At 72.5% G+C, this 55050-nt stretch carries 56 protein-coding genes, 1 rRNA gene and 1 riboswitch (1 of these 58 only partly in view); of the genes, 19 read left to right on the top strand and 38 right to left on the bottom strand.

Annotated features, from left to right (window positions below):
- The 4 genes from ABZ877_RS02520 to ABZ877_RS02505 all read right to left on the bottom strand — a co-directional run.
- Positions 1–649, bottom strand: the 5' portion of a protein-coding gene (locus ABZ877_RS02520) for a fused MFS/spermidine synthase (RefSeq protein ID WP_361063850.1). The gene continues 143 nt to the left of window position 1, outside the view; only the first 649 of its 792 coding nucleotides appear in the window; its start codon is at positions 647–649; its stop codon lies off the left edge, out of view.
- Positions 650–808: 159 nt separating this feature from the next.
- Positions 809–1654: a patatin-like phospholipase family protein gene (locus ABZ877_RS02515; RefSeq protein WP_361063059.1), complete on the bottom strand. Its 846-nt coding sequence runs from the start codon at positions 1652–1654 to the stop codon at positions 809–811.
- Between the two features lie 82 nt (positions 1655–1736).
- Positions 1737–2918 (bottom strand): elongation factor Tu, encoded by a 1182-nt coding sequence (gene tuf, locus ABZ877_RS02510; protein ID WP_361063056.1) that lies wholly within the window; start codon positions 2916–2918, stop codon positions 1737–1739.
- Positions 2919–3215: 297 nt separating this feature from the next.
- Complete coding sequence (locus ABZ877_RS02505) at positions 3216–3920, bottom strand: DNA alkylation repair protein (protein WP_361063053.1); 705 nt, start codon at positions 3918–3920, stop codon at positions 3216–3218.
- A 118-nt stretch (positions 3921–4038) separates the two neighbouring features.
- Between ABZ877_RS02505 and ABZ877_RS02500 the strand changes: the two genes are divergently transcribed.
- The gene (locus ABZ877_RS02500) at positions 4039–4746 is read left to right on the top strand and encodes a TVP38/TMEM64 family protein (RefSeq protein WP_361063050.1); all 708 of its coding nucleotides are present in this window, start codon (positions 4039–4041) and stop codon (positions 4744–4746) included.
- A 52-nt stretch (positions 4747–4798) separates the two neighbouring features.
- Here the strand turns inward: ABZ877_RS02500 and ABZ877_RS02495 are convergent, their stop codons facing one another.
- Positions 4799–6001: an MFS transporter gene (locus ABZ877_RS02495; protein ID WP_361063047.1), complete on the bottom strand. Its 1203-nt coding sequence runs from the start codon at positions 5999–6001 to the stop codon at positions 4799–4801.
- A gap of 71 nt (positions 6002–6072) precedes the next feature.
- On the opposite strand from ABZ877_RS02495, the gene ABZ877_RS02490 reads away from it, so the two are divergent.
- Together ABZ877_RS02490 and ABZ877_RS02485 are read left to right on the top strand one after the other, a co-directional pair.
- Positions 6073–7074 (top strand): ArsR family transcriptional regulator, encoded by a 1002-nt coding sequence (locus tag ABZ877_RS02490; protein WP_361063044.1) that lies wholly within the window; start codon positions 6073–6075, stop codon positions 7072–7074.
- Positions 7075–7216: 142 nt separating this feature from the next.
- Positions 7217–8092: an undecaprenyl-diphosphate phosphatase gene (locus ABZ877_RS02485; protein WP_361063041.1), complete on the top strand. Its 876-nt coding sequence runs from the start codon at positions 7217–7219 to the stop codon at positions 8090–8092.
- A gap of 22 nt (positions 8093–8114) precedes the next feature.
- Here ABZ877_RS02485 and ABZ877_RS02480 read toward each other — a convergent pair whose 3' ends face one another.
- A complete protein-coding gene (locus ABZ877_RS02480) occupies positions 8115–8828 on the bottom strand; it encodes an SDR family NAD(P)-dependent oxidoreductase (RefSeq protein WP_361063038.1) in 714 nt (237 codons plus the stop codon).
- A 137-nt stretch (positions 8829–8965) separates the two neighbouring features.
- On the opposite strand from ABZ877_RS02480, the gene ABZ877_RS02475 reads away from it, so the two are divergent.
- Positions 8966–9802: a helix-turn-helix transcriptional regulator gene (locus tag ABZ877_RS02475; RefSeq protein WP_361063847.1), complete on the top strand. Its 837-nt coding sequence runs from the start codon at positions 8966–8968 to the stop codon at positions 9800–9802.
- 96 nt (positions 9803–9898) lie between these two features.
- Entirely contained in the window at positions 9899–10048 is a 150-nt protein-coding gene (locus tag ABZ877_RS02470) for a hypothetical protein (RefSeq protein ID WP_361063035.1), read from the top strand.
- A gap of 157 nt (positions 10049–10205) precedes the next feature.
- Here the strand turns inward: ABZ877_RS02470 and ABZ877_RS02465 are convergent, their stop codons facing one another.
- Positions 10206–10961, bottom strand: a complete 756-nt coding sequence (locus tag ABZ877_RS02465; RefSeq protein WP_361063032.1) for a glucose 1-dehydrogenase — start codon at positions 10959–10961, stop codon at positions 10206–10208.
- A gap of 22 nt (positions 10962–10983) precedes the next feature.
- On the bottom strand, positions 10984–11655 hold the full coding sequence (locus ABZ877_RS02460; protein ID WP_361063029.1) for a hypothetical protein: 672 nt from the start codon (positions 11653–11655) through the stop codon (positions 10984–10986).
- Between the two features lie 101 nt (positions 11656–11756).
- Here ABZ877_RS02460 and ABZ877_RS02455 point away from each other — a divergent pair, with 101 nt between their 5' ends.
- Both ABZ877_RS02455 and lnt read left to right on the top strand, forming a co-directional pair.
- Positions 11757–12227: a nuclear transport factor 2 family protein gene (locus ABZ877_RS02455; RefSeq protein WP_361063026.1), complete on the top strand. Its 471-nt coding sequence runs from the start codon at positions 11757–11759 to the stop codon at positions 12225–12227.
- 155 nt (positions 12228–12382) lie between these two features.
- Positions 12383–13984: an apolipoprotein N-acyltransferase gene (lnt, locus tag ABZ877_RS02450; protein WP_361063023.1), complete on the top strand. Its 1602-nt coding sequence runs from the start codon at positions 12383–12385 to the stop codon at positions 13982–13984.
- Here the strand turns inward: lnt and ABZ877_RS02445 are convergent.
- Entirely contained in the window at positions 13911–14813 is a 903-nt protein-coding gene (locus ABZ877_RS02445) for a Gfo/Idh/MocA family oxidoreductase (protein WP_361063020.1), read from the bottom strand. The two genes, lnt and ABZ877_RS02445, sit on opposite strands and share 74 nt — an antisense overlap.
- An 85-nt stretch (positions 14814–14898) precedes the next feature.
- A complete protein-coding gene (locus ABZ877_RS02440) occupies positions 14899–16140 on the bottom strand; it encodes an FAD-dependent oxidoreductase (RefSeq protein WP_361063017.1) in 1242 nt (413 codons plus the stop codon).
- Between the two features lie 89 nt (positions 16141–16229).
- On the opposite strand from ABZ877_RS02440, the gene ABZ877_RS02435 reads away from it, so the two are divergent.
- Both ABZ877_RS02435 and ABZ877_RS02430 read left to right on the top strand, forming a co-directional pair.
- Positions 16230–16832, top strand: coding sequence for a TetR/AcrR family transcriptional regulator (locus tag ABZ877_RS02435; RefSeq protein WP_361063014.1), 603 nt, complete (start codon positions 16230–16232; stop codon positions 16830–16832).
- 114 nt (positions 16833–16946) lie between these two features.
- The gene (locus tag ABZ877_RS02430; protein WP_361063011.1) at positions 16947–17471 is read left to right on the top strand and encodes a hypothetical protein; all 525 of its coding nucleotides are present in this window, start codon (positions 16947–16949) and stop codon (positions 17469–17471) included.
- 15 nt (positions 17472–17486) lie between these two features.
- Here the strand turns inward: ABZ877_RS02430 and ABZ877_RS02425 are convergent, their stop codons facing one another.
- The 7 genes from ABZ877_RS02425 to ABZ877_RS02395 all read right to left on the bottom strand — a co-directional run bounded on the left by ABZ877_RS02425 (position 17487) and on the right by ABZ877_RS02395 (position 23505).
- Positions 17487–18017, bottom strand: a complete 531-nt coding sequence (locus ABZ877_RS02425) for a hypothetical protein (protein ID WP_361063008.1) — start codon at positions 18015–18017, stop codon at positions 17487–17489.
- Positions 18018–18104: 87 nt separating this feature from the next.
- On the bottom strand, positions 18105–18788 hold the full coding sequence (gene ung, locus ABZ877_RS02420) for a uracil-DNA glycosylase (RefSeq protein WP_361063005.1): 684 nt from the start codon (positions 18786–18788) through the stop codon (positions 18105–18107).
- 91 nt (positions 18789–18879) lie between these two features.
- Positions 18880–20448 carry an ABC transporter substrate-binding protein gene (locus ABZ877_RS02415; protein WP_361063844.1) on the bottom strand — a complete coding sequence of 523 codons (1569 nt, stop codon included), beginning with the start codon at positions 20446–20448 and terminating at the stop codon, positions 18880–18882.
- A gap of 166 nt (positions 20449–20614) precedes the next feature.
- A complete protein-coding gene (locus ABZ877_RS02410; RefSeq protein ID WP_361063002.1) occupies positions 20615–21382 on the bottom strand; it encodes an SDR family oxidoreductase in 768 nt (255 codons plus the stop codon).
- Positions 21383–21407: 25 nt separating this feature from the next.
- A complete protein-coding gene (fabG, locus tag ABZ877_RS02405) occupies positions 21408–22169 on the bottom strand; it encodes a 3-oxoacyl-ACP reductase FabG (RefSeq protein ID WP_361062999.1) in 762 nt (253 codons plus the stop codon).
- Positions 22170–22315: 146 nt separating this feature from the next.
- Positions 22316–22708, bottom strand: a complete 393-nt coding sequence (locus ABZ877_RS02400; RefSeq protein ID WP_361062995.1) for a DUF3037 domain-containing protein — start codon at positions 22706–22708, stop codon at positions 22316–22318.
- Positions 22705–23505, bottom strand: coding sequence for a HipA family kinase (locus tag ABZ877_RS02395; protein ID WP_361062992.1), 801 nt, complete (start codon positions 23503–23505; stop codon positions 22705–22707). Before ABZ877_RS02395 ends, ABZ877_RS02400 begins: the two co-directional genes overlap by 4 nt.
- 105 nt (positions 23506–23610) lie before the next feature.
- On the opposite strand from ABZ877_RS02395, the gene ABZ877_RS02390 reads away from it, so the two are divergent.
- Positions 23611–24096: a Rieske (2Fe-2S) protein gene (locus tag ABZ877_RS02390; RefSeq protein WP_361062989.1), complete on the top strand. Its 486-nt coding sequence runs from the start codon at positions 23611–23613 to the stop codon at positions 24094–24096.
- Here the strand turns inward: ABZ877_RS02390 and ABZ877_RS02385 are convergent.
- The gene (locus tag ABZ877_RS02385) at positions 24083–24724 is read right to left on the bottom strand and encodes a cysteine hydrolase (protein ID WP_361062987.1); all 642 of its coding nucleotides are present in this window, start codon (positions 24722–24724) and stop codon (positions 24083–24085) included. The two genes, ABZ877_RS02390 and ABZ877_RS02385, sit on opposite strands and share 14 nt — an antisense overlap.
- A 137-nt stretch (positions 24725–24861) precedes the next feature.
- On the opposite strand from ABZ877_RS02385, the gene ABZ877_RS02380 reads away from it, so the two are divergent.
- Positions 24862–25332 carry a pyridoxamine 5'-phosphate oxidase family protein gene (locus tag ABZ877_RS02380; protein ID WP_361062984.1) on the top strand — a complete coding sequence of 157 codons (471 nt, stop codon included), beginning with the start codon at positions 24862–24864 and terminating at the stop codon, positions 25330–25332.
- A gap of 34 nt (positions 25333–25366) precedes the next feature.
- Here the strand turns inward: ABZ877_RS02380 and ABZ877_RS02375 are convergent, their stop codons facing one another.
- The gene (locus ABZ877_RS02375) at positions 25367–26287 is read right to left on the bottom strand and encodes a LysR family transcriptional regulator (RefSeq protein WP_361062982.1); all 921 of its coding nucleotides are present in this window, start codon (positions 26285–26287) and stop codon (positions 25367–25369) included.
- Between the two features lie 91 nt (positions 26288–26378).
- On the opposite strand from ABZ877_RS02375, the gene ABZ877_RS02370 reads away from it, so the two are divergent.
- Entirely contained in the window at positions 26379–27356 is a 978-nt protein-coding gene (locus tag ABZ877_RS02370; RefSeq protein ID WP_361062979.1) for a DMT family transporter, read from the top strand.
- Here the strand turns inward: ABZ877_RS02370 and ABZ877_RS02365 are convergent.
- Positions 27347–28678: an aminotransferase class I/II-fold pyridoxal phosphate-dependent enzyme gene (locus tag ABZ877_RS02365; protein WP_361062976.1), complete on the bottom strand. Its 1332-nt coding sequence runs from the start codon at positions 28676–28678 to the stop codon at positions 27347–27349. The two genes, ABZ877_RS02370 and ABZ877_RS02365, sit on opposite strands and share 10 nt — an antisense overlap.
- A gap of 37 nt (positions 28679–28715) precedes the next feature.
- Between ABZ877_RS02365 and ABZ877_RS02360 the strand changes: the two genes are divergently transcribed.
- Positions 28716–29411 carry a pyridoxamine 5'-phosphate oxidase family protein gene (locus ABZ877_RS02360; protein WP_361062974.1) on the top strand — a complete coding sequence of 232 codons (696 nt, stop codon included), beginning with the start codon at positions 28716–28718 and terminating at the stop codon, positions 29409–29411.
- On the top strand, positions 29411–30058 hold the full coding sequence (locus ABZ877_RS02355) for an FMN-binding negative transcriptional regulator (protein WP_361062971.1): 648 nt from the start codon (positions 29411–29413) through the stop codon (positions 30056–30058). Before ABZ877_RS02360 ends, ABZ877_RS02355 begins: the two co-directional genes overlap by 1 nt.
- Before the next feature lie 4 nt (positions 30059–30062).
- Here the strand turns inward: ABZ877_RS02355 and ABZ877_RS02350 are convergent, their stop codons facing one another.
- The 4 genes from ABZ877_RS02350 to ABZ877_RS02335 all read right to left on the bottom strand — a co-directional run bounded on the left by ABZ877_RS02350 (position 30063) and on the right by ABZ877_RS02335 (position 33842).
- On the bottom strand, positions 30063–31004 hold the full coding sequence (locus ABZ877_RS02350; protein ID WP_361062968.1) for an EamA family transporter: 942 nt from the start codon (positions 31002–31004) through the stop codon (positions 30063–30065).
- Between the two features lie 390 nt (positions 31005–31394).
- Positions 31395–32417, bottom strand: a complete 1023-nt coding sequence (locus tag ABZ877_RS02345) for an EamA family transporter (RefSeq protein ID WP_361062966.1) — start codon at positions 32415–32417, stop codon at positions 31395–31397.
- A gap of 93 nt (positions 32418–32510) precedes the next feature.
- A complete protein-coding gene (locus tag ABZ877_RS02340; protein ID WP_361062963.1) occupies positions 32511–32993 on the bottom strand; it encodes a Clp protease N-terminal domain-containing protein in 483 nt (160 codons plus the stop codon).
- Between the two features lie 231 nt (positions 32994–33224).
- Positions 33225–33842, bottom strand: a complete 618-nt coding sequence (locus ABZ877_RS02335) for a helix-turn-helix transcriptional regulator (protein WP_361062960.1) — start codon at positions 33840–33842, stop codon at positions 33225–33227.
- Positions 33843–34023: 181 nt separating this feature from the next.
- Here ABZ877_RS02335 and ABZ877_RS02330 point away from each other — a divergent pair, with 181 nt between their 5' ends.
- Positions 34024–34833 carry a PhzF family phenazine biosynthesis protein gene (locus tag ABZ877_RS02330; protein WP_361062957.1) on the top strand — a complete coding sequence of 270 codons (810 nt, stop codon included), beginning with the start codon at positions 34024–34026 and terminating at the stop codon, positions 34831–34833.
- 3 nt (positions 34834–34836) lie between these two features.
- Here the strand turns inward: ABZ877_RS02330 and ABZ877_RS02325 are convergent, their stop codons facing one another.
- Entirely contained in the window at positions 34837–35637 is an 801-nt protein-coding gene (locus ABZ877_RS02325) for a type II CAAX endopeptidase family protein (protein ID WP_361062953.1), read from the bottom strand.
- A 187-nt stretch (positions 35638–35824) separates the two neighbouring features.
- Between ABZ877_RS02325 and ABZ877_RS02320 the strand changes: the two genes are divergently transcribed.
- Positions 35825–37594 (top strand): substrate-binding domain-containing protein, encoded by a 1770-nt coding sequence (locus tag ABZ877_RS02320; protein ID WP_361062950.1) that lies wholly within the window; start codon positions 35825–35827, stop codon positions 37592–37594.
- 17 nt (positions 37595–37611) lie between these two features.
- Here ABZ877_RS02320 and ABZ877_RS02315 read toward each other — a convergent pair whose 3' ends face one another.
- A complete protein-coding gene (locus ABZ877_RS02315) occupies positions 37612–39132 on the bottom strand; it encodes a glutamate--cysteine ligase (protein WP_361062947.1) in 1521 nt (506 codons plus the stop codon).
- A 527-nt stretch (positions 39133–39659) separates the two neighbouring features.
- Here ABZ877_RS02315 and ABZ877_RS02310 point away from each other — a divergent pair.
- Together ABZ877_RS02310 and ABZ877_RS02305 are read left to right on the top strand one after the other, a co-directional pair.
- Positions 39660–40244 (top strand): hypothetical protein, encoded by a 585-nt coding sequence (locus ABZ877_RS02310; protein ID WP_361062944.1) that lies wholly within the window; start codon positions 39660–39662, stop codon positions 40242–40244.
- Positions 40245–40564: 320 nt separating this feature from the next.
- Complete coding sequence (locus ABZ877_RS02305; protein WP_361062941.1) at positions 40565–40765, top strand: DUF5999 family protein; 201 nt, start codon at positions 40565–40567, stop codon at positions 40763–40765.
- Between the two features lie 76 nt (positions 40766–40841).
- Here the strand turns inward: ABZ877_RS02305 and gcvP are convergent, their stop codons facing one another.
- Positions 40842–43727 (bottom strand): aminomethyl-transferring glycine dehydrogenase, encoded by a 2886-nt coding sequence (gene gcvP / locus ABZ877_RS02300; RefSeq protein ID WP_361062938.1) that lies wholly within the window; start codon positions 43725–43727, stop codon positions 40842–40844.
- A 196-nt stretch (positions 43728–43923) separates the two neighbouring features.
- Positions 43924–44018, bottom strand: a riboswitch (glycine riboswitch).
- A gap of 177 nt (positions 44019–44195) precedes the next feature.
- On the opposite strand from gcvP, the gene ABZ877_RS02295 reads away from it, so the two are divergent.
- A complete protein-coding gene (locus ABZ877_RS02295) occupies positions 44196–44570 on the top strand; it encodes a PRC-barrel domain-containing protein (protein ID WP_361062935.1) in 375 nt (124 codons plus the stop codon).
- Between the two features lie 84 nt (positions 44571–44654).
- Here ABZ877_RS02295 and ABZ877_RS02290 read toward each other — a convergent pair whose 3' ends face one another.
- The 11 genes from ABZ877_RS02290 to rrf form a co-directional block, all read right to left on the bottom strand.
- On the bottom strand, positions 44655–46016 hold the full coding sequence (locus tag ABZ877_RS02290) for a DNA polymerase IV (protein ID WP_361062932.1): 1362 nt from the start codon (positions 46014–46016) through the stop codon (positions 44655–44657).
- Positions 46017–46062: 46 nt separating this feature from the next.
- Positions 46063–46689 carry a MerR family transcriptional regulator gene (locus ABZ877_RS02285; RefSeq protein WP_361062929.1) on the bottom strand — a complete coding sequence of 209 codons (627 nt, stop codon included), beginning with the start codon at positions 46687–46689 and terminating at the stop codon, positions 46063–46065.
- 157 nt (positions 46690–46846) lie between these two features.
- Positions 46847–47320, bottom strand: coding sequence for a bifunctional nuclease family protein (locus tag ABZ877_RS02280; protein ID WP_347731313.1), 474 nt, complete (start codon positions 47318–47320; stop codon positions 46847–46849).
- Positions 47321–47406: 86 nt separating this feature from the next.
- On the bottom strand, positions 47407–48138 hold the full coding sequence (locus ABZ877_RS02275) for a MerR family transcriptional regulator (protein ID WP_361062925.1): 732 nt from the start codon (positions 48136–48138) through the stop codon (positions 47407–47409).
- A gap of 23 nt (positions 48139–48161) precedes the next feature.
- Positions 48162–49091, bottom strand: coding sequence for an FHA domain-containing protein (locus ABZ877_RS02270; RefSeq protein ID WP_361063841.1), 930 nt, complete (start codon positions 49089–49091; stop codon positions 48162–48164).
- A gap of 82 nt (positions 49092–49173) precedes the next feature.
- Complete coding sequence (locus tag ABZ877_RS02265) at positions 49174–50091, bottom strand: DUF881 domain-containing protein (protein ID WP_361062922.1); 918 nt, start codon at positions 50089–50091, stop codon at positions 49174–49176.
- A 5-nt stretch (positions 50092–50096) separates the two neighbouring features.
- Complete coding sequence (locus tag ABZ877_RS02260; protein ID WP_003970459.1) at positions 50097–50429, bottom strand: small basic family protein; 333 nt, start codon at positions 50427–50429, stop codon at positions 50097–50099.
- Complete coding sequence (locus ABZ877_RS02255; protein WP_361062919.1) at positions 50426–51331, bottom strand: DUF881 domain-containing protein; 906 nt, start codon at positions 51329–51331, stop codon at positions 50426–50428. Before ABZ877_RS02255 ends, ABZ877_RS02260 begins: the two co-directional genes overlap by 4 nt.
- 92 nt (positions 51332–51423) lie before the next feature.
- Positions 51424–53919, bottom strand: a complete 2496-nt coding sequence (locus ABZ877_RS02250; protein ID WP_361062916.1) for a mannose-1-phosphate guanyltransferase — start codon at positions 53917–53919, stop codon at positions 51424–51426.
- Positions 53920–54028: 109 nt separating this feature from the next.
- A complete protein-coding gene (locus tag ABZ877_RS02245) occupies positions 54029–54637 on the bottom strand; it encodes a CDP-alcohol phosphatidyltransferase family protein (protein ID WP_361062914.1) in 609 nt (202 codons plus the stop codon).
- Between the two features lie 137 nt (positions 54638–54774).
- Positions 54775–54891: ribosomal RNA gene (gene rrf / locus ABZ877_RS02240) — 5S ribosomal RNA — on the bottom strand.
- Positions 54892–55050 lie beyond the last annotated feature (159 nt).

Below are 55050 nucleotides of genomic sequence, written 5' to 3'. Positions count from 1 at the left end.
GGGCCAGCTCCGCCACGTCGAGCTCGCGGTGGGAGGCGACGAGCACGGCGTTGCCGAACCGGCGGCCGCGCAGCACACCGGGCTCCGCGATCAGCGCGAGGTGTGCGAACACGGCCCCGAAGGTGGCCAGCTGGGAGCGCAGGAAGGCGAACGGGGCCCCGTCCGCGAGGTTGGCCGCGTAGGTGCCGCCCGGCCGCAGCACACGGTCCGCCTCGCGTGCGTACGCCTCGGTCGTCAGATGCGCGGGCACCCGCGAGCCGCCGAACACATCGGCCACGAGGACGTCCGCCGACCGGTCCGGCGCGCCCGCCAGCCATGTCCGGGCGTCCGCGGAGTGCACGGAGATGTCCGCCCCCTCCGGCAACGGCAGGTGCTCGGCGACCAGGTCGAGCAGCGCCCGGTCCGCGTCGACGACGTGCTGCCGCGACCCCGGCCGCGTCGCGGCGACGTACCGGGCCAGGGTGCACGCGCCGCCGCCCAGGTGCAGCACGTCGAGGGCGCGCCCCTCGGGCGTCGCGCGGTCGAGGACGTGGCCGAGCCGTCGGGCGTACTCGAACTCCAGGTGGGCCGGTTCGTCGAGGTCGACGTAGGACTGCGGCGCCCCGTCCACGGTGAGCAGCCACGCGCGCCGCCGGTCCACGTCGGGCATCAGCTTGGCGGTGCCGTGGTCGACGGGGCGGGTGACGGGTATGGGCTCGTCCGGTTCGGGGCCCGGCGCGGGGTTGTCCTCGTTCACGGGCCCATTGTGCCGGGCCCGTCCGGAACTCCGGCCCCTCGGTCCGGCCGGGGCCAGGGTTTGAAGAGACTCTCAGTCGGCGGCCCACACGCGTCGTACCGCCTCCGCGTGTGCCGCCGCCTGGCGGAGGCCCGCGCGGGCGGCCGGGGCGCGGCGCTTCGGGTCCAGGCTGTTCACGCCGAAGGCGCGGCGCGCCGCGCGGTCCGGGGTGACCAGGGCGACCCGCGCGCCCGCCGCCGCGAGCCGGGCGGCCTGGGCCCGGGCCGGGCGCAGGACGCCCCCGCCGGCGCCGATCGGGGCGAGGACGACGACCCGCGCGTGCTCCTCGGCGAGGTGGGCGTTGGCCGGGGAGCGCATCCCGCCGTCGATCCAGCGGGCGCCCCCGATGGTCACCGGGGGCCACACGCCGGGGACGGCGCAGCTCGCGGCGACGGCGTCCACCAGCCCCACGCCGTCCTTCCCGTCGAAGACGCGGAACTGCCCCGTCCGCGCCTGCACCGCCGTGATCAGCAGGCGCCGCGCCGGCCAGTCGTGCGCGACGAGCCGCCCGGCGATCACGGCACGGCGCGCCGCCTCGTCGGGGGTGCGTGCGGTCAGGGCGAGGCGGCCGAGCCTGCGCCCGTACGCCTCGGCGGTGCGGGAGGTGAGCGCGGCGTGGGCGAAGCGCAGCAGGAGGCCGGCGCCGAGCGCGCCGGGCGTCTCCTCGGAGTGGGGCGCGAGTTGACGTGCGTAGAGCGCTGCCGGGTCGAGCTTGCCGGAGGTGAGCTGCGCGCCGACGATCGCCCCCGCCGATGTGCCGATCACGGTGTCGGCGTCGCTCAGGTCGACGCCCGCCTCCGCGAGCCCGTGCAGCATGCCGCAGAGCCAGCCCACGCCCGCGACGCCACCACTGCCGAGTACGAGTGCCCTGCCCGCCACCGTGACCTCCCTCGCGCGCCGGTGCGTCGCGCCCAGTGTGGCGTACGGGTGGTGCGGCCGGGACCCGGCCGCACCACCCTCTTCACCCGACGCTCGTCACCGTCCCCGCGCCGACGGTCCTGCCGCCCTCGCGGATCGCGAAGCCGAGCCCGGGCTCAAGGGGCACGTCACGGCCGAGCGCGACCGTCATGGTGAGGGTGTCACCGGGGCGGGCGACCGCCGCGTCACCGAGGTCGATGTCCCCGACGACGTCGGCCGTGCGCAGGTAGAACTGCGGCCGGTAGCCGGTGGTGACCGGCGTGGTGCGGCCGCCCTCCGCCGCCGAGAGGACGTACACCCGCGCGGTGAAGCGCCGGGCGGGCCGGACGCTGCCGGGCTCGGCGACGACGTGGCCGCGCCGCACCGCGTCGCGGGCGACCCCGCGCAGCAGCAGCGCCACGTTGTCCCCGGCCTGCGCCTCGTCCATCGGCTTGCCGAAGGTTTCCAGGCCGGTGACGACGGTCTCCGTGTCCTTGCCGGGCTCGGCGCCGTACAGACGGACGCGGTCGCCGAGGCGGACGCGTCCGCGCTCCACGGCGCCGGTGACGACGGTGCCGCGCCCGCTGATCGTCAGCACGTTCTCGACCGGCAGCAGGAACGGCGCGTCCACGTACCGCTCCGGCATGGGCACATACGTGTCCACCGCGTCGAGCAGCGCCTCGATCGACGCCGTCCACCGCGGGTCGCCCTCCAGCGCCTTGAGTCCGGAGACCCGGACGACGGGCACGGAGTCGCCGCCGTAGCCGTGCGCGGTGAGCAGCTCGCGCACCTCCAGCTCGACGAGGTCGGTCAGCTCGGGGTCGCCCGCGTCGGCCTTGTTGAGGGCCACGACGATGTGGTCGACGCCCACCTGCCGCGCGAGCAGTACGTGTTCGGCGGTCTGCGGCATGATCCCGTCGAGCGCGGAGACGACGAGGATCGCCCCGTCGAGCTGGGCCGCGCCCGTGACCATGTTCTTGATGTAGTCGGCGTGGCCCGGCATGTCCACGTGGGCGTAGTGCCGGGTGTCGGTCTCGTACTCGACGTGCGCGATGTTGATGGTGATGCCGCGCTGCGCCTCCTCCGGCGCCTTGTCGATCCGGTCGAAGGGCACGAAGGTGCTCGCGCCGCGGGCGGCGAGGACCTTGGTGATGGCGGCGGTCAGGGTGGTCTTGCCGTGGTCGACGTGGCCCATGGTGCCGATGTTCAGGTGCGGCTTGGTGCGCACGTATGCCGTCTTGGGCATGGCTGGGGTGGTTCCTTCCGGAACGTCCGGTTCACGGCGCGTCGGGTGTGCGCTGCGTGCTCGGATGAGTGAGGGCCTCACGCGCGTGCGGGAGGCGGGGACCCCTGAACCGGGCCGACCCTCCCCCTGCGGGGTCCGCCGGAATGTCCGGAGAGGGTCAGCTTCGCGCGCCGTCGACGGCCGCTGCGAGGAAGACGGCAGCCTGAGCAGCGTCCACGACTGCGGACGGAGCTGCGAGGAAGGCGTGCCGGAACATGTGCAGATCATCGCCGACCCGGCGCCCCGCGTCGAATGGTTTTAGCCGACGCCCCTCAGCGCTTCCCGCACCGACAGCGGCGCGAGCACGTCCCGGTGCGCGGCGACGAAGGACCGTACGGCGTCGGGGTCCGTCTTCGCGTACTCGCGCAGGCTCCAGCCGATCGCCTTGCGGAGGAAGAAATCGGGGTGCCCGGCCTGGCGCAGGCAGTACGCGAACAGCCGCTCGGTGTCCGTTGCTTCCTTGTAACGGAGTTGATGCAGGAGCGCGGTCCTGGCGACCCAGAGGTTGTCGTCCTCGATCCAGGCGTCCATGTCGGCGGTGAGCGCCGGGTCGGCGGCGACGAGGCCGCCGACCACGTGCGCGGCGAGCAGGTCGACCGTGTCCCACCACGGCACGGTCTCCACCAACTGCCGGGCGACGGGCAGGAACCCGGACGACAGACGGCGCACGTGCCGGCGCAGCAGGTCGACGGCGAAGTACGCGTACTCGCGTGCGGGCAGCGCCCAGCAGCGGAGCGCCACGGCGGTGAGATCCGTCTCGTCCGGACGCTCCGTTCCCGCGAGCACCGCCTTGCTCAACTCCCGCCGCCGGGGCGAGGGAAGGCCCAGAAACGGAGCGACGTCCTTCATGTACGCGCGCATGGGCGCGGCCCGTTCCGGGTCGGCCGCACCGCCGTAGACCTCGACGAGCCTGGTCAGCACGGTGTCGGCGTAGACGCTCGGCGGCGGCGCGACGACGGGCACGGGGCTCCTCCTCCCGGACTCCCGCGCTCCGGAACGGGCCGGAACCGTGGGAAGAACCGCGGCAAAAGTGAGATACAACCTACGGCGATCTTATGTGCGGGTCGGTTAGTCTCCCCGGATGTTCGAAACCGTCGCCGCCCGCCCGGCCGGCCTCGCCGCACGTTGCACCCGCGTCCTGCTCTCGCCGTGGGCGAGACTCTCGCTCCTGGTGGCGCTGCTCGCCGCGGGCGCGTCGTGCGTGCTGCTGTTCGAGCCGCAGCGGTATCTGTCGGGCGGCTGGCAGGCCGAGGTCGGCGGTGCCGCGGCGGTGGTGCTGTTCGCCGTGGCGTACGGGGTGTGCACCGTCGCGTTCATGCCGCGCCCCCTGCTGAACCTGGCGGCGGGCGCGCTGTTCGGCTCCGAGCTGGGACTGCTCGGGGCGATCGCCGGGACCGTGCTGGGCGCGGGGCTCGCCTTCGGGCTCGGCCGGATGCTCGGCCAGGACGCCTTGCGGCCGCTGTTGCGCGGGCGCTGGCTGAAGGCGGCGGACGGCCAGTTGAGCAGGCACGGGTTCCGCTCGATGCTGGCGGCCCGGCTCTTCCCCGGCATCCCGTTCTGGGCGGCCAACTACTGCGCGTCCATCTCCCGGATGAGCTGGCCCGCGTTCCTCCTGGCCACCGCGCTCGGCTCGATCCCGAACACGGCGGCCTACGTGGTCGCGGGCGCCCGCGCCTCGACGCCCACCTCGCCCGCGTTCCTGATCGCGATGGGGTTCATCACCGTCACGGCGGTGGCGGGCGCGCTGGTGGCGTGGCTGAAGCGGCACAAGCTGCGGGCCGGAGTCTGAGGCCACGTCAGGCGGCTGGTAGCGCCTGGGCGCGACAACCGGTCCGGCGGGGTCACCGGGGCGGGGAGACCTGATCCACCGGGCTCGCCTCCCTGCGCACCACCGGACGCAACCCCGGCGCCAGCGCGAGCGTCACCGCCAAGGAGAGCGCCGCCAGGATCGTCATCGCCATGGCCGGAGACGTGGCCTCGGCCATAGCGCCCGCGAGGAGCGCCGCCACGCCCTGGGACGACAACATGCCCGCCGTGTGCAGGCCCAGGGCGTGGCCGCTCAGCTCGTCCGGAGTGAGGGACACGAGGCGTTCCTGAAGCAGCAGACTCGCCGCGAAGCCGACGGAGGCGAGCGCCACCGCGAACGCGGCGACCGGGAGCGCGAGCCGCGTCGCGAAGAGCAGGTAGGGCGCGGCGAGGAGCAGCCGCAGGGGCGCCCCGAGCCGGGCCCGCCGGCCTGGCGGCAGGAAGCGGCCCGCGAGGACGTCGCCGGTGAGCATGCCGACGGCGGCGCTCGCCAGCAGCACGCCCGCGTGCCCGGGGTCGTACGGGATGAACAGGGCCTCGCAGCCGACGACCAGGCCGTTCGGGACCCAGAGGGCGAGGTAGACGTAGCGGCGCGGGCGGGAGGACCAGAGCAGGGCGTTGCCGCGCATCGTCTCCGCGATGGACGGGCGGCCCTCCGCGCGTGCGGGGCGCCGGGTCAGGCCGAAACGGGCGACGGCCGCCGACAGGCCGTACAGGGCTGCGGAGATCAGGAGCGTGCCGCGCGGTGAGACGGCCTGGACCAGGAGGCCGCCGAGGGCGTACCCGAGGATCTGGCAGAGGCCCGTGCTCATGTTGAGGACCGAGCGGCCGATGAGGTAGCCGTCGCGGTCGAGGATCTCGGTGAGCATGCCGTAGCGGACGCCGCCGCCCAGCGCGGCGGGGACGCCCTGAGCGAGGACGAGGGCGAGCGCCAGGCCCGTGGGCATGCCGGGCGCGGCCTGCGCCGCCGTCGCGAGACCCAGGAACAGGGGCAGCCCGGCGAGGGCGGCGCGCGGCGGCAGCCGGTCCGAGGCCGACAGCAAGGTGAACGCGCCCACGACCTGGGCGAGCGCGGGCCCGAACATGGCGAGCGCGGACAGCAGCGCGGAGCCGGTCGAGGCGTAGACGAGCGAGCCGAGCGCCAGCCCGGCGACGGTCCGCGCGGCCACCTGGGTCGCACAGGCGAGGAAGAAGGCCGGATATGCGGGAACGCGGAACAGCCCGCGATAGGTGCGCATGGGTGGAGGCTGCGGGGTGCCGGGGTGGGGTCGTTAATGTTTCGCGGTGGGGCGAAAGGTGCGAGGGCGCGATGGGGATCTGGCAGGTCGATGCCGACACGCTCGCCGGGAGTCGGTTCGTCGTGTCGCAGCTCGCCGAGGTGACGGCCAGTCTGAAGAAGTTGGCCGAGCCCAGGGCGGCGCATCCGGGTGAGCGGGCGTGGCTGGACACGTATCTGCCCGCCTACCGGGCGCGGCTGGCCGCGGATCCGGTGACGGCGGCGCTCGTGGGCGCGGCGTTCGGGGCGTCCTGGATCGCCGACTTCGTCACGCCCACCCCGCGCGGAGGGCCGGGCCTCGATCTGGCCGACGGGCTCGCGCGGATCCGGGCCACGCCCCCGGAGGCGGTGCGGGCCGACCTGGTCGTGGCCTCGGGACGCCCGTTGCCCGCCACCCTGACCCGCGCCGACGACCTCGCGGAGCGCATGGCCGCGCTCCTGGAGTGGACGTGGCGGGAGACCGTGCGGCCCGACTGGGACCGGCGGCGCCGTATCGTCGAGGCCGATGTGGTGGCGCGGACGCGGGAGTTGGCGGTGGGGGGCTGGGCGGCGGCGTTCGGGGGGATGCGGCCCGCTATGCGCTGGCTCGGTGAGGGGCGGTTGCGGATCAACGCGCACGACCACCCGCCGAGGGACATCTCGGGTGCCGCCCTGCTGTTCGTCCCCGTCACCCCGCACCAGGGCTGGGTCTCCTGGCCGGAGTCCGCGGACCGGTACGCGGTGGTCCACCCGTGTGCGGGCGCCCTCGCCGACGCGGGCCGGACGGCGCCGCCCGCGGGCCTCGCCACGCTGCTCGGCACGGCCCGCGCGCAGGTCCTCGTGCTCCTCGACCGGCCCCTGACCACGACGCAGCTCGTGGCGCTGACCGGTCAGGGGCTGGGCTCGGTGGGGCGTCATCTGAAGGTGCTGCTCGACGCGCGCCTCGTACGACGGCGGCGTGCGGGCCGTTCGGTCCTGTACTACCGGGCCCCGGCCGGGGACGCCCTCCTCGCGGCACAGGAGGCGGGCGCGCAGGACGCGGAGGGCGGGAGATGACCGACCCCGTGGGGGTCCCGTCATTTTCGGGCGCTACGCTGCCCCCGCGCACACCCGCGCCGAAGGGCGCGGAGGTGCGCACAGCCCTGTCCGGACCGCGTTCGCGGCCGGTTCCGCCCGCACCCTGGATCGCCTCTTCCCCATGTCTTGGTTCGAATCGTTCATTCTCGGCCTCGTCCAGGGACTGACGGAGTTCCTCCCGATCTCGTCGAGCGCCCACCTCCGTCTGACCGCCGCGTTCGCGGGCTGGAGCGACCCGGGCGCCGCCTTCACGGCGATCACCCAGCTCGGCACGGAGACGGCCGTCGTCATCTTCTTCCGCAAGGACATCGCCCGGATCATCTCCGCCTGGTTCCGGTCGCTGACCGACAAGACGATGCGCGGTGACCACGACGCCCAGATGGGCTGGCTGGTGATCGTCGGCTCGATCCCGATCGGCGTGCTCGGTGTGACGCTGAAGGACCAGATCGAGGGCCCGTTCCGCGACCTGCGGCTGACCGCGACGACGCTCATCGTGATGGGCATCGTCCTCGGCGTCGCCGACCGGCTCGCGGCGCGCGACGAGACGGGCGGCAAGCACCGCGCCATCCGCAGCCGCAAGGAGCTGAAGGACCTCTCCGTCAAGGACGGCCTGATCTACGGCGTCTGCCAGGCGATGGCGCTGATCCCGGGCGTCTCCCGCTCGGGCGCGACGATCAGCGGCGGCCTCTTCCTGGGGTACACCCGGGAGTCGGCGGCCCGGTACTCGTTCCTCCTGGCCATCCCCGCGGTGCTCGCCTCGGGCGTCTTCGAGCTGAAGGACGCGACCGAGGGCGGCCACGTCTCGTGGGGCCCGACGATCTTCGCGACGCTCATCGCCTTCGGCGTGGGCTACGCGGTCATCTCCTGGCTGATGAAGTTCATCTCGACGAAGAGCTTCATGCCGTTCGTCTACTACCGGATCGCGCTCGGCATCGCCTTGTTCGTGCTGGTCAGCGCGGGTGTGCTGTCGCCGCACGCGGCGGAGTCGGCGGGCTGAGCCGGCCTGCCGGGCGGCTTCTTCACCACGCCACGGGGCCGTGCGCGTCGAAGTAGCCGCCCGTCGGCCCGTCCGGTCCCACCTGCGCCATCCGCACGATGATCTCGGCGCCCTCCTCCACGGTCTGGACTCCGGTGTTGCCGTTGAGGTCGGTCTTGGTGAAGCCCGGCTCGACCGAGTTGATCCGCAGCCGCGGGAACGCCTTCGCGTACTGCACCGTCAGCATGTTCACGGCCGTCTTCGAGGTCGGGTAGGCGATGCCCGGATAGCCGTACGCGGGGGCGGCGGGGTCGGTGACCAGGGCCATCGAGCCGAGGCCGCTGCTGACGTTCACGATGACGGGGGCGGGCGCGGTGGAGCGGAGCAGGAGCGGCAGGAAGGCGTGGGTGACGCGCAGGGTGCCGTAGAGGTTGGTCTCGATCAGGGGGCGCAGGGTGTCGACGGTCTCGTCGGCGGGGGCGACGATGCCGTTGCCCGCGGTGCGGCCCTCGATGCCCGCGTTGTTGACGAGGACGTCGAGGCCGCCGTCGGCCTCGATCGTGCGGGCCGCCGCGGCGACGGAGGCGTCGTCCGTGACGTCGATGACGACGTGGCGCGCCCCGAGCTCCTCGGCGGCGCGGCGGCCCCGGTCCGCGTCGCGGCTGCCGATGTAGACGGTGTGGCCCGCGGCGAGGAGGCGGCGGGCGGTCTCGTGGCCGAGACCCTTGTTGGCCCCGGTGATCAGTGTCGTGGTCATGGGTCCAGGCTCGCCCCCGACGGCGGGGCGGGCCAGCCGTCCCGTCTTCCTGGGACTGCCGGTACCAGGAAGACGGGGGCGGGCCGGTGCACAGTGGAGGCATGGCGAGTACGCGGGTCGGGTCCGGCGGTCCTACGGTGTCCATCGCGGCGTTCGGTGACGCGGTGCGGGGGTGGCGGGACCGGGTCGCGCCCGAGTCCGTGGGGCTGACGCCGGCCGGGCAGCGGCGCGCGGCCGGGCTGCGGCGCGAGGAGCTGGCCCTGCTGGCCGGGGTCTCGGCCGACTACGTCACGCGGCTCGAACAGGGCCGGGCCAGTCACCCGTCCGACCAGGTCGTGGAGGCGCTCGCGCGCGCCCTGCGGCTGTCGGCGGAGGAGCGGGCGCATCTGTTCCGGCTGGCCGGTCTGGTGCCGCCGGGCCCCGAGCGGGTGCCCGCCACGCTGACGCCGGGTGTGCACCGGCTGCTGCGGCGGCTCGGTGGTACGCCGGTCGCGGTGTTCGACGCGGCGTGGACGCTGCTTCTGGCCAACCCGGTGTACACGGAGCTGATGGGTGAGCGTCCTGAATGGCGCGGTCATGGGCGCAACGGTGTCTGGTGGACGTTCCTCGGTCCGCCCGGCCGCGTACGGCAGAGCGCGCGGGAGCGGCGGGCACTGGAGGCTGCGCTGGTCGGGGACCTGCGCGTGACGGCCGGGCGGTATCCGTCGGACCCGCGCCTGCACGAGCTGGTCCGCGAACTGCGGTCGGGCAGCGCCCGGTTCGCGGAGCTGTGGGACTCCGGGGCCGTGGGGCGCCACGAGTCGGCGCGCAAGACGGTCGATCACCCGGAGGTGGGGCCGTTGACGCTGGACTGCGACATCCTCACGGTCGCGGGCGACGAGATCCGCCTCATGGTCTACACGGCCGAACCCGGCACTTCGGACGCGGACCGCCTCGCCGGGCTGGCGGCGCGGCCCGTCCCAACTACGGCGTAAAATCGATCACTTGACGCATGCGAACGCTCGCTCAGGGTTCACAATCGGTCGTCTGGCACGTAACCTTGGCACATGCCGCCTGTCCCGTCTTGTCCCGTGCGGTCTGCCGACGAGGTGAACGAGCAGATCCGCGGCCTGTGGCTGCGCACCGGCGGCCGCCTCTCCGCGGAACAGCGCGCGGAGTACGAACTGCTGGTGCGGGAGTGGGCCGCGGCGGTCCACGCGGAGATCGACACCTCCGACTGACCGCGGTCGCGCCCCTGCGGATACGGCCGACCCGGCGCCTACCCGGCCGCGCGCCAAGCACTCGGCCCACCCGGCGACTGCACTCGCATCGTCCGACGACCGTCCCGAATCGACGGGACACGGGTTCCGGCCGCCCACGCCCGTTCGCGCGGAGCGTCTAGCGGCCGCCCGCCACTCTCAGGATCGTGCCCGTCGTGTACGACGCGTCCGTCGACAGCAGCCACGCGATGGACGCCGCCACCTCCTCGGCGGTGCCGGGGCGGCGGAGCGGGATGTTCGGGGCCGCCTGGGCCGCGCGGTCGGGGGCGCCGCTCGTGGCGTGGATCTCGGTGTCGATGACGCCCGGGGCGACCGCGTTGACGCGTACGCCGGCCGGGCCGAGCTCCTTGGCGAGGCCGAGGGTGAGGGTGTCGACGGCGGCCTTGGACGCGGCGTAGTGGACGTACTCGCCGGGGCTGCCGAGGGTGGCCGCGCCGGAGGAGACGTTGACGATGGCGCCCTGGCCTGCGGCGCTCATGTCCCGGGCGGCGCGACGGCAGCAGAGCAGGACGCCGAGGACGTTGACGTCGACGACGCGGCGCAGGTCCTCGGTGCTCACCTCCGCCAGGGGGCCGATCGGGGAGGTGACCCCGGCGTTGTTGACGAGGCCGGTGAGCGGCCCGAGCCGCTCCACCGCCTCGTCGAACATCCGCTCGACGTCCGCCTCCCGCGAGGTGTCGGCGCGGAGGACGGCACAGCGGGCGCCGGTCGCGGTCACGGCCTCGGCGACCCGCTCCGCCGCGCCCTCGTCATGGACGTAGGAGAGCGACACGTCGTGACCGTCGCGGGCGAGGCGCAGGGCGGTCGCGGCGCCGATGCCGCGGCTGCCGCCGGTGACCAGCGTGTGCGGGCGGGAGCGAACGGAGCTGGTCAACGGGGCCTCCAGAAACGGATGATCATGTCGCGCGTGGTGCACCGTACCAGCGCCATTTCCCGACGCGTGCACGCCCCGGAAGGTCCCCGCGCCCGGTCAGCCAGAGCAGCGCCGGCCAGGGTCCGGCGTCCTCGGGCGTGTCCGGGAAGAGGCGGTGCAGCGCGCGGGCGCAGAGGTTGGCGGGCGGCGCCGGGAAGGGGACGCCGAGGCCCCGCGCCAGGTCGTGGGCGTGCAGCAGCGTCTCGACCACGCCCATCGCGGCGAACCCCTCGGGGTCGCTGACGCCGAAGACGTGGTGCGCGCGGGCGCTCGCCGGGGTGGCCCGCGCGACGGCGGCGAGCAGCCCGCCGCAGTCCTGGAGCACCTGGAGCAGCCCGGCGGGGCCCGCCGCCCGGTCGGCGGTGATGGTGTTGGCGGGCCCCTCGGGGCGCCGCCGCGTCCAGCCGAACGCCTCGCGGTCGTCGGTCGAGGGGCGCAGGGAGCCGATCTTCGCCGCGTACCAGAACAGATCGTCGGCGAGGTGTTCGCCGGTCTCCCAGCACGTCCACTCCAAGGACCCGGCCGGAACGTCCCAGTCGGCGTCGAGCGCGGGACGCAGTGCGGCCACGGCGAGGCCGACGGCGAGCGCCACGTCGTCGGCGGTGACGGGCCCGGGGTCCTGGGCGGCCGTCGGGGTGTGCGGTTCGGCTGGCATGCGGGGACCGTAACAGCGATCCGCCCGGCCGTCCGAAGGGATTTCCGCCGCGCTCGCGCACGCCCCTTGGCTGCGCGCACCCACGGCTCGACACTTGCCCGATGACGCAGCGTGTGGAACTGGCGACCGTCCTGGACCGGCTCGCCGTCGACGATCTGGTGACCCGTTACGCGGTGGCCGTGGACGACGGCGACTGGGCGGCGTACCGCGCCCTGTTCGCGCCGGACGGCCGCGCCGACTACCGGGCGGCGGGCGGTGTGGAGGGCAGCGCGGAGGAGATCGCGCGCTGGCTGACGGCCACGATGGAACTCTTCCCGATGCGCCAGCACCTGATCGTGAACCGGCTCGTACATTTCGACTCCGTCGACCGGGAGATCGGCGACGCCGCGCACGTCCGCGCCGACTACGTCAACCCGATGCGCTTCCCCGGCGAGGGCACGGCACCGGACTTCGTCTGCGGCGGCCGGTACGCCTTCGCCCTGGTCCGCACGGCGCCGGGGTGGAGGGTGCGGCGGGTGACCGTCGACGAGAAGTGGCGGCGCGCCCCCGCGCGGGCCACGGCCGGGGCGTGACGCGCCCGCGACGCGCGCGCCCTTCTCCTTGATCACCTGCCTCCCGCACACTGAACGCATGCCGCGGCCGCCGTCGGGTACGCCGGGTGCCGACACCGGTCCCGCACGAGCCGGTGGCGGACGGACCGGTCCCGTACGAGCTGGGAGGCACCTGTATGCGGCAAGGGCGAGGGCCATGGGCGCGGCGGCTCGGATCATCGCCCTGGTGGCGGGGGGTCGCGGCGGTCCTCGCGGGCGCGCTGCCCGCCCTCGCGTTCCCGGCGCCGTCGCTGTGGTGGCTGGCCTACGTGGCCCTGGTGCCGTGGATGTTGCTGGCGCGTGCGGCGGGCTCGCCGCGGCGCGCGGCGCTCGACGGCTGGCTCGGCGGTCTCGGGTTCATGCTGGCGGTGCACCACTGGCTGATCCCGAGCCTCAACGTGTTCACGGTCGTCATCGCCGCGCTGCTCGGCGCGTTGTGGGCGCCCTGGGGGTGGCTGCTGCGCAGGCTGCTCCAGGGCGTGCCGACGGCGGGTCAGGCGGCGGCCGCCCTGGTGGCCGTGCCGTCGGGCTGGCTGATGGTGGAGCTCGTGCGGTCCTGGCAGGGGCTCGGCGGCCCGTGGGGGCTGCTCGGTTCGAGCCAGTGGCAAGTGGTGCCCACGCTGCGGCTGGCGTCGGTGGGCGGCGTGTGGCTGGTGAGCCTGCTCGTGGTGGCCGTGAACACCGGGGTCGTGCTGCTCGTGGTCGCGCGCGGGGCCCGTACGCCCGCGGTGGCGGGGCTCCTCGCGGCCGCCGCCGTCACGGGCGCGGCCTGGGCGTGGGCGCCGCGTCCGCAGACCGACGGGGAGGTCCGCGTGGCCGTGGTGCAGCCGGGCGTCATCGAGGGCCCCGTCCGCAGGTTCGACCGCGAGGAGGCGCTGACCCGGCAACTGGCCGGACAGGACGTCGACTTGGTGGTGTGGGGCGAGAGCAGCGTCGGCTTCGACCTGGCCGGGCACCCGGCCCTGGCGCGCCGGCTCGCGGCCCTGTCCCGGGCGGTCGGCGCGGACATCCTCGTGAACGTGGACGCGCGCCGCCCGGCCACCGGCGCGGGCGGCGCCGCGAGCCAGGGCATCTACAAGAGTTCGGTGCTGATAGGCCCCGACGGGCCGACCGGCGACCGTTACGACAAGATGCGGCTCGTCCCGTTCGGCGAGTACATCCCCGCGCGCTCCCTGCTCGGCTGGGCGACCTCGGTCGGCAAGGCCGCGGGCGAGGACCGCAGGCGCGGCACCCGCCAGGTCGTCATGGACGTCCGCCACGGCGACCGGGAGCTGTGGGTCGGGCCGCTGGTCTGCTTCGAGTCGGCGTTCCCCGACATGACGCGGCAGCTCACCCGCGACGGGGCGCGGCTGCTGCTCGCCCAGTCCTCGACCTCCACCTTCCAGCACAGCTGGGCGCCCCCGCAGCACGCCTCGCTCGCGGCGGTACGGGCCGCGGAGACCGGCCGCCCCATGGTGCACGCGACGCTCACCGGGGTCTCCGCGGTGTACGGCCCGGACGGCCGGCGCGCGGGCCCGTGGCTGCCGACCTCGGCGAGCGCGGCCCGCGTGTACACGGCCCCGACGGCGCACGGCGACACGCTGTACGTCCGCTTCGGCGACTGGCCGGTCCACGCGGCGGTGGCGGTGCTCGCGGTCCTGGCCGCGGCCGAGGCGCTCCGCCTGCTCAGGCGCCCCGCTGTACCTCACGGACAATCCGCTCGCACAGTTCGTGCGTGGCGAGCGCGTCGCGCGCGCTGAGCACCTCACCGGCCCGTACGGCGTCGAGGAAGGCGAGCACGACCTGCTCGATGCCGCGCTGGCGCGCGACCGGCACCCAGTCGCCGCGACGGCGCACGGTCGGCTGGCCCTTGTGGTCGATGACGTCGGCGAGGTTCACCACCTGCCGCTTGGTGTCCTGCCCCGAGATCTCCAGGATCTCCTCCGTCGAACCGCTGAGCCGGTTCATGACGCCGAGCGCGGTGAACCCCTCGCCCGCGAGCTGGAGCACGACGTGGTGCAGCAGACCGTCCTGGGTCCGGGCGCGCACGGTGACGTCGTCGACCGTGCCGGGCACGAGGAAGCGCAGGGTGTCGACGACGTGGACGAAGTCGTCGAGGATCATCGTGCGCGGCTCCTCGGGCAGCCCGACCCGGTTCTTCTGCAGCAGGATCAGCTCGCGCGGGTGCTCGACGCACTGCGCGTACCCGGGCGCGTGGCGCCGGTTGAAGCCGACGGCGAGGCTGACCCCGCGCTCCTCGGCGAGGCCCACGAGGCGCTCGGAGTCCGCGAGGTCGTAGGCGAGCGGCTTGTCGACGTACGTGGGGACGCCCGCCTCCAGGAGCCGCGTCACGATCTCGGGGTGCACGGCGGTCGGGGCGTGCACGAAGGCCGCGTCGAGCCCCTGCGCGAGCAACGCGTCCAGGTCGGCATGGCGCCGCTCCTGAGGGATGTGGTGCTGCTCGCCCACGCGCGCGAGGGTCGCGGGAGTGCGGGTCTGTAGATGCAGTTCCACCCCGGCCTGCGCGGTCAGCACCGGCAGGTACGCCTTCTGCGCGATGTCCCCGAGTCCGATGCAGCCGACCTTCACGTCCCTGTTCCCCTTCGTCGCCCTGAACCGCCCTGAACCGCCGCCCTCCGGCGCGGTCCCGGCAGCATACGGGGCGCCTCCGCGCTCACACCCGCGCGCCCGCCTCCCCGTACGCCCGCCGCTGCGGAGGCCGCCAGTCCGCTATGCCGTCCATGCCACGCAGCGTCGCCGCGGGCCCGAGAAGTCCGGCCGCGCGCATCGCGGCGTCGCGCACCGCGACGGCGGGGCGACTGCGCATCATGCTCAGGCGGGCGACCGTCCGCGCCCTGCCCGCGATCATCGCCGTGCGCGGTTGCCGCTCGCGCGTGTACCCGGCGAGGTCCGCCTCACCGTGGGGGTCGGCGTGATGGGCGAGGACGACCGCGTCCTCGATGGCCTGGTTACCGCCCTGGCCGAGCGACGGCGCCATGGCGTGGGCGGCGTCGCCGAGCAGGGCGACGCGTCCCCGGTGGAAGGCGGGCAGCGGCTCGGCGATGTGGTGGACGTCGTGCCGCAGCACCTGGCCGGGCCCGACCGCGTCGATGATCGCCGGGATCGGGTCGTGCCAGTCCCCGAACCGGCGCAGCAGCTCCGCCCTCTCGTCGCCGCCCGGGGCGGTCCGCCCCGCGGGGACCCTCGCGGCGGCGTACGCGTAGAGGGTGCCGTCCGCGAAGGGGTGCGTGCCCCAGAGCTGTCCGCGCCCCCAGCTCTCGTGCTCCACGAAGCGGCGGCCGAGCGGCGGCGCGAGGACACGCCAGGTGGTGAATCCGGCGTACGAGGCGCCGGGGTGCCCGGGGAAGAGGGCGCCGCGCACCGCCGAGCGGATCCCGTCCGCGCCGACGACGAGCTCCGCCTCCAGCTCACCGTCCCCGGTCGTGACCCGCGCGGGGCGGGCCGCATCGGCCGGGTCACCCGCGTCGGCGAGGCATGCCTGGGCCCCCGTGCGGACGGTGCCCGCGGGCAGCCTGTCCGCCAGCATGCCGATCAGGGTCGCACGGTGCAGCAGGACGAGGGGGCCGCCGAACCGCTCGGCCGCGCGCGCCGGGTCGGCCCGTGACAGCCACCGGCCCCTCGGTGTGAGCAGCCCGCCGTCGCCCTCCCAGGCGGCGAGGGCGCGGACCTCGTCGCCGAGGCCCACCACGTCGAGGGCGCGCTGCGCGTTGGGCGCGAGCGAGATGCCCGCCCCGACCGGCTTCAGCTCCGGCGCCCGCTCCAGGACGGTGACGCGCCAGCCACGCGCGTGCAGGGCGAGGGCGGCGGTGAGGCCGCCGATGCCGCCGCCGATGACGAGGGCGCGGGAGTGGGAGTGGGAGCGGGAACGGGTGGGTGCGGGGTCGGTCGTGGCCATGGTGTCGCCTCCGAGGGCCTGAACTACAGCTGTAGTGCGGACGCAACGGCACGGTACTACAGGTGTAGTCGGCGCGATAGATTGCCCTCATGTCCAGCCCGAACGCTTCAGCCCCCCGCCACGACCGGATCGCCGACGCCGCCCTCGTCCTGCTCGCCGAACGCGGCATGCGCGGCCTCACCCACCGCGCGGTCGACGAGGTCGCCCATCTGCCCCAGGGCTCGACGTCGAACTACGCCCGCACCCGTCAAGCCCTCCTGGAGGCGGCTGTCCGGCGGCTCGCGGTACTTGAGGGCAGAGTGCTGGCGGTGGACGAGCTGCCCGACCCCGCGGGCGGCCTGCCGGCCCTGATCGACGGCATGGCGCTCGCCCTGCACCGCTATCTGACCGAGCACCCGCAACTGCTCGTCTGTCGCTATGAGTTGGCGTTGGAGGCGACGCGCAGGCCCGAGCTGCGCACGTTCTTCGACGCCACGGGCCGCCAGTTCCGTGAGCCGCTCACCCGGCTGCTGCGGGAGGCGGGTTCACAGGAGCCCGAGCGGCACACGCTGTCGCTGGTGGCGTGGGCCGAGGGGACGATGTTCTCGTGCGTGGCGGGCGCGTACCACGCGTCGGTGCCGAGCCTCGTGGAACTGCGCAAGGGGCTCGCGGAGTTGCTGCACGGCATGCTCGCCGTGCAGGACCCGGCGTAACGCGTCACCCGTCACCCGTCACCCGTCACCCGTCACCCGTCACCCGTCACCCGTACAGGGCAACCTCCCCGCTCCCCCTCCCCCGCCACCCCGACGTCCTCCACAGTGGCCCGCGTGCTCCGAATCCGCGGCTCGGCCGCGCTCCTGTGGGCGGCGGCCCTCGCCCTCGCCGCCACCGCGTCGGGCTGCGTGAGCGTGCCGACGCCGAAGCCCCCGGCCCGGCCCTCGACGCCCGTCACCGCCCCGGTGCCCCGCCCCGACGGCCACGCGGGCCGGCCGCTGGTCCAGGCCCCCGTGCGGGAGGCGCTGCGGCGGACGGGCCGCGCGCCGCACCCCGCACCGGCCGCCCCGCGCGCCGAGACCCCGCGCGCCGAGACCCCGCACGCGCGGGTCCCGCACACGCAAGCCCCGCCCGCACTGTCGCCGCCGCGCCGGGCGGCCCCGGCGCCGCGGCCCGCGCCCCGCAGGCCCGTGGCGCACCCCGCGCATCCCGCGCCCCCCGCGCGGCTCCCCGTACGGCCCGCCGTGCCCAAGCCACCCCGGACCGGCACCGACGTGTGCGCCCTCGGCCGCGCGTACGGCGGCTGGGCGCCGGACAGTCCGCAGGCCGTCATCTGCCGTGACGCCTACGGCCGTTGAGCGGCGGCGGACACGTCAGGGGCGCCCCTCCCCCGGTGGCTCCGGAAAGCGCGGCGGCTCCGGGGGCCCCGGCAGCCCCGCCACCCGCTGTTCGAGACGGGTGAGGGCGGCCCGCACCCCGTTCCCGTAGCCGTCGTCGCCCAGCGCGTCCACCATCGACCAGGCGCGGGCGAGGTGATCGCGGGCCGCGCCGGGGCGGCCCAGCTTCACGTAGTCCGCCGCGAGGTTGAGGTGCAGCGACGGGTACAGGGCCCGCAGCGCGAGGGACTGCTCGTGCGCCGCGAGCCGCTCCCGCGTGAGCCCGTCGGCGGCGGTCAGCGCGCGCAGGTCCCAGGCCAGCTCGTCGGCCGGGTCGTCCTGGGTGTCGGCCAGGTAGTGGGCGAGCGTGCAGCGGTGCAGTGGGTCCCCGTCCTCGCCGATCTCGGCCCACAGGGCGAGGAAGCGGCCGCGGGCCTCTTCGCGGTCACCGGCGTGGGCCAGCATGGCGGCCTGCCCGATGCGGGTCATCATGGCGTCGTCCGCCGTCTGCTCACGCTGCTGTCCCACTGGCTCCTCCAGGTCCGGGACGGGCCGCGCGCCGGTCCCGGTCACCGACGCTAACGGCCGCCGACGGCGATCCGGGGCAGGCGCGGCTCAGCCCAGATCCGGGATGCGCCAGTCGATCGGCTCGTGGCCCTGGGCCGCCACCGCCTCGTTGATCTGCGTGAACGGCTGGGAGCCGAAGAACTTGCGGGCCGAGAGCGGCGAGGGGTGGGCGCCCTTGACGACGATGTGCCGCTCGGTGTCGATGAGCGGGAGCTTCTTCTGCGCGTAGTTGCCCCACAGGACGAAGACGGCCGGGTCGGGGCGGTCGGCGACGGCGCGGATCACGGCGTCGGTGAACTTCTCCCAGCCCTTGCCCTTGTGCGAGTTGGCCTCCCCGGCCCGCACCGTGAGCACCGCGTTCAGGAGCAGGACGCCCTGCTCGGCCCACGGCATCAGGTAGCCGTTGTCCGGGATCGGGGTGCCCAGCTCGGCCTGCATCTCCTTGTAGATGTTGCGCAGCGACGGCGGGGTGCGCACGCCGGGCCGCACCGAGAAGCAGAGCCCGTGGCCCTGGCCCTCGCCGTGGTAGGGGTCCTGGCCGAGGATGAGGACCTTGACCTTGTCGTAGGGCGTCGCGTCGAGCGCGGCGAAGACCTCCTCGCGCGGCGGGTAGACGGGACCCTTCGCGCGCTCCTCCTCGACGAACTCGGTGAGCTCCTTGAAGTAGGGCTTCTGCAGCTCCTCGCCGAGGACGCCGCGCCAGGACTCGGGCAGCATCGCGGTGTCGGTCACGTCAACAACCTCCGGGGTACGGGCACGTTCGATGCCTATGAACCTACCGGCGCCCACTGACAACGGGTCCCCGCCCCCGGTCCCGGCGGTCTCACCAACTGGTCTTGCGGTGCAGCTCCCACATCATCATGATCGTCGACGGGTCGAGGGCGCGTTCCCCGCCGGAGATCTCGTCGCTGGCCGCGATGTACTGCTTGCCCTGCCACAGCGGCAGGAGCCGGGAGTCGTCGGCCATGATCTGCTGGGCGCGCTCGAACTGCCGCACGACGGCGCTCCGGTCGCGTTCGCGGCGGGCCTGCGGGAGCAGTTCGTCGGTGATCTCCGGTGACACGTAGGGGGTGCTCACCGCGTTCTCCTCGCCGACGAAGGGCGCGATGAAGTTGTCGGCGTCGGGGAAGTCCGGGAACCAGCCGCGTCCGAACACCGGGTACTCGCCCTTGCGGTAGCCCTGCTCGTACGTCTTCCACGGGCGGCTCCTGAGCCGCACCTCGAACAGCTTCGACGCCTCCAACTGCCGCTTCAGCTCGCGGAACTCGGGCGCGGTCGCCGATCCGTAGCGGTCGGTGGTGTACCAGAGGGTGAGCGGGACCGGTGTGGTGACGTGCGCCTTGCCGAGGATCTCGGCCGCCTTGGCCGGGTCCGGGTCGCCGAAGTCGTCGAAGAAGTCGGTGGTGTGGCCCGCGAGGCCGCGCGGGACCATGGAGTACAGCGGTTCGACGGTGTCCTTGTAGACCTGGTGCGCGATGGCCCCGCGGTCGACGATCTGGGCGACGGCCCGCCGCACGGCCCGCTTGCCCGCCCACGGGTCCTCCGGGTTGAACACGAGGTAGCTGATCTCCGTGCCCGCGCCCTCGACGAGCTGGAGGCCCTCCTTGTCGCTCTTGCCCTGGAGGTCCACGACGTCCTCCGCCGCGAGGCCGCGGAAGGTCGCGTCGATCCGCTGGTCCTTGAGAGCGGCGACCATCTGCGCCGACGTGGCGAAGTAGCGGATGGTCACGGCGTCGTTCTTGCGGTCGGCGAACCCCTTGTAGTGGGTGTTCTCGACCAGCTCCGCCTTCTGGTTCTCGGTGTACGCCTTCAGCGCGTACGGGCCCGACCCGGTGACCTCGCCGTCCGTGCGCAGCGCCTTCGCGGGGTACTCGCGCGGGTCGACGATGGACATCGCCGGGGTGCTGAGGATGAAGGGGAACGTCGCGTCCGGCTTGTTCAGATGAAACGTTACGTCGCGGCGGCCCTCGGTCTCCACGCGGTCGAGGCTGCCGAGCAGGCCGCTCGGCCCGCCCTTGACGCCGATCGCGCGGATCCGGTCGATCGAGTGCTTCACGGCGGCGGCGTCGAGCGGGTGCCCGTCGGAGAAGCGCATGTCCTCGCGCAGCCGGCAGTGGTAGACGCGGTTGGCGTTGTCCTCGAACTCGCAGGTCGCCGCGTCGGGCTCCGGCTGCGCGGCGCCCGAGGGGAAGGCGACGAGGGTCTGGTAGACGTTGCGGAACAGCTCCCATGAGCCGTCCCAGGAGGCCGCGGGGTCGAGGGTGCTCGGCGCGCTCGTCGTCCCCACGACGATCGGGGCCCCGCCGTCGTCCGCATCACCGGAATCGACCAGTCCGCACCCGGCGAGCAGAACCACGGACGCACTCGCCGCCCATGTGCGTGGGGCAAGCATACGTTTGGACACGCGCACGCTCCTCGATCGGCCATGCCAAGGGTCGGCAGACCATACCGCAGTGGCCCGCTGGATCAACTCGCCTTTCCAGCAGGCCACTTCACGCGTTGAGGACGTTTGTCAGGCGTTGTCACCCGGCGCCCGCAATCTCACCCGGTACGCGGTGTCAGGCGACGCCCGCGTTGAGGAAGATGCCGCCGTCCACGACGAGCGTCTGACCGGTGATCCAGTCGGCCTGGCGCGAGGTGAGGAACGCGGCGGCGCCGCCGATGTCCTCCGGCACGCCGAGCCGGCCGAGCGGGTAGGCCGCCGCGGCCTCGGCCTCCCGGCCCTCGTACAGGGCCTGCGCGAACTTGGTCTTCACCACCGCCGGGGCGATCGAGTTGACCCGCACCTTCGGCGCGAACTCGTGCGCGAGCTGGAGCGTGAGGTTGACCATGGCGGCCTTGCTCATGCCGTACGCGCCGATGAACGGCGAGGCCGAGACGCCCGCGACGGACGCGATGTTGACGATCGCGCCGCCGTTCTCGCTCTGCCACGCCTTCCACGTCCGCTGGGCGAAGCCGAGCGCGGAGACGACGTTGGTCTCGAAGACCTTGCGCGCCACGTTCAGGTCCAGCTCGGCGATCGGGCCGAAGACCGGGTTCGTACCGGCGTTGTTGACGAGGAAGTCGACGCGGCCGAACGCCTCCATGGTGCGCTCGACGGCGGCGGCCTGGTGCGCCTCGTCGTGGGCCTTTCCGGCGACGTAGATGGCGCGGTCGGGGCCGAGGTTCTGCACGGCCTCCTTGAGCGCGTCCTCACCGCGGCCGGTGATGCAGACGCGGTCGCCGCGCGCGATCAGGGCCTCGGCGATGCCGTAGCCGATGCCGCGGCTGGCACCGGTGACGAGCGCGACGTTGCCGGACAGCGCGGGACGTTCGGAAGAAGTCATGTCGGTCATCTTCGGGTTCCCGGTTTCAGTTGAGCGGTCCGCCGGCCACGTACATGACCTGGCCGGAGACGAAGCCGGCGGCGTCGCCGGTGAAGAAGGCGATCGCGTTGGCGATGTCCTCGGGGCGGCCCACGCGCTGCACGGGGATCTGCGTCGCGGCGGCGGCCTGGAACTCCTCGAAGCCCATGCCCACGCGCTCGGCGGTGGCCTTGGTCATCTCGGTGACGATGAAGCCGGGGGCGACCGAGTTGGCGGTGACGCCGAACTTGCCCAGCTCCTTGGCGAGGGTCTTGGTGAAGCCCTGGAGACCGGCCTTGGCGGCGGAGTAGTTGACCTGGCCGCGGTTGCCGAGCGCCGACGACGAGGAGAGGTTCACGATGCGGCCGAACTTGGCGTCCACCATGTGCGACTGGACGGCCTTCGACATCAGGAACGCGCCGCGCAGATGCACGTTCATGACCGTGTCCCAGTCGGAGGCGCTCATCTTGAACAGGAGGTTGTCGCGCAGGACGCCCGCGTTGTTCACGAGGATCGTGGGCGCGCCGAGCTCCTCGGCGATGCGTGCGACGGCCGCCTCGACCTGCGCCTCGTCGGAGACGTCGCAGCCGACGGCGAGCGCCTTGCCACCGGCGGCGGTGATCTTGTCGACGGTGTCCTTGCAGGCGGCCTCGTCGAGGTCGATCACGGCGACGGCGCGGCCCTCCTCCGCGAGGCGGATCGCGGTGGCGGCGCCGATGCCGCGCGCGGCTCCCGTGACGATCGCTACGCGCTGCTCAGTGGTGGACATGCTCTGTGGTCTCCTCGCCCTAGAGGGCGGTCGCGCCACCCGGAACAGGTGAGCGACCGCTTAGTACCCTGTGCGGCTGACGCTAGAAGCCCTGGCACCCGGTGTCAACGTACCCACCGGGTGCCCCTGATCACTCAGCGCACGATTCAGCGCACGAGGAGGGTCAGCAACCGCTCCGCCTCGGCCGCCGGATCCGCCGTCAGGCCCGTGTGCACCGGCCCCGGCCGCACCACCGTCGAGCGCGGCGCGATCAGCCAGCGGTAGCGGCGGCCCGCGTCGTCGGCGGCGGCCTGGCCCGCGCTCTCGCCGCCCCGGCAGTGCCGCTCGACGGCGTGCAGGAGGGCGCGGACGCCCGCCACGTCCGCCTCGGGGTCGAGGGCGAGCAGCCGGGCCTCGTCGAGGTGGGTCAGCGCGGTGACGAAGGACTTGGCGCGGCAGTACACGACGACACCCGCGTTGATCTGCTCGCCGCGTTCGACGCGCGGCACCACCCGCAGCAGGGCGTACTCGAAGACGTCACGCACCTCGTGCTCGCTCACTGCATGATCCAGCCGGTCGTGGGGGCGGCCCCGGCGAGGGTGGCCTCGGGCAGTTCGATCCGCTCGTGGACGGTCGCCGCGCGCTCCGCGAGGATCTCCACGTACGCGCGCCGTACGGCGTCGGGGGTGTCGAAGCCGGGTTCGTCGGCCAGCCACACCTCGGGGACGTCGGCGGCGGCCTCGGCGAGCAGGTCCTCGGTGACAAGGGGCGCGAGCTCGGCCGCGGCGGCGGCGACATCGGGGGCGAACCGGGCGAGGGCGTGGTCCGTGGCGTCGTACGGCCTGTCCGCCCAGGCGGCGGCCGTGCGCCAGTTGTGGTGCCAGATCATGGTGGCGCCGTGGTCGATGAGCCACAGGTCGCCGCGGTGGATCAGCATGTTGGGGTTGCGCCAGGACCGGTCCACGTTGTTGATCAGCGCGTCGAACCAGACGACCCGGCCCGCCTCGGCGGGGCCGACCGCGTACGCGAGCGGGTCGAAGCCGAGCGCGCGCGGCAGGAACCGCATCCCCAGGTTGGTGCCGCCGCTCGCCTTGAGCAGCTCCTGCACCTCCGGGTCCGGCTCGCCGAGCCCGAGCACCGGGTCGAGGCCGAGTGCGACCAGCTCCGGCACCCGGAAGCCGAGCCGCCGCGCGAGCTGCCCGCAGACCACCTCCGCGACGAGCGTCTTGCGGCCCTGTCCCGCGCCGGTGAACTTCATGACGTACGAGGTCAGATCATCGGCCTCGACCAGGCCGGGGAGCGATCCGCCCTCCCTCATGGGGGTGACATAGCGGGTCGCCGCGACTTCCTTGAGCATGCGCCCAGGTTAGGAGATCGGCGCGTGGTTGAACGCTCCGGGATCACCGCACGTACGGAAGAGCACCCCCACGGGATCCAGCCGCTGATCGAGAGGACCGAGAGCATGACCGATCCGAACATGTCCGCGCCGGCCTTGGGCCGGGCGCCCGCGCGTCGCACCGTCGTCGCGGCGGTCGGCGTCGTCGGGGCCGCCGCGGCGCTGACCGCGTGCGGCGGCTCGAAGAAGGACGGGTCGTCCGAGCCCGCGGGCAACGCCTCCCCGGCCAACGGCGGCGGAGGAGACAAGAGTGGAGGCGGAGGCGGACGTGAGCTGGCGAAGACCTCCGACATCCCCGAGGGCGGCGGCAAGGTCTTCGCCGACGCGGGCGTCGTGGTGACCCAGCCGACGAAGGGCCAGTTCAAGGGGTTCACCAGCACCTGTACGCATCAGGGGTGCGCGGTGACCAAGGTCGAGGGCGGCACGATCGACTGCCCCTGCCACGGCAGCAAGTTCTCCATCGAGGACGGCAGCGTCAAGAACCCGCCCGCCACCCAGCCGCTGTCCGAGAAGCAGATCAAGGTGAGCGGCGAGTCGATCAGCCTCGCCTAGGACGCTTCCAGGCGGTCAGGACCTCGCGTGTCGTCGTCACGGTCGCGACCAGGGCGAGGGTGTTGCGGACCATCGCGGCGGTGTAGTCGGCGGGCACCCCCGCGATGGCGTCCCTCGGGACGACGACGGTGTAGCCGAGGTTCACGGCGTCGAACACCGCGTTCGGTATGGCTACGTTGGCCGAGACGCCCGTGATCAGGAGCGTGCGGCAGCCGAGGTTGCGCAGCAGCGGGTCCACGTCGGTGCCCGCGATCGGTGAGAGCCCGTGCAGACGGCGGACGATCAGGTCCTCGTCGGCGACCTCGATGGGCGGCGCGATCCGCACAGCCTTCGACCCCGACAGTTGCTGGACGGGGAGGCGTTCGGCGGCGCGGAACAGGCGGGCGTTGCGGTTGGCGCCGCGGCCGTCGGGGCGCCGCTCGGCCACGGCGTGCAGCACCTGGACCCCGCTCTCGTGGGCGGCGGCGACCAGGTGTGCCACGTGGACGAGCGCGCCCGAGGTCCGTGCCGCCTCGGCCAGTTCGGGCAGGGCGCTGTCGGTGCCGACGACGCCCTGCTGGCACTCGACGGTCAGGAGCGCGGTGTACGCCGGGTCGAGCAGCTCGGCCAGATCCTCGCGCCTCGGCATGGTCCCCCCTCGTACGTCCCTCGGCTCCGGGGGCTGGAGACTAGCCACCATTGCGCGGGGACGGAAGAGGCCGCATCCTGCTTTCCTGACACCCCGTCAGCCAGACGCCGCGCACGACGCAACGGACAAGGAGCGCCATGGCCGCCACCCAGCAGCGCCGGGGACGAAAGATCATGATGACCCCGCAGGAGCTGGAGACGTTCCTCACCGAGCGGCGCACGTGCCGGGTGGCCACGGTGTCGGCGGACGGGGCGCCGCACGTCAGCCCGCTGTGGTTCGTGTGGGACGGCACGTCCTTGTGGCTGTACTCCCTCACGCGCAGCCGCCGCTGGGCCGACCTGCGGGCCGACGGACGGGTGGCCGTGGTGGTCGACGCGGGTGAGGAGTACGGGGAACTGCGCGGCGTCGAACTGTCCGGGCGCGTCGAGTTCATCGGCGAGTCACCCCGGACCGGCGAGCCGTGCCCCGCACTCGACAGGCCCGAGGAGTTGTTCGCCCGCAAGAACTTCGGGATGCCCGAGATGTTCCACGACGGCCGTCACGCCTGGGCCCGCCTCACCCCGGACAAGATCACGTCCTGGGACTTCCGCAAGCTGGCGGATCTGTAGGGGCGGGTCGCATGGGCGGGTCGTAGGGGCGCGCTCAGCCGCGCTCCGCCGACCCGCCCAGGTCCGCGCCCACCTTGCCCAGCGCCTCCACCGCCGCCCTGATCGAGGGGCGGCGGTCGGCGTCCGCGCGCCAGACCACGTAGACATGACGGCGGACCTGATGGCGGACCGGGACCGTGACCACGCCCGGCGGGATCGGCCAGCGACCGAGCAGCGGGGCCACGCAGACGCCCAACCCTGCCGCGACGAGCGCGAGTTGCGTGTGCGTCTCGGCGGCGACATGGCCGATGCGGGGTTCGACACCGCCCGCGCGGAGCGTGAACAGCAGCCACTCGTGGCAGAACTCGCCCTCGCCCCAGGTGATCCACTCGTCGTCGGCGAAGTCCTCGAGGCGGACCTCGTCACGGTCGGCGAGCGGATGCCCCGCGGGCATCGCGATGTCCACCGGGTCGTCCAGGACGCTCGCCTTGACCAGCCCGTCGGGCAGCGGCATCGGCTTGTTGTGCCAGTCGAGCACGACGGCCAGGTCGAGATCGCCGCGGATCACCCCGGCGACACCGGCCTCCGGCTCCAGCTCGCGCGAGCGCACGCGCAGTTGCGGGTGGGCGGAGCGCAGCGCGGCGAGCGCGGCCGGGAAGAGGCCGCGCGCGGCGGTCGGGAATGCGGAGAGCCGCAGCTCGCCCACGACCTGCCCGCGCTGCGCCTCCAGATCGGACTGGGCCAGCTCGACCTGGGAGAGGATCCGCCCGGAGTGCTCGGCGAGCAGGCGCCCCGCGTCCGTGAGGCGTACGCCGCGCCCGTGCTTGGCGAGGAGCTGCTGGCCCACCTCGCGCTCCAGCTTCGTCATCTGCTGCGAGACGGCGGACGTCGTGACGTGCAGCGCGTCGGCGGCGCCGCTGACCGAGCCGTGCCGGGCCAGGGCGTCGAGGACGCGCAGCCGCTCCAGGTTCAACATGGTGGCGATGCTATAGGTAAGCGCTGCTAATGAATACCGCGCAAACAATCTCGCTTGTGCTACGAGGACGGCGGGCGCGATCCTTGCGTCCATGAGCACCGTCACCCCTGCGAGCGCCACCCCCGCCGCCCCTGCCACCCCTGTCACCACCCCGTCGGCCGTCCCGCCGCGCCGCGCGCTCGACTGGCGCGTCCGGTTCGGCGTGCTGTCCTCGATCTGGGGCTTCAGCTTTCTGCTCATCAAGGTGGGCACGCAGGGGTACGCCCCGTTCCAGGTGACGTTCGGGCGCCTGTTCTTCGGCACGCTCGTGCTGGTCGCGGCGATGGCGGTGAAGCGGGAGCGGCTGCCGCGCGGCGCCCGCACCTGGGGCCACCTGGCGGTCGCGGCGTTCTTCCTCAACGCGCTGCCGTTCTCCCTGTTCGCGTTCGCCGAGGAGACGATCCCCTCGACGCTCGCCGGAATCTGCAACGCCACGTCCCCGCTGTGGGGCATGGCCCTCTCCCTGGTCGCGCTGTCGGAGGACCGGCCGACGCGGCGCCGGGTGGCGGGGCTCGGTCTGGGCTTCCTCGGCGTGCTGACGGTCCTGGGCGTCTGGCAGGGCTTCCACGGCCTGGACGTGACGGGCACGGCGATGGCGCTGCTCGCCTCGCTCAGCTACCCGGTCGGCTGGATCTACGTCCGCCGCACGCTCGCGCACACGGGCCACTCCCATCTGTCGATGACCGGCGCCCAGCTCCTGCTCGCCACCGTGCAACTGGCCGTCGTGACCCCGCTGTTCACGTCCTGGCCGCACAGCCTCCCGGTGGTCCCGCTCCTCGCGATCCTCGCCCTGGGCGCCTTCGGCACGGGCATCGCGGTCCTCATCCAGTACGGCCTGGTCGCCGAGGTCGGCCCGACGACGGCGCAGATGGTCACGTACTTCGTCCCGGTGATCGCCACGGCGGCGGGCGTCGCGGTCCTCGGCGAATCCCTGGCCTGGTCGACCCCGGCGGGCGCGGCGGTCATCCTGGCGGGCGCGGCCCTGACCCAGCCCCGCACCCGGAACCGCCGCGACCGCCCTCAGGCGTAGGACCGCACCGGCCCCGCCCCCACCGCCCCCGCCACGACCTCCGCCACCGCCTGGATCTCCTCGGGGCGCAGGCGGCTGACCGTGAGGCGGATGGCGGGTGGGGCCGTCAGGCGGAAGCGGGCGCCGGGGGCCACCGCCCAGCCCGCGTGGAGGAGGCGGGCGACCGCGCCGGTCTCGTCGGGGACCGGGATCCAGACGTTCATGCCGCTGCGCCCGTGCGCGGCGACGCCACGCTCGGCCAGGGCGGCGATCAGGGCGTCGCGCCGCTCGCCGTACGACGCGGCGACGGCCCGCGCGTCCCCGGCGCCGCTCGCCCACAGCCCGGCCACCGCCCGCTGCACGAGGCGGCTGACCCAGCCGGGGCCGAGCCGCTGGCGGCCCCGCACCCGGTCGAGGGTGACGGCGTCACCGGTGAGCACCGCGAGCCGCAGGTCCGGGCCGTAGGCCTTGGCGACGGAGCGGACGAACGCCCAGTGCCGGACGGCCCCGGCCAGTGGGTGCAGCGGCAGGTCGACGATCCCGTGCCCGTGGTCGTCCTCGATGAGCAGCACGTCCGGGTGCGCGGCGAGGACCGTGCGCAGCTCGGCCGCGCGCGCCGCGCTCACGGCCGCGCCGGTCGGGTTCTGCGCGCGGTCGGTGACCACGAGCGCCCGGGCGCCCTCGCGCAGCGCCCGTTCGACACCGGCGGGCAGCGGCCCGTCGTCGTCGACGCCGACCGGGACGAGCCGCAGGCCGAGGGCGGGGACGAGATCCAGCATGCTGCCCCAGCCGGGGTCCTCGACGGCGACCGCGTCCCCGGGCCTGAGGTGCGCGGTCAGCACCCGTTCGATCGCGTCGAGCGACCCGGACGCGACGGCCACCGGCCCGCCGGGCACCCCGTCGCGGTCGAGGTCGGCCCGTGCGCGGCGCGCCAGTTCGGGCTCCAGGGGCTCGTCCCCGTACAGGACGGGCCGCGCGTCCGCGACGGTGGCCGCCGCCGTGAACGCCTCGGCCAGCGACGGCAGCAGCGCCGTGTCGGGGTTGCCGTCGGACACGTCCCGTACGCCGGGCGGCACGTCCACCCGGATCTGCTCGCGCGCGGTCGTGGCGGGCTTCGGGCGTACGCGGCTGCCGCGCCGGCCCGCCGTCTCGATGACCCCGCGCTCGCGCAGGGTGCGGTAGGCGGCCGCGACCGTGTTCGGGTTCACGTCGAGCCGCTGGGCCAACTCGCGCATGGGCGGCAGCAGTTGGCCCGGCGCGAGCGCGCCGTCGGCCACCGCGCGCTCCACGCTCGCCGAGATCTCGGCGGCACGCCGCCCCCTGATCGGATACTCTCCTAGCACAAAGAACAGTTTGCACTAGTGCAATGGAGTCCGCAACATGAGCGCCGCCCCCGAATCGTCAGCCGCCCCCTCACCCACCGGGTCCGTCTACGCACCGACGGAGCGCACGGTCCCGACCCGCTCCAAGGAGCGCGCCGCCTACGACCGCTCCCTGGTGCACGCGATACTCGACGAGGCCTACGTCTGCCACCTCGGCTTCGTCCGCGACGGCACCCCGGTCGTGCTCCCGACGCTGTACGGCCGGGTCGGCGAACGCCTCTACGTGCACGGCTCCACCGGTTCGCGCCCCCTGCGCATGGCCGGACAGCACGATCCGGGCCTGCCGGTCTGCCTGACGGTGACCCACGTGGACGGCCTGGTCCTCGCCCGCTCCGCCTTCCACCACTCCATCAACTACCGATCCGTCGTGGTTCACGGCGTCGCGCACCAGGTCACCGACCCGGAGGAGAAGCGGCGCGCTCTCGACGCGCTGGTCGACCACGTCGTGCCGGGCCGCACCGCCGACTCCCGTCCGGCGAACGCCAAGGAGCTGGCCGCGACCGCCGTCCTCGCCCTCGACCTGGCCGAGGTCTCCGCGAAGGTCCGCACCGGCGGCCCGAACGACGAGCCGGAGGACCTGGACCTGCCGCACTGGGCGGGCGTCGTCCCGCTGACCCGGGGCCACGGCCCGCTCGTCCCGGCCGACGATCTCGCCGAGGGCATAGAGGTCCCCGCGTACCTGCGGGAGCTGTGATGCTGATCCACCCCTGGGACGCGGCCCGCTCCACCGCCGAGTGGCAGCGGTGGCTCGCCGCCCGCGACTTCGGTCAGCTCGCGGTCAACGGACTCGCGGGCGAGCCGCCCTTCGTGCAGCCGATGCACTTCGCCTACGACCCGTCGGCGGGCGGCGCGTTCGGCGAGGCCGTCGCCCATCTGGCCCGCCCGAACCCGCTGTGGCCCGCGCTGGAGGCGAATCCGCACGTCGTCCTCAGCGTCGTCGACGACTACGCGTTCGTGCCCGGCCCGTGGCAGGCGCTGCCCGGCGCCCCCGCCGAGCACGGGACGCCGACCAGCGTCTACACCGCCGTCCAGCTGCACTGCACCGCCCACGTCGTGGACGACCCCGAGGAGAAGGCCGTCCTGCTCAACCGGCAGGTGGGCCACTTCCAGCCGCCCGGTCTCTCCACGTCGGTGGCGGTGGGCGAGGTGCCATACGGGCGGATGCTCGCCGGGATCCGTGGGCTGCGGCTCGACGTGACCGACGTACGGGCGAAGTTCAAGTACGCCGGGCACAAGTCGGAGGAGGTCCAGGACCGGATCGCGGCCGGGCTCGCGGACCGGGGCGCCCCCGGCGACGCCGCCGCGCTGGCGGGGCAGCGGCGACGGCGCCAGGAGGCGTGACCCGCTACGTCGTGGAGCGCGCCTCCGCCATCGCGAGCCCGACCACCGCGGCCAGCATCAGCGCGGTCCCCGCGACGGTGGCCGCGGTCAGCCGCTCGCCGAGGAGGGTGACGGCGATGAGCGCCGCCGCGACCGGTTCGAGCAGCATGATCACGGACACCGTGGCGGACCGTACGACGGCCGCGCCCGCGAAGTACAGGGCGTAGGCGAGCGCCGTCGGCACGGACGCGGTGTACGCGAGGAGCGCCAGCACCTCCAGCGGCCGGGCCGTGTGCGGGACCAGGCCCTCGGCCGCGCCGAGCGGCAGCAGCGCGAGCGAGGCGACGGCGAACGTGGCCACGGTCGTGCCGAGCTGGTCACCCGCACGGCCCGACCGGCCGAACCACCGGGTGAGCAGCGTCATCACGGCGTACCCGGCGGCCGAGGCCAGCGCCCACAGCACACCCAGCGGGCGTACGGTCGCGCCGCCGCCGGCCAGGACGAGCACCGCGAGGCCGCCGAGCGCGCCCGCGACGGCGACCATCCCGCCGCGCCCGAGCCGCTCCCCCAGGGTCAGGCGGGCGCCGAGCGCGATGAGCACCGGGCCCGCGCCGAGCGTGACGACGGTGGCGACGGCGAGGCCCGCCACGCCCACGGCGGCGAAGTAGGCGGTCTGGAACACGGTCAGGCACAGCCCGAGCACGACATACCGGACCAGCCTGCGGCCGAGCGACTCCCCAGTCGGCGCGGGCGTGGACCCGCGCCGCAGCACCCGGGCGGCCACGAGCAGGAGGAGCCCTCCGGCGCACCGCCAGAACGACAGGGCGGCGGGCCCGAGGTCGCTCTGCCGGAACACGACGGAGGCGGCGCCGCCCGCGGTGCCCCAGGCGACACCGGCGACGACGAGGTACGACAAGCCGCGCCCGACGGACAGTCGGCGCGCGGAACGGATTTCGGAAGACGGCACGGCTGAACCGGCCGGAACGACATGCGACACGTGGATCTCCACGGAAGGGGCCCCGCCGCGGCGAGGCCCGGGGACACGGACCGTCCTGCGCGGACGGCCACGAGACCCGGGCCGCCCGCGAACGGGCCCGTCGGGCGGGCCCCTCCGGACCCGGCACGGCCACGATCGCGGCCGACGGTCCAGGAGGGGTCGACGCCCGCCCGGAGCACCCGTCCCGGCAGGTCGGCAGCACCGTGCGGACCGGCACCGAGGGGTGCCGGTCGCGTCTCACGGCGGCGGATCACCGAACGTGAAGCCCCGGGCCGGACCGGCCTGAACAACGGCCGGTCAGACGGGCCCTAGGCCCCCGGAGGCGGCAGGAGGAGTGCGTGTCGATGCATGATCGGCACCCTAGACCGCGCCGCCCGTGCGGGACAACGAGGTTTCCGCCCGGTCGGCCGCGGCCTGCTCCGGCGCGGGCTCCGCGGGCTTGGAGGACTGCGCGATGAACGCCCCGACCAGGACCACCGCGCCGCCGAACAGCTGCGGTGCCGACAGGTGTTCGCCGAGCAGGACCCAGGCGAGGACGGTCGCGATGACCGCCTCCAGGCACGCCACGACCCCGGCCACCTGCGGCGAGAGCCGCCGTACGGAGACCACACCGGTGACGTACGCGACGACGGTGGCGAGCAGCACGATCCAGCACAGCAGCAGCCAGGCCGGGACGGCGGTGCCGTTCATCGTGGCCTCGCCCGCGAGCACCGGCCAGTCCATGGACCAGGGCCGGGCGACGGCGGTGAGCACGAGCGCGCCGACGAGGAGCCCGTACGCGATGACGCCGAACGGATCGGGCACCTCACCGCCGGAGGCGCCCGCGTCGCTGCCCTGGTCGGACAGGACGAAGTAGCCCACCTGGCAGCAGGCGGCGGCCAGCGCGAGGAGCAGTCCGAGCACGTCGAAGCTCAGGCCCGCCCACACCTCCACCACGCACGCGAGTCCGCCGACCGCGAGGACGACGCCGAGCGCGGCGGCGCGGGTCACCGGCTTGCGCTGCACGAAGCGGACCCAGCCGAGGACGAGCGCGGGCGCCAGGTACTCGATGAGCAGGGCCACGCCGACCGGGATGCGGGAGATCGCCGCGAAGTAGCAGGCTTGGACACCGGCGACGGCGAGCAGTCCGAACCCGAGGAGCAGCAGGGGCCGTTGCCGTACCAGGGCGCGGTGGCGCCAGGCGACGGGCAGCATGACGAGCGCGGCGCCCGCGACCCGCAGCCACACCACGGACAGGGGATCGAGCCCCGCCTCGATCAGCGGTTTCGCCGCGACGCCCGAACCGCCGAACGCCAGCGCGGAGACCAGCGCGAGCCCGAGGCCGAAGCCGCGTCCGCCGGTCGCCTGACTCTCCTGAGACCCCTTTGACCCATGCACCGGCACATCATGACAGGGCGGGTCAGTACCGTCATCCCCGTTGACGCCTGTCTCACTGGACGGACGAGGGAAGATCCCGGTGACGTGGTCCGGGCGGGGTCAGCCGAGCCGCTGCCGCAGTCGCGCCACGTCCACGCCCGCGCGGCCGAGCACCTCCACCGCCCGGCACTCGGTGTCCGCCGCGAGCGCCGCCAGGACGTCCACGCCGCGCGCCCGCTCCTCCCCACGGGAAGAGGCCCGCCCGGTGCCCGCCTCCATCGCGGCGGCGGCGGGCGGCGACCAGTCGGTGGCTCCTCCGACGACGACGGGTACGGCACCGGAGTCCTCGGCGGCGCCCTGCCACCGCAGTCCGTAGCCGATGCTGCGCTGCACCAGGTAGCCGAGGAGCCGGGCGACCTGTCCCTTGTCGTCGAAGGCCGCGCGCACGTCGGGGTCGGTCTCGAGGAGGGAGTGGAGCAGATGGGCCGTGTCGATCTGCCGGTCGCCGTCCCGCAGCGCACGCCGCCGGGCGCCCGCGACCACCAGGGCCAGCTCGTCACTGAGCGGGGCGGCGGGGGCGTTCGGCGGGGGAAGACTCTGCACGTACCCCACCCCATCAGCCCGGATGCACAGGAACATCCCCGGCGAGGAGCATCTTCGCGTCCGACACAAGGTGGGCATACGGGCCCGGCACCTCCTCCTCAGGGAGGAGGCCGGGGTGAGACCGACCGAGCCCCGCTCCGCCGGACTCCGTACGCGAAGAGGCGCCCCGTGCGTGGTGCACGGGGCGCCTCTCGCGCGCTCTGTCTCCTGGTGGCCGGCCCCGCACGGGGCTCAGTCCTCGTCGGCGAGGATCAGGTACAGCTTCTTGCGCGCCTCGTTGATGACGGAGAGCGCCTTCTCGCGCTGTCCCTTGCTGCCGGTCTTCCAGACCTGGCCGAACGCCTCCATCAGGCCGAAGCCGGCCTGCCGGATCTCGTTCATGGCGTCCCAGTCGACGCCGCGGCCGGCCTCCTCCCAGGGGGCCTCGGGGCCGCCCTCGGCGGCGGCGCGGCCCTCCTCGGTGAGCGAGAACAGCTTCTTGCCGCCCTCGCTGGCGCTGGCGATCAGGCCCTCGTCCTCGAGCAACTGGAGCGTCGGGTAGACGGAGCCCGGGCTGGGCTTCCACGCGCCGCCGCTGCGCTCGGCGATCTCCTGGATCATCTCGTAGCCGTGCATCGGGCGGTCCTTGAGCAGGGCCAGGATCGAGGCGCGCACGTCACCGCGGCGCGCTCGCCCCCGGGGTCCGCCGCCGCGTCCGCCGCGGCCGCCCCAGGGCCCCGGCCCGAAGCCGGGCCCGAAGGGCCCGAACGCCGCGCGCCGGCCCTCGAAGCCGCCGCGTTCGAAGCCTCCCCGGCCTTCGTGGCCGGGTCCGCAGTGTCCATGTCCATGGTCGTGTCCGTGGTTACGCATGGGAATCAGTCCTTTCGTCACTGATCGTGGGTTTCGATGAACGCGATCATTGATCGATCGCGATGTCTCAACGATATATCGGAAGCAGTCGCCTGGCAACACCCCTCCGACAAGAAAGAAGGGCCAGGCGGACCGGATTGGCCTTGGTCCGGGCGCGCCGGGACCGGCTAGCGTCCGCCACATGCGTATTCGTGTCGTCGACGCCTTCACCGACCGCCCCTTCGCCGGCAACCCGGCCGGCGTCATGCTCCTCGACGCCTTCCCGGACGACGCCTGGCTGCAGAACGTCGCCATCGAGGTCAACCACGCCGAGACCGCCTTCGCGCACCCCCTGCCGGAGGGCGGCGACGCGGACTGGGCCCTGCGCTGGTTCACCCCCGGCACCGAGGTCGACATGTGCGGGCACGCCACGCTCGCCACCGCGCACGTCCTGCACTCGACGGGGGTCACCAGTGGCCCGGTCCGGTTCGCCACGCGCAGCGGCGTCCTCGTCGCGACACCGCGGGACGACGGCTCGTACGTCCTCGACTTTCCGACGGCCCCGCTCACCGAGGAGCCCGCGCCGGACGGGCTCGCCGACGCGCTCGGCGCGGAGCCGCTCTCCGTGCACGACACCGGACGTCTCGTCGGGGACCTCGTCGTCGAACTGGCCGACGAGAAGACGGTCCGGGCGCTCGCGCCCGACCTCAAGGCGCTCGTCGGGCTCTCCGAGCGCGGCATCATCGCGACGGCCCGCGCCGAGGACCCCGCCCAGGGCTACGACTTCGTCTCGCGCTGCTTCTTCCCCGGCGTCGGCATCGACGAGGACCCGGTGACCGGCAGCGCGCACACGGCGCTCGCCCCGTTCTGGGCGCAGCGCCTGGGCCGCACGGTCCTCACCGGTCTCCAGGCGTCCGCGCGCACCGGCCTGGTCCGCGTCGACCTGCGCGGCGCGCGCACACTGCTCGGCGGCCGCGCCGTCACCACGATCGAGGGCGAACTGAACGCCTGAGCGTCAGGCGGTGGGCAGCCAGTCCACCTTGCCCGCGAGCAGCGCGTATCCGACGAACGCGCCGATGTCCAGCAGGGAGTGGGCCACGACCAGTGGCCCGACCCGCCCCCACCGCCGGTACAGATAGGCGAAGACGACGCCCATCGCCAGGTTCCCGAAGAAGCCGCCGATGCCCTGGTACAGGTGGTAGGAGCCGCGCAGCACGGACGACGCGACCAGTGCCGTCCCGGGCGTCCACCCCAACTGCCCGAGCCTGCGCAGCAGATATCCGACGACGATGACCTCCTCCAGGACGGCGTTCTGCACCGCCGAGAGGATCAGCACGGGGTACTTCCACCACACGTCGGGCAGCGCCTCCGGCACCACCGTGAGGTTGAAGCCGAGGCCGCGCGCGGCGAGGTAGAAGGCGATGCCGGTGCTGCCGATGACGGCGGCGACGGCTGCGCCGCGCACCCCGTCGAACCACGGCCGCGTCCGGTCGAAGCCGATGGTGCGCAGGCTCCCGCCCTCCCTCAGCAGGAAGTGCGCGACGAGCGCGACGGGCACCAGCGCGCTCGCGATCCCGAACAACTGCCACGCGAGATCGAGCCACGGCCTGCCGGGCGCGGCCGAGGCGTTGAGCGTGGCCGCCTGGTCCTTGAGGCCGCCCGGCTTGGTCACCGAGCCCACGAAACTGATCAGCGCGGACACTCCGCTCGCGCCGAGCGAGAGACCCAGGACGAGCAGTGTCTCGTCCCGCAAGAATCGTCGCGAAAGTCCCCCGTCGGGAAGAGATTCCGTCACTGTCCCCGCCTCCACCTGCACACCTGCCTTACTTGGGTAATCCCGCCGCATCCCCCACGCCGCCCCGCTAGGGTCTCGAATGCAGGTACGAAGATCGCGCGCGACAGGCCGAGGGGGCGGACACCGCTGTGCGGCGCACCTCTCCCCTGGCCTGCTCCACCGCTTATATCGCAACTGCCGATACGGCTCAGGGAGGGGCACCACCGTCATGGGACGTCACAGCAGCATGCCCGACGCACACGGGTCGGCCGCGGCCGACCCGCGCCCGCGCCCGCGGGGCCGTTCGGTGGCCGTCGCGACGGCCCTGGTCCTCGCTGTCGCGGCCGGTACGGCGTTCGCGGTCCGCAGCGACCTCCTTGACCTCGGTGACGCGTGCGGCAGGACGGTCCACCTCGACGTCGTCGCCTCCCCGGACGTGGCGCCCGCCCTGCGGACCACCGCCGACCGGGCCCGCGAGCGGAACGTCACCTCGGACGGCAGTTGCCTCGACGTCACCGTCACCCCGCGCGACGCCTACAAGGTGGCCGACGCCCTGCGCGCGGGCAAGGGCGCGCCGGATTTCCAGGTGTGGGTGCCGGACGCGGACCTGTGGGTGCGGCGCGTCGAGCGGACCGCGAGGGCGACGCGGGTCAGCGTGGCCGGCAACATCGCCACGTCCCCGATCGGCGTCGCCATGGCGCCCGCGGCGGCGAAAGGATTCGGCTGGCCGGGGAGGACGTACACGTGGACACAGTTGACGGGCGCCGCGACGGCCGACGACAAGGTGCGCCTCGGCGCCGCCGACCCGGCCCGCAGCTCCACGGGGCTGCTCGCGCTCACCAAGCTGGCGGGCGCCGCGCGGGGATCGGGGGACGGCGACACCCGGGCCGCCGCCCTGGCGAAGATCCTGTCGCGGCGCACGTCCGACAGCGACGCCCAGTTGATGGAGACCGTGGCCCGCCCCGGCTCCGGCACCGAGGAGGGCGACCCGCGCCGCAACCAGGCGGTGATCCTCTCCGAACAGGCGGCCTTCGCGCACAACGCCGAGGCGGGCGCCGGCGCCTCCCTCGACCTCTTCTACCCGAAGGACGGCTCGCCCGAGCTGAACTACCCGTTCACACTGGTCGGCGAAGACTCCCTGACGACCGAGCAGAGCCGCGCCGCCGTCCGCTTCATGACGCTGCTCGGCGCCCCCGACGGCCGCGCGGCCCTGGCGAAGGAGGGCTTCCGCACCGACGGCGGCAGCTCACCGGACGCGGTCGCCTCCCGGGCGGGCGCCCGCTCCCCGCAGCCGTACGCGGAGCCCACCTCGCGCCCGCCCACCGACGAGGAGATCGAGAAGACCCTCGGCATGTGGACGATCACCGTGCAGAGCGCCCGGATCACCACGGTCGTGGACGCCTCGGGGTCGATGGCGAACCCGGTGCCGGGCCGCGGCCAGTCCCGCATGGAGGTCACGAAGGCGTCCATGCTGGCCGCCTTGTCGACGTTCACGCCCGAGGACGAGATCGGCCTGTGGGAGTTCTCCACGCTGCTCGACGGCGCCCGCGACTACAAGAAGCTGGTCCCCACCGAGCGGCTCGGCGACCGCAAGGGCTCCGGCACCCAGCGAGACCGGCTCTCCGCCGCCTTCACCTCCCTGCGGCCCGTCGCGGGCGGCGCGACGGGCCTGTACGACACGACGCTCGCCGCCTACAAGGAGGCGACGGCGTCGTACCGCAGCGGCAAGTTCAACGCCGTCGTCCTGGTCACCGACGGCGTCAACGAGGACCCCGGCTCGATGTCCCGCTCCACCCTCCTCAAGCGCCTCGAAATCCTCACCGACCCCGAGCGCCCGGTGCCCCTCATCGCCATCGCGGTCGGCCCGGACACCGACAAGGACGAGGTCGAGCAGATCGCCGAGGTCACCGGCGGCTCGGGGCACCAGGTCAGCGACCCCGCCGACATCCAGCAGGTCATCCTCAGGGCCATCGTCGAGGCGGGCGCCAAGAGCGGCTGAGCCGCTCCGGGGCCGGCTCAGCCGAGCGGGACAGCGGGCGTCGGCAGCCCCACCGGCCAGGTGTGCACGGGCTCCCCGGAGTGCATCAGCTCCGCGTACCGGCGCGTGGTCGCCGCGAGCGCCGCCTCCCGCTCCAGTCCGCTCTCCAGAGCCCGGTGGTACGTCGCCGCCTGCCACGCCGCGCCGTTCATCCGCCGCTCGCAGCGCCCCTCGATCACGCCCAGGTAGAAGTCGCGATCGGCGGGTTCGATCCCCCAGGCGTCGAGTCCGGCCGCCGCGAGCGGCAGCAGCTCGTCCCGTACGAGGGTGGTGGCCGCCACCTGCTCGGTGCCGCCGAACCGGCCCCGGCGCGGCCACTCCAGGTGTGCGTCGATGCCGTGGCGGCAGGCAGTGTCGAAGTTGCGGGCGGCCGCGTCGAAGGAGAGCCGCGACCACACGGGCCGCGACTCCTCGGCGAGCGCCCGGACAAGGCCGTAATAGAAGGCGGTGTTGGCGACGACGTCGGTGACGGTGGGCCCGGCGGGCAGCACCCGGTTCTCCACGCGCAGGTGCGGGACGCCGTCGGCGATGTCGTAGACGGGCCGGTTCCAGCGGTACACCGTGCCGTTGTGGAGGACCATCTCGGCGAGGGTCGGCACGCCGCCCTTGTCGATCACCTCGAGGGGCTGTTCGTCGTCCAGGATCGGCAGCAGCGGCGGGAAGTACTTCAGGTTCTCCTCGAAGAGGTCGTACGCCGAGTCGATCCAGCGCTCCCCGAACCAGGTCCGCGGCCGCACCCCCTGCGCCTGGAGCTCGGGCGGACGCACGTCCGTGGACTGCTGGAACAGCGGGGGCCGCGACTCCCGCCACACCTCGCGCCCGAAGAGGAACGGTGAATTGGCGCCCATCGCGATCTGTACCCCGGCGACCGCCTGCGCCGCGTTCCACACGGCGGCGAACCGGTTCGGGGTGACCTGGAGGTGCAACTGCACGGACGTACAGGCGGCCTCCGGCACGATCGACGAGGACGTGGTGGTCAGTCGCTCCACACCGTCGATGTCGAGCTGGAAGTCCTCACCGCGCGCGGCGACCATCTGCTCGTTCAGCAGCGTGTAGCGGTCGACGTCCGACAGGTTCGCGGAGACGAGGTCGTCCGGCTTCAGCGTCGGCAGAATGCCGATCATCACGATGCCGGCGTCGACCTCGTTCGCCTTTCTGTGGGCATAGCCGAGCCCCGTGCGCAGCTCCTCGGCGAGCTGGTCGAGAACGCGGCCGCCGAGCCGGTGCGGAGCAATGTTCACTTCGAGATTGAACATCGCGAGTTCCGTCTGGAAATCCCGGCTCGCGATGCGTTCGAGCACTTCCCCATTCATCATTCGCGGCAGCCCGTCGGGCCCGGCGAGATTCAGCTCGATCTCCAGCCCCATCAAGTTTTTGGGACGGTCGAACCGCTTCTCCTTCAGGAGTCGCCCGAGCCCCTCGAGACACTCCTTCACCTTCTGCCGGTAGTGCTGCCGATCCGCCGGATCGACCGCGCCCGCAGCGACCTTCTCCCCCATGGGAGCTTCCTTCCTCGCCTGGGCAGCCCGATGATCCGGCCGCTCGTCACGGTGGATGATGCCCAGCAGATGTGATCCATAACGCCCCGCGCGGGCCCACGGAGCAGTACGCTCAGAGCGCTTACCCCGGGGCACATTCCCTAGGCATGCAGCTTTTCGCAGATTCATCTACGAACATCTGGTAAAAAACGCCGACGAGTTTCGGCCGTCCGCCCGAACGGGCAAAGCGCAGGTCAAGAGGGTGGGGTCCTCGAGAAATCGACGTGACCCCGACAAAATCCCTCCCGGGCGACGTCCTGATAGCCCCTTGCGGACACCTGCCGCACTGCTAGCGGAAACATCGTGTGAACACGCGTCGTATAAACTCCGCGGACGAGACAGAGAGTTGGCGCCCGTGTCGAGGCCCCCGCCCCCCCTCTGGCCCGCGTAACGCAGCGCACTTCCGCGCACCGAGCAGCAGACAGCGCCGTCCGCTCTTCCCGCACCGCCCTCGCACCACGTGCCTGTCGAATGAGAGGCGACCCACCATGCCGCTGCATGTCCCCCCGGCTCCCGCGCCCGCTCTCCGCAGTGTCCTCACCGCCCTGGGCTCCCCCACCGCGGTCCGTGAGGCCCGCACCCCCTCCCTGCGCGCCGCGCAAGGCCCCGCGAGCCCCGAACTCCCCCTGCCCGTCTACGTGTTGGACCGCATCACCGAATCGAACCCGCCGAGCTCCGCCCGCCTGACCAACTGGCGCTTCCTGGTCCGCTGCGGGGACCGGGCGGTGGCCGCCGCCGACACCATGCTCACCCCGGACGGCTGGGCCTTCTCGCACTTCTTCGAAGGCCCCTACGTGAAGTCCACCGAGCGCGCCCTGCGCCAGGCCGAAGCCCTGCCGGGGAGCTACCAGCCGCGGCTGCTCTCCGTGCCGGAGCTGTACATGCTCACCCTGTGGCTGCACGGCGACCACACGGCGGACACGGCCGACGGCACCCCGGCCGCCGACGACATCCTGGTCCCGCTCGCACCCGCGCCACCGGGCATCGCCGCCCACCGCCCGCACCGCGCCGCGGAACTCCTCCCGGTCCTGGCCCTGCGCCTGACCCCGTCCCGGGCCGCCCTGCTCGCCTGAAGCCGCGCCCGCCTCTGTGCCCCGCGCCGACGCCGTCCGGCCGCGGGGCACAGCCATGCCACGCCCGGACCGAGCGGACTAGTCAACTCCGGCCACCCCGAACCACCCGAAGAGGCAGTGCAGTTGGAGTGAACCGCCCGCAAGAGTGACGCGTCTCCATCCAGTGAGGACCGCTGCTACGAAATCCCTGCGGATTGACGCCCACAGGGCAACACTGGGTTCCGGACCGACCGAAACGGGGGGCGGCCATGAACACGAGTTCACGCCGCAACACAGACGCCGACATCATCGAGATCACTACGCAGCGAAAGAACCTACCCATGTGCCAGCACCAGCCGTCGTGCCCCACAGCAGAATCCGCGGACAGGGAGGCCGCGCTTCCGGTGGCTCACCACCCGGAGCAGGGCTGGAGCCTGCTGTGCAACGGGGTCCTGCTCTTCGAGGACACCGGGGAACTCCTCCCCAACGGCACGATCATCGCCCCACACCGCCCGCTGGCATCAGTGGTGACAGCCGCCTAGAGGCACGCCCCGCAGGGGCGCGGGGAACTGCGCGACCAGCCACAACGAACGGCCGGCCGCGCAGCCACCCCGACCCTCACGCCTCGTAGGCGTCCAAGGGCGGGCAGGAACACACCAGGTTCCGGTCACCGAAGGCCTGGTCAATACGCCGGACAGGCGGCCAGTACTTGTCGGACGCGGAAACCCCCGCGGGGAAGACCCCTTCCTCGCGGCTGTACGCGTGCGCCCACTCCCCGCCGAGCATCCCGGCCGTGTGCGGAGCGTTCCGCAGCGGGTTGTCGTCCGCCGGCCACTCGCCGGAGGCGACCCGCTCGACCTCGCCCCGAATGGCGATCATCGCGTCGCAGAACCGGTCGAGCTCGTCGATGTCCTCGCTCTCGGTCGGCTCGATCATCAGCGTGCCCGCCACGGGGAACGACATGGTCGGCGCGTGGAACCCGTAGTCGATGAGGCGCTTGGCGATGTCGTCGACCGTGACGCCGGTCTCCTTCGACAGCGGCCGCAGGTCGATGATGCACTCGTGCGCGACAAGCCCGCCGGGGCCGGTGTAGAGCACCGGGAAGTGCGGTTCGAGCCGCTTGGCGATGTAGTTGGCGGAGAGCACCGCCACCTGCGTCGCCCGCTTCAGCCCCTCGCCGCCCATGAGACGCACGTACGACCACGAGATCGGCAGGATGCCCGCCGAGCCCCACGGCGCGGCCGAGATCGGCCCGACGCCGGTCTCGGGGCCCGCGGCCGGCTGCAGCGGGTGGTTCGGCAGATACGGCGCGAGGTGCGCGCGGACACCGACCGGGCCGACTCCGGGACCGCCGCCGCCGTGCGGGATGCAGAACGTCTTGTGCAGGTTCAGGTGCGAGACGTCGCCCCCGAAGTGGCCCGGCTTGGCGAGCCCGACCAGCGCGTTGAGGTTGGCGCCGTCCACGTAGACCTGGCCGCCCGCGTCGTGCACGGTGGCGCAGATGTCGGCGACGTGCTCCTCGAAGACGCCGTGCGTCGACGGGTACGTGATCATGAGGACGGCCAGCTCGTCGGAGTACTGCTCGATCTTGGCGCGCAGGTCCTCGACGTCGATCTCGCCGTCGTCGGCCGTCTTCACGACGACGACCTTCATGCCGGCCATCACGGCGCTCGCCGCGTTGGTGCCGTGCGCGGAGGACGGGATGAGGCAGACGGTGCGCTGCTCGTCGCCGTTGGCACGGTGGTAGCCGCGGACGGCGAGGAGACCGGCCAGCTCGCCCTGCGAACCGGCGTTCGGCTGCAGCGACACCTTGTCGTAGCCGGTGACCTCCGCGAGGCGCTCCTCCAGCTCCGTGATGAGCGTCAGGTAGCCCTGCGCCTGCTCGGCCGGGACGAAGGGGTGCAACTGGCCGAACTCGGGCCAGGTCACCGGCTCCATCTCGGTCGTCGCGTTCAGCTTCATCGTGCAGGAGCCCAGCGGGATCATGCCGCGGTCGAGCGCGTAGTCGCGGTCGGCGAGCTTGCGCAGGTAGCGCAGCATCGCGGTCTCGGAGCGGTGCTGGTGGAAGACCGGGTGCGCGAGGATCTCGTCGCCGCGCAGCGCCGACGCGGGCAGCACGTCGGCGACCTCGGCGTCCAGCGCCTCGATGTCCGCCTCGACGCCGAAGGCGCCCCAGACGATGTGCAGGTGGCTCCGCGTCGTGGTCTCGTCGCAGGCCACGGAGACGTGGTCGGCGTCGACCTGGCGCAGATTGACCCCGCGCTCGCGCGCGGCCCGCACCACCTGGGCGGCCCGACCCGGCACCCGTACGGTCACGGTGTCGAAGTACGTGCTGTGCACGACCTCGACGCCGCCCGCCGTCAGACCGGCGGCGAACAGGGTGGCGTAGCGGTGGGTGCGCTGAGCGATGGACCGCAGACCGTCCGGGCCGTGGTAGACGGCGTACATGCCGGCCATGACGGCGAGCAGGACCTGCGCCGTACAGATGTTGCTCGTGGCCTTCTCGCGACGGATGTGCTGCTCACGCGTCTGCAGGGCGAGGCGGTACGCCTTGTTGCCGTCGGCGTCGACGGAGACGCCGACGAGACGGCCGGGCAGGGAGCGCGCGAACTTCTCGCGGACCGCCATGTAACCGGCGTGCGGACCTCCGAAGCCCATCGGGACACCGAACCGCTGGGTCGTGCCGACAGCGATGTCGGCGCCCAGCTCGCCGGGCGAGGTCAGGAGCGTGAGGGCGAGCAGGTCGGCGGCGACGGTGACGATCGCACCCAGCTCGTGGGCCTGGTCGATGACGGGCTTGATGTCGCGGACGGCTCCGGAGGCGCCCGGGTACTGCACGAGTACGCCGACGACACCGCGCTCCGCGACCTCGGCGGGGATGCCGTCGCTGAGGTCGGCGACGACGATCTCGACGCCGGTCGGCTCGGCGCGGGTCTGGATCACGGCGGTGGTCTGCGGCAGCGCGTCGGCGTCCACCACGTACACGCCGTTCCTGACCTTGCCGATGCGCCGGGACAGGGCCATCGCCTCGGCGGCGGCGGTGCCCTCGTCGAGCAGCGAGGCGCCGGAGGTCGGCAGGCCGGTCAGGTCAGCGACCATCGTCTGGAAGTTGAGCAACGCCTCCAGGCGGCCCTGCGAGATCTCCGGCTGGTACGGCGTGTAGGCCGTGTACCAGGAGGGGTTCTCCATGACGTTGCGCAGGATCACGGGCGGGGTGAACGTCCCGTAGTAGCCGAGGCCGATCATTGAGCCGAGCACCTGGTTGCGGTCGGCGAGGGAGCGCAGCTCCGCGAGCACCTCGGCCTCGGTGCGGGCGGCGGGGAGCTTCAGCGCCTCGGCGCTCTTGATCACGTTCGGCACCGCGGCCGCCGTCAGCTCGTCGAGCGAGCCGTAGCCGACCTGCGCGAGCATCTTGGCCTGCGCGGCGTCGTCCGGACCGATGTGGCGCTGCTCGAAGGGGATTCCCTGCTCCAACGCGGAGAGCGGAGTGCGGTTGGCGGTCATTGCGGAGGCCTCCTGGTCACTACGACCTGCGAGGGGCACCACGGCGCGGGTGCCCGGACGGCCTCCCCCTCTGTCATCTCAACCTGAGAGCTTCACCGGCCCGCCCCGTACGCCTGCCGAACGCCGTACGGAACGCACCGGCTTTCACCGTCGGTGAGGGTGGGAGACATGCCCCCGCCCTGCTTTCCAGAGTGACCTCGTCCGTGCGGTACGTGGGCCTGAGAGATTCCGGGGAGGATTTGCTCCTTCGGCGCCTCCGACCTCGGTCGGAGACTCTCCCGCACGGGGTCAGCAGCCGCTTGCCAGCGTACCAGCGGCAGTATGACCGCAGCCCCCGAGTGGCCGCCTTGCCCGAAGTGCTCTTTGGTAGTGCTTACAACCGAGTTCGTGGGGGTTACAGATGAGTTCGCCGCGCTCACGGACGAGTCTGTAGCGTTTCCAGACGAGTCGCGACCTGCTGGAGGGCCCGTGCAGACCGACATCGATCCACGCAATCTGATCGGCCGCAAAGCGTTCGACCGCAACGGAAGCAAGATCGGCACGATCGACGAGGTCTACCTCGACGACGCCACCGGCATCCCGGAATGGGCCGCGATACGCACCGGCCTCTTCAGCCGTGACGCCTTCGTCCCGCTCGCCCCGAGCCGGTTCGTCGACGGCACCCTGCGCGTCCCCTTCGAACGCGCCCTGATCAAGGACTCCCCCGACTTCGGGGTGGGCCGCCACCTCTCCCCGCAGCAAGAACTCCAGCTCTACCACCACTACGGCCTGGACACGACGGTCCCCGCCCCCGCGGACACAGAGTTCGGCCACATCGCAGGCAAGGAAACGGAACACCCTTAAGCCCCCCTCGGCTCAGCGGCCAGGCCCCCGCCGCTGACACCACGCCCCGCAGCACCTTCCGGCGCCCCAGCGCACGGCGCCCCCTCACGAAACCTCCCGTACCAGCGGCAACGGATCCGACGGAGTCAGCAAGGGATCGTCCACCAGGAACGTCCTGACGCGGCCCGGGACCACCTCGTACGGGGTCTCGAAGCGCACCGTCACCCGGCCCAGTCCGCTTCCCTGGACCCAGCCCGGTCCGTACTCGGCGTGCCGGACGTCGTGCCCGGCCATGTACCGCCGCTCGACCGGCGCGGTAACGGCCTCCTCCGGCTCGGGCCGCTCCTCGGGCGCCTCGGCCACCTCCTGTGTCTCCCGGACCTCCTCCTCGGCGGCGGCCGCCTGTGCGAACAGGTCCTCCTGCGTGAAGTCGGCGAGGCCGCTCACCCCGACCCCGAGGAGCCGCACCCCGCCCGTCGTGTCCACGGACTCCAGGAGGCGCGCGGCGGCCTCCCGCACGACGCCAGGGTCGTCCGTGGGCCCGCGCAGCGTCTCGGAGCGCGTCAGCGTCGAGAAGTCGTAGCGCCGCACCTTGAGGACCACGGTCCGGCCCGACCGCCCGGCCGCCCGCAGCCGCTCCACGCACCGGTCGGCGAGCCGCTGGACCTCGGCCCTGACCCGTACCCGCTCGTGGATGTCCACGTCGTAGGTGTCCTCGACCGACACCGACTTGGAGTCCCGCTCGGCGACCACGGGCCGCTCGTCGTGGGCGAGCGCCATCGCGTACAGGTGCGCCCCGTGCGACTTCCCGAGGAGCCGCACCAGCTCGTCCTCGCCCGCCTCGGCGATCTCCGCGACGGTGAGGATCCCGGCCCGGCGCAGATGGTCCCCGGTGGCGGGTCCGACGCCGGGCAGGATCCGTACGGACTTCGGGCCGAGCAGCGCCCGCTCGGTCCCGGGGCGGATCAGCACCAGCCCGTTCGGCTTGGCCTCCTCGGAGGCGATCTTCGCCAGCATCTTGGACGCGGCGAGCCCCACGGACCCGGTGAGCCCGGTGACGCGCCGGATGTCCGCGCGCAGCCGCACCCCGACGGCCTCCGCGGACGCCTCGTCCCAGGCCACCTCACCGGCCTCCAGATCGACGAACGCCTCGTCGAGGCTCAGGGGCTCCACCAGCGGCGAGAGCTCCCGCAGAAGCCCCATCACCTGGTCGCTGATCTCCCGGTAGAGCCGGAACCGCGGCACCAGGTACGCGGCGTGCGGGGCGAGCCGGCGTGCCTGCCCCATCGGCATCGCCGAGTGCACCCCGAACTTCCGCGCCTCGTACGACGCGGTGGCGACCACACCGCGCGGCCCGAGCCCGCCCACGACCACGGCCTTCCCGCGCAGGCTCGGCTTGGCCGCCTGCTCCGCCGAGGCGTAGAAGGCGTCCATGTCGAGATGCAGGATCGTCGGCGCGGCTCTCACGTCACCGATGCTGCCCTACGCCACTGACAACGCGGCCGAGGGCCTCTCACACGGCCCGGTTGCGCCGCCTCGCCAGCTCGTCCGTCGGGTTGTGCCCGACGAGCGTCTCGCCCGTGTCCACCCGCTCCCCGTGCAGCTGCGAAAGGGCGCGGTCCACGTCCCGCCAGACCACGCCCACCGCGATGCCGAAGATCCCTTGCCCGCCCTGGAGCAGCTCGTGCACCTCGGCGGGCGACGTGCACTCGTAGACCGTCGCGCCGTCGCTCATCAGCGTCATGCGCTCCAGGTCGCGGAAGCCCTGCTCCCGCAGGTGCTGCACGGCGGTGCGGATGTTCTGCAGCGAGACCCCGGTGTCGAGGAAGCGCTTGACGACCTTCAGGACGACGACGTCCCGGAAGCTGTACAGCCGCTGTGTCCCCGACCCGTACGCGGCCCGCACGCTGGGCTCGACCAGGCCGGTCCTGGCCCAGTAGTCGAGTTGTCGATAAGTGATGCCGGCCGCCGCGCACGCGGTCGGCCCCCGGTATCCGATCTGCTCGGACGCCGCGGCCGCATCGCCGCTCTCCCCCGCCACCGCGGACACTGCCTGGGGGCGCTGCGGTGTGTGATCGGCCGCGCTGCCGTGAAACGAGTACGGACCGCCCGTCGCCGTACCGTCGCCGCTGCTTCTCACGCCGACCTCCTCTGTGACCTGCCTTCTCGACGGTAGGCAGTCACAAGGGGTGCGTCAACGAACGCCACACTCGCCACGCCGAGTGATAATCACCCTACGAGTGGTTTCCCGTGTCCCACCGCGGGGAAAGGCTAGCCGAATGCGCCAAAATGGCTGCTCACTGGCTGTTGGTGCCGAAGTCCTCGGGCGAGATCTGGTCGAGGAACTCGCGGAACTTCTCCACCTCGTCCTCCTGCTCGTCGGGGATCGCGATCCCCGCGTCGTCCAGGACCCCGTCGCTGCCGAAGATCGGCGTCCCCGTGCGCAGCGCGAGCGCTATGGCGTCGGACGGGCGGGCGCTGACCTCGACCCCGCTCGCGAACACCAGTTCCGCGTAGAAGACCCCGTCCCGCAGGTCGGTGATGCGTACTTCGGTGAGCTCCTGCCCGACCGCCTCCAGCACGTCCTTGAACAGGTCGTGGGTCAGCGGCCGCGCCGGGGCCATGCCCTGCTGGGCGAAGGCGATCGCCGTCGCCTCCCCCGGTCCGATCCAGATGGGGAGGTAACGGTCGCCTCCCACTTCACGCAGGAGCACGATCGGCTGGTTGGAGGGCATTTCCACCCGGACACCTACGACGTCGAGCTCGTTCACACAGCAACCCTAGGACGTGCCCGGCCGGTTTGGGTAGTCGGGCATGCGCCGCGGCCGGGGTCCACGGCTCGTGCCCACCCCTGTGATCAGGGCAGACGCACACCAAGTGCAGTTTGCACCAAAGCGGCGTGCAGCCGCACGGTGAGACCCGCCAGCTCCTTCGCCCGCGCCTGCGCGAGGGCCCTGGTCTGCGGGTTGCGGTGCACCTTGAGCGGCGCGACGACGGAGTCCACGAGTCCGGCCTCACGGTCGGCGGCGGCCCGCATGACCCGCAGGTGGCGCGGTTCGATGCCGAACCGGCCCAGCTCGCCCACCAGCTCGGCGACCGATACGGCCGTGGCGTCGTAACCGCCGTCCGGCAACGGGGCGATGAGCCCGTACGACTCCCACTCGGCGAGGTCCCCCTCGTCGATGCCCGCGGCGGCGAGCAGCTCGTCCCGGCCCACGCGGGCGGCCGTGGGAGCGCTCTCGGCCTCCTCCACGCCCTCGCCGGGCTTCCCGGCAGGGGGTGCGGCGGGCGCCTCACCCCGCTCCAGGGCGTCGAGCTGCTCCTTGATGACCTTCAGGGGCAGATAGTGGTCCCGCTGCATCCGCAGGACGTGGGCGAGGCGCTCGACGTCGTCCGCGCTGAACTTGCGGTAGCCCGAAGGCGTGCGCTGCGGCTCGACGAGCCCCTCGGACTCCAAGAACCTGATCTTGGAGATGGTGACCTCGGGAAACTCTTCGCGCAACACGTTCAGTACGGTGCCGATGCTCATCGACCGACTGCCCGCGGTGGCGGTGCCCGATCCGGCACCGCCCCTCGGTGTATGAAGCATGGACCTTCCTGAGGTTGGCTGGGTCAGATACCCCGCTGGCTCGCGTAGAAGACCAGCCGGTACTTGCCGATCTGCACCTCGTCACCGTTGTTCAGGAGCACGGAGTCGATGCGCTCACGGTTCACGTACGTCCCGTTGAGGCTGCCGACGTCGGAGACGGTGAAGGAGCCGTCCTGCTGGCGACGGAACTCCACGTGGCGGCGCGAGACGGTCACGTCGTCGAGGAAGATGTCGCTCTGCGGGTGGCGCCCCGCCGTCGTCAGGTCACCGTCCAGGAGGAAGCGGCTGCCCGAGTTCGGGCCGCGGCGCACCACCAGGAGCGCGGAGCCCAGCGGCAGCGCGTCGACCGCGGCCTGCGCCTCGGGCGACAGCGTCGGCAACTGCGTCTGCCCGGTCGCCTCCGGGTCGTAGGACTCAAGACCCGAGATGGAGATCGTGGACGTCGTCTCCGACGGTCCCTCGGCCGCGGCGCCACCGCGCAGCGGCGCACCGCAGTTGGAGCAGAACCGGCTGTTCTCGCCGTTCCGGTTCCCGCACCTCGTACACACCAGGGCCGACATCGACGGATCCTCCTGCCGCGGCTGCCCCGAGGGGGCCTGGGACGCGTACGGGCCGGAGCCGAACTGTCCACCCGTACCTGAGGCTGACGGTTCCCCGAAACCTATGCGGCCGCCACCGGCGGGGTCAACGGACGACGCGCCCTGGCCACCCACCTGGTCCCGGAACAGGGGGCGCTCGCCCACCTGCGTCTCCGGCACGTCTCCCTGGCGCGACGACGCACGGTGACGGTTGTCCTCACGCGCGCTCTTGCCGAACAACTTCGCAAACAACTTCACGGGCGATTCCCCTTGACCGAAACAGACCCGCCCGTGGGGCAGGACGAACCCTGACTGCACACATCGGCGTACATCGTGGACACGGACATCCTCACAACGTCCGGATCCGCCAAACAGTTTCCACCACACACCCCGTCTCCGGTGCGGCGACCCCCCGCAACCTCATGCCCTTGCACGACATCCCCCATGCACCTTCGCCTCACTCGGAGGACGACCGAGCGTAATCAGGCCGGCGCGCCGCCCGCAAGGCGTCCACGACGATCTTCTGCGAGCGGTTCACCACCACGGTGGCCTGCTCCTTCTCCAGCGTCTGCACCACACCTCCGGGGATGTTGAGGGCCGGTTCGAGGTCCTGCGGCTTGCCGATCACCTTGAAGACGTACGGCTGATCGATCTTCCGCCCGTCCACACTGACCCCCTTCCCTCCACTCGCGTCCGTCAGATACGTGTCGGCCACGACGCGCACGTCGTTCACCTGGATCGCCTCGGCGCCCGCCGCCCGCAGCTCCTGCACCGCGTCGAGCAGCATGTCCGCCTCGACGGCCCCCTTCGGGTCGGTGACCGTCAGGGTGATCCCGGGGCCCTGCGCGGCCACGGTGCCCGCGAGGATGCCGAGCTGCCGTTCCTTCTCGACCGTCTGCTTGCGCGCCTCCTCGGCCTGGTCCGAGCTGTTCTCCAGCTCGGTGCGCTGGTCCTCGAGACCCTGCTTCTCATCTTCCAGACGTTGAGTCCGGTCATCGAGTTCATCCAGGATGCGTACAAGATCTTCTTGGCGTGCGCCGCGCAACGCGCTGTTGTCGTCGCTGTTGGAGCGCACCTGGATGGCGAGCCCGAGGCCGAGTACGAACAGCAGCACGGCGACGGTCAGTTGCGCGCGCGACACGCGCGGCGGCCACAGGCCCTTCACGAGCCGCTGACGGCCGGTCAGCCCGGTCTCCCCGGCCGGCTGCCGCGCGGGGGCGGGCGCCGGCGCCTCGTCGACGACCGGGACCTCGGCGGGCAGCTCCTTGCGGTACTGGTGCCGCTCCGTGCTGTCGGCGTGCTTGCCGTGCTCCCCGTGCTTGCCGTGCTCCGCGTGTTTGCCGTGCTCGGCGTGTTTGCCGTGTTCCGTGCTCATCGGCCTCACGCCCGGAAGACGTGCCGCCGGATGGCGGCCGCGTTGGAGAAGATGCGGATGCCGAGCACGACGACGACGCCGGTCGACAACTGCGCGCCGACGCCCAGCTTGTCGCCCAGGAAGACGATGAGCGCGGCCACGACCACGTTCGACAGGAACGACACGACGAACACCTTGTCGACGAAGATCCCGTCCAGCATGGCGCGCAGCCCGCCGAACACCGCGTCGAGCGCCGCGACGACGGCGATCGGGAGGTAGGGCTCCACCACCGCCGGCACCTCGGGCCTGACGAGCAACCCGACCACGACTCCCACGACGAGGCCCAGTACGGCGATCACGATGTGCCCTTCTGTTCTGCTCTCGGCTGTGCTGTACGTACGATCACGCTGGGTGCGGCGGGAAGCTTGACGTCGTCCTGGGCCGAGATGCTGGTCCGGATCCCGAAGTTCTCCTGCAGGGCATGCAGGTACAAACCGTCGGAACTGTTCTGGAACCGGGTGCTCAGCCTCGGGCCGTCCCCCACCGCGAGCACCGTGTACGGCGGCACCAGCGGTCTGTTGTCGACCAGTATCGCGTCACCCGCGGCCCTGATCGCGGACAGGGCGGTCAGCCGCTGCCCGTTGATGCTGACGGCCTCGGCTCCGGACTCCCACAGGCCGTTGACCACCCGCTGCATGTCACGGTCGCGCACCCGCCCGGTGTCGGAGAACCCGGTGCTCTCGCGCGGCCCGCTCCCGCCGCCGGACCCGGCCGACTTGGCGTCGTCGACGACGAGCTTCACCCCCGGCCCGTGCACGGGCACGGCGCCCGACAGGACGCCCACCAACTCGCCCTGCTCACCGCCGTGTTTCTTCAGCGCCTCGCGCTGCATCTCCCCCACGTCGGTCCGAAGCGAGTCGACCCGGCCCTCCAGCTTGTCGGCGGCCGAGGTCTCCTGCTCGATGCGGTCGATCAGCTCCTCGCGCTCCTTCGCCACCACCGGCGCGGCGACCCGGGCCTGCGCGGCCCCGACGGTCACCACGAGCGCGGCGAGCACGAGACCCGCCGCGAGGCCCAGCTTGGCGCGCAGCGTCTTCGGCAGCCCGCTCTGCCCGGAGGCCCGCATCCGGGCGGTCGCCTCCGCGTACCCGTCGTCCAGGCTGTGGTCCATGACGTTGGTCAGCAGCGACATGGAGGCGTCGGGGCGCGGGGGGCGCCGAGGGGTGCTCCGAACGGGGGGCTGCTGCGACATGCCGCACATCGTCGCACGTCGCGGCCGCTACCTCCGAATGGCCCCGTCGGCGCGCCGGTCGGCGCCCGTGACGGGCGCCGACCGGACTGTTCAGCGAGGGCTCAGCGACCCGCGCTGTCCACCACCGCCGACCACTCGTCGAGCAGTTGCTGCGCGGAGGCGTCGTCCGGGCCCTCCGCCCACAGGTGCGTGACGGCCTCGGCCGGGTCGGGCAGGACCATGACCCAGCGCCCGTCCGCCTCGACGACCCGCACCCCGTCGGTGGTGTCCACGGACCGCTCGCCCGCCTCCTCCACGACACGGCGCATGACCAGCCCCTTGACCGCCCACGGGGTCGCCAGGTCGCGCTTGAGGACGTGCGCCCTCGGGATCCGCGCGTCGATCTGGCTCAGCGTGAGCTGCGTCCGCGCGACCAGGCCGATCAGCCGCACGAAGGCCGCCGTCCCGTCGAACACGCTGCTGAACTCCGGGATGATGAACCCGCCGCGCCCGTCGCCGCCGAAGATCGTCTCGTCCTCGCGCCCCACACGCGTGAGGTCGTCGGGCGACGTGTTCGTCCACTCCACCTGCGTCCCGTGGTACGCGGCCACCTGCTCCGCGATCCGCGTGGTCGTCACCGGCAGCGCGACCCGCCCGCTGCGCCGCTCGGCGGCGACCAGGTCGAGCATGACGAGCAGCGCCCGGTCGTCCTCTACGATCCGCCCCTTCTCGTCGACGAGCGAAAGCCGCTCACCGACCGGGTCGAACCGCACGCCGAACGCCGCCCGCGCCGACGCCACGATCTCCCCGAGCCGTACGAGCCCGGCCCGCCGGGCCTCGGCCGTCTCGGTGGGCCGCGACTCGTCGAGCCCCGGGTTGATCGTCAGCGAGTCGACACCGAGACGCCCGAGAAGGCTCGGCAGCACCAGACCGGCGCTGCCGTTCGACGCGTCGACGACGACCTTGAGCCCGGCCTCGGCGATCCCGGTCGTGTCCACGTTCCGCAGCAGCGAGCCGGTGTACGAGTCGAACACGCTGGACGGGAAGTGCAGGTCCCCGATCTCGCCCGGGAACGCCCGCCGGTACTCCTGCCGCGCGAACACCCGGTCGAGCTTGCGCTGACTGGCCTGCGAGAGGTCGGCGCCGCGCTCGTCGAAGAACATGATGTCGACGGAGTCCGGCACACCCGGTGTCGTACGGATCATGATGCCGCCCGCGCTGCCCCGCGCGGTCTGCTGCCTGGCCACCGGCAACGGCACGTTCTCCAGGTCCCGTACGTCGATGGCGCTGGCCTGCAAGGCGGAGATGACCGCCCGCTTGAGCGCACGCGCACCACGCGAGTGGTCACGGGCGGTGGTGACGGTCGACCCCTTCTTCAGGGTCGTCGCGTACGCGCCCGCGAGGCGGACGGCCAGCTCGGGCGTGATCTCGACATTCAGGATGCCGGAGACGCCACGGGCACCGAAGAGGTGCGCCTGCCCGCGGGATTCCCAGATGACGGAGGTGTTGACGAAGGCGCCGGCCTCGACCGTCTTGAACGGGTAGACCCGCACATTGCCCTGAACGATCGATTCTTCACCGACCAGGCACTCGTCACCGATGACGGCGCCGTCCTCGATCCGCGCGGCGCGCATGATGTCGGTGTTCTTGCCGACCACGCAGCCGCGCAGATTGCTCTGCTGCCCGATGTAGACGTTGTCGTGGACGACGGCCTTGTGCAAGAAGGCGCCGCTCTTCACGACGACGTTGGAGCCGACGACGGTGTGTTCGCGAATCTCCACATCGGCTTCGACCTTGGCGTAGTCACCGATGTACAGCGGACCGCGCAGCGTCGCGTCGGGGTGCACCTCGGCACCCTCGGCGACCCAGACGCCCGGCGAGATCTCGAAACCGTCGATGTCGACGTCGACCTTGCCCTCCAGGACGTCCGCCTGGGCCTTCACGTAGCTCTCGTGGGTACCTACGTCCTCCCAGTACCCCTCGGCCACGTAGCCGTAGATCGGCTTGCCCTCCTTCATCAGCTGAGGGAAGACGTCACCGGACCAGTCGACGGACTTGTCGGCCTCGACGTAGTCGAAGACCTCCGGCTCCATGACGTAGATGCCGGTGTTCACCGTGTCGGAGAAGACCTGCCCCCAGGTCGGCTTCTCGAGGAAGCGCTCGACCTTGCCTTCCTCGTCGACGATGGTGATGCCGAATTCCAGCGGATTGGGGACACGCGTCAGACAGACGGTGACGAGTGCTCCCTTTTCCTTGTGGAAATTGATGAGTTCGGTGAGGTCGAAATCGGTCAGGGCGTCACCGGAGATGACGAGGAACGCGTCGTCCTTGAGCGCTTCCTCAGCGTTCTTCACGCTGCCGGCGGTGCCGAGTGGCTTCTCCTCGTTGGCATAGGTGAGCTCCATACCGAGCTCTTCGCCATCCCCGAAGTAGTTCTTGACCAGCGAGGCCAGGAACTGCACAGTGACCACGGTTTCGGTAAGCCCATGCCGCTTGAGCAGCCGCAGCACGTGCTCCATGATCGGCCGGTTGGCCACCGGCAGGAGCGGCTTGGGCATGCTCGAGGTCATGGGGCGAAGGCGGGTGCCCTCGCCTCCGGCCATCACGACGGCCTTCATGTTGGAAGCGTCCTCCTTGAAAGAGACGACGGTCCCGGCCGACTTCACCCGCTGGATAACCCGCAGAGGTGTGACGCGGGCCATTCGGCGCTGGTGCCGGATGGCGAGCTCAATCGGCCGTGGAGTCCGCCCTGACAAGTCGGCGGACTTGGACCATGTACAGGATCCCTGCCCACCAATACAGGGTTGTACCCCAACCTGCGAACGCCCATCCGAAAATAGCGGCGAGTTCGTGGATCCATCCGTCCCCGTCACTGAGAAGCAGCAGCGGGAACGCGTACATGAGGTTGAACGTGGCGGCCTTGCCCAGGAAGTTCACCTGCGGCGGCGGATAGCCGTGGCGCCGGAGGATCCCCACCATCACCAGGAGAACCAGCTCACGCGCCAACAGTATGGCGGTCAGCCAAATGGGAAGAATCTCCCGCCAGGTCAGACCGACCAAGGTCGAGAGAATGTAGAGCCGGTCGGCGGCCGGGTCGAGGAGCCGGCCCAGGCTGCTGATCTGGTTCCAGCGGCGCGCGAGCTTCCCGTCGAGATAGTCGCTGACTCCGCTGAGCGCCAGCACCAGCAGCGCCCAGCCGTCGCTCTTGGGCCCGCCGAACTCAGGCCTGAGGATGAGCCACAGGAAGAGGGGCACGCCGACGAGACGCGCCATGCTGAGGATGTTCGGGATGGTGAGCACCCGGTCCGTCTGGACACGGGTCTCCTGGACCTCCACCCGGGGGCCTCCTGTGGGAAACGAGCCAACGATGCCCCCTGACTTTACCCTCAGCCCCAGCGAGCCCGAGCAGGGGGTGCCGGGTGAACGCAGAAAAGCCCCGTGCCGAATGGCACGGGGCTTTTCCTTAACAATTAGTTCGGCGGCGTCCTACTCTCCCACAGGGTCCCCCCTGCAGTACCATCGGCGCTGTGAGGCTTAGCTTCCGGGTTCGGAATGTAACCGGGCGTTTCCCTCACGCTATGACCACCGAAACACTATGAAACTGTCAACCGCACCGCACGTGACCGTGTGCGGGGTTGTTCGTGGTTTCAGAACCAACACAGTGGACGCGAGCAACTGAGGACAAGCCCTCGGCCTATTAGTACCAGTCACCTCCACCCGTTACCGGGCTTCCAGATCTGGCCTATCAA

It is taken from the genome of Streptomyces sp. NPDC046939 (assembly GCF_040644575.1).
In the GTDB taxonomy this organism is placed as follows: Bacteria; Actinomycetota; Actinomycetes; order Streptomycetales; family Streptomycetaceae; genus Streptomyces.
This window is presented reverse-complemented; position numbering and strand designations above follow the sequence as displayed.

What these genes read in the sequence shown, in the direction of transcription:
- ABZ877_RS02305 (WP_361062941.1), top strand. Translation starts at nt 40,565, where the DNA reads ATGTGCCAGCACCAGCCGTCGTGCCCCACAGCAGAATCCGCGGACAGG.
- ABZ877_RS02355 (WP_361062971.1), top strand. Translation starts at nt 29,411, where the DNA reads ATGCTGATCCACCCCTGGGACGCGGCCCGCTCCACCGCCGAGTGGCAG.
- ABZ877_RS02375 (WP_361062982.1), bottom strand. Translation starts at nt 26,287, where the DNA reads ATGTTGAACCTGGAGCGGCTGCGCGTCCTCGACGCCCTGGCCCGGCAC.
- ABZ877_RS02265 (WP_361062922.1), bottom strand. Translation starts at nt 50,091, where the DNA reads ATGAGCACGGAACACGGCAAACACGCCGAGCACGGCAAACACGCGGAG.
- ABZ877_RS02370 (WP_361062979.1), top strand. Translation starts at nt 26,379, where the DNA reads ATGAGCACCGTCACCCCTGCGAGCGCCACCCCCGCCGCCCCTGCCACC.
- ABZ877_RS02320 (WP_361062950.1), top strand. Translation starts at nt 35,825, where the DNA reads ATGGGACGTCACAGCAGCATGCCCGACGCACACGGGTCGGCCGCGGCC.
- ABZ877_RS02435 (WP_361063014.1), top strand. Translation starts at nt 16,230, where the DNA reads ATGTCCAGCCCGAACGCTTCAGCCCCCCGCCACGACCGGATCGCCGAC.
- ABZ877_RS02315 (WP_361062947.1), bottom strand. Translation starts at nt 39,132, where the DNA reads ATGGGGGAGAAGGTCGCTGCGGGCGCGGTCGATCCGGCGGATCGGCAG.
- fabG (WP_361062999.1), bottom strand. Translation starts at nt 22,169, where the DNA reads ATGTCCACCACTGAGCAGCGCGTAGCGATCGTCACGGGAGCCGCGCGC.
- ABZ877_RS02380 (WP_361062984.1), top strand. Translation starts at nt 24,862, where the DNA reads ATGGCCGCCACCCAGCAGCGCCGGGGACGAAAGATCATGATGACCCCG.
- ABZ877_RS02495 (WP_361063047.1), bottom strand. Translation starts at nt 6,001, where the DNA reads ATGCGCACCTATCGCGGGCTGTTCCGCGTTCCCGCATATCCGGCCTTC.
- ABZ877_RS02415 (WP_361063844.1), bottom strand. Translation starts at nt 20,448, where the DNA reads ATGCTTGCCCCACGCACATGGGCGGCGAGTGCGTCCGTGGTTCTGCTC.
- ABZ877_RS02395 (WP_361062992.1), bottom strand. Translation starts at nt 23,505, where the DNA reads ATGCTCAAGGAAGTCGCGGCGACCCGCTATGTCACCCCCATGAGGGAG.
- ABZ877_RS02455 (WP_361063026.1), top strand. Translation starts at nt 11,757, where the DNA reads ATGACGCAGCGTGTGGAACTGGCGACCGTCCTGGACCGGCTCGCCGTC.
- ABZ877_RS02310 (WP_361062944.1), top strand. Translation starts at nt 39,660, where the DNA reads ATGCCGCTGCATGTCCCCCCGGCTCCCGCGCCCGCTCTCCGCAGTGTC.
- ABZ877_RS02440 (WP_361063017.1), bottom strand. Translation starts at nt 16,140, where the DNA reads ATGGCCACGACCGACCCCGCACCCACCCGTTCCCGCTCCCACTCCCAC.
- ABZ877_RS02250 (WP_361062916.1), bottom strand. Translation starts at nt 53,919, where the DNA reads ATGAAGGCCGTCGTGATGGCCGGAGGCGAGGGCACCCGCCTTCGCCCC.
- ABZ877_RS02490 (WP_361063044.1), top strand. Translation starts at nt 6,073, where the DNA reads ATGGGGATCTGGCAGGTCGATGCCGACACGCTCGCCGGGAGTCGGTTC.
- ABZ877_RS02330 (WP_361062957.1), top strand. Translation starts at nt 34,024, where the DNA reads ATGCGTATTCGTGTCGTCGACGCCTTCACCGACCGCCCCTTCGCCGGC.
- ABZ877_RS02410 (WP_361063002.1), bottom strand. Translation starts at nt 21,382, where the DNA reads ATGACTTCTTCCGAACGTCCCGCGCTGTCCGGCAACGTCGCGCTCGTC.
- gcvP (WP_361062938.1), bottom strand. Translation starts at nt 43,727, where the DNA reads ATGACCGCCAACCGCACTCCGCTCTCCGCGTTGGAGCAGGGAATCCCC.
- ABZ877_RS02390 (WP_361062989.1), top strand. Translation starts at nt 23,611, where the DNA reads ATGACCGATCCGAACATGTCCGCGCCGGCCTTGGGCCGGGCGCCCGCG.
- ABZ877_RS02485 (WP_361063041.1), top strand. Translation starts at nt 7,217, where the DNA reads ATGTCTTGGTTCGAATCGTTCATTCTCGGCCTCGTCCAGGGACTGACG.
- ABZ877_RS02385 (WP_361062987.1), bottom strand. Translation starts at nt 24,724, where the DNA reads ATGCCGAGGCGCGAGGATCTGGCCGAGCTGCTCGACCCGGCGTACACC.
- ABZ877_RS02500 (WP_361063050.1), top strand. Translation starts at nt 4,039, where the DNA reads ATGTTCGAAACCGTCGCCGCCCGCCCGGCCGGCCTCGCCGCACGTTGC.
- ABZ877_RS02275 (WP_361062925.1), bottom strand. Translation starts at nt 48,138, where the DNA reads ATGCTTCATACACCGAGGGGCGGTGCCGGATCGGGCACCGCCACCGCG.
- ABZ877_RS02460 (WP_361063029.1), bottom strand. Translation starts at nt 11,655, where the DNA reads ATGCCAGCCGAACCGCACACCCCGACGGCCGCCCAGGACCCCGGGCCC.
- ABZ877_RS02335 (WP_361062960.1), bottom strand. Translation starts at nt 33,842, where the DNA reads ATGCGTAACCACGGACACGACCATGGACATGGACACTGCGGACCCGGC.
- tuf (WP_361063056.1), bottom strand. Translation starts at nt 2,918, where the DNA reads ATGCCCAAGACGGCATACGTGCGCACCAAGCCGCACCTGAACATCGGC.
- ABZ877_RS02255 (WP_361062919.1), bottom strand. Translation starts at nt 51,331, where the DNA reads ATGTGCGGCATGTCGCAGCAGCCCCCCGTTCGGAGCACCCCTCGGCGC.
- lnt (WP_361063023.1), top strand. Translation starts at nt 12,383, where the DNA reads ATGCGGCAAGGGCGAGGGCCATGGGCGCGGCGGCTCGGATCATCGCCC.
- ABZ877_RS02480 (WP_361063038.1), bottom strand. Translation starts at nt 8,828, where the DNA reads ATGACCACGACACTGATCACCGGGGCCAACAAGGGTCTCGGCCACGAG.
- ABZ877_RS02360 (WP_361062974.1), top strand. Translation starts at nt 28,716, where the DNA reads ATGAGCGCCGCCCCCGAATCGTCAGCCGCCCCCTCACCCACCGGGTCC.